The organism is Rothia sp. HMSC065G12 (assembly GCF_001811455.1).
Taxonomy (GTDB): Bacteria; Actinomycetota; Actinomycetes; order Actinomycetales; family Micrococcaceae; genus Rothia; species Rothia dentocariosa.
Map to the genome: position 1 here is coordinate 1 of NZ_KV804808.1, position 42,629 is coordinate 42,629.

38 protein-coding genes and 1 tRNA gene are annotated in these 42,629 nt (G+C 54.6%); 26 read left to right on the top strand and 13 right to left on the bottom strand.

All coding sequences use genetic code 11. The features are described from left to right. Window positions 1-87: 87 nt before the first annotated feature. The 3 genes from HMPREF2804_RS02315 to HMPREF2804_RS02325 form a co-directional block, all read right to left on the bottom strand. Window positions 88-819, bottom strand: a complete 732-nt coding sequence (locus HMPREF2804_RS02315) for a hypothetical protein (protein ID WP_070627102.1) — start codon at window positions 817-819, stop codon at window positions 88-90. Between the two features lie 155 nt (window positions 820-974). Beyond that, the gene (locus HMPREF2804_RS02320; protein WP_070627103.1) at window positions 975-2,423 is read right to left on the bottom strand and encodes an NADH dehydrogenase; all 1,449 of its coding nucleotides are present in this window, start codon (window positions 2,421-2,423) and stop codon (window positions 975-977) included. A 285-nt stretch (window positions 2,424-2,708) separates the two neighbouring features. Beyond that, a complete protein-coding gene (locus HMPREF2804_RS02325; protein ID WP_048751119.1) occupies window positions 2,709-4,274 on the bottom strand; it encodes an MFS transporter in 1,566 nt (521 codons plus the stop codon). Window positions 4,275-4,467: 193 nt separating this feature from the next. Here HMPREF2804_RS02325 and HMPREF2804_RS02330 point away from each other — a divergent pair, with 193 nt between their 5' ends. Beyond that, entirely contained in the window at window positions 4,468-5,058 is a 591-nt protein-coding gene (locus HMPREF2804_RS02330) for a TetR/AcrR family transcriptional regulator (protein WP_070627106.1), read from the top strand. Window positions 5,059-5,170: 112 nt separating this feature from the next. Here the strand turns inward: HMPREF2804_RS02330 and HMPREF2804_RS02335 are convergent, their stop codons facing one another. After that, window positions 5,171-5,656 carry an SRPBCC family protein gene (locus HMPREF2804_RS02335; RefSeq protein WP_070627108.1) on the bottom strand — a complete coding sequence of 162 codons (486 nt, stop codon included), beginning with the start codon at window positions 5,654-5,656 and terminating at the stop codon, window positions 5,171-5,173. 185 nt (window positions 5,657-5,841) lie between these two features. Between HMPREF2804_RS02335 and HMPREF2804_RS02340 the strand changes: the two genes are divergently transcribed. The 8 genes from HMPREF2804_RS02340 to HMPREF2804_RS02375 all read left to right on the top strand — a co-directional run bounded on the left by HMPREF2804_RS02340 (window position 5,842) and on the right by HMPREF2804_RS02375 (window position 14,510). Beyond that, window positions 5,842-6,165, top strand: coding sequence for a putative quinol monooxygenase (locus HMPREF2804_RS02340; RefSeq protein WP_070448442.1), 324 nt, complete (start codon window positions 5,842-5,844; stop codon window positions 6,163-6,165). 129 nt (window positions 6,166-6,294) lie between these two features. Then, the gene (locus HMPREF2804_RS02345) at window positions 6,295-7,098 is read left to right on the top strand and encodes an NUDIX hydrolase (protein WP_070448443.1); all 804 of its coding nucleotides are present in this window, start codon (window positions 6,295-6,297) and stop codon (window positions 7,096-7,098) included. A gap of 399 nt (window positions 7,099-7,497) precedes the next feature. Next, on the top strand, window positions 7,498-8,139 hold the full coding sequence (locus HMPREF2804_RS11255) for an MmpS family transport accessory protein (protein WP_246822536.1): 642 nt from the start codon (window positions 7,498-7,500) through the stop codon (window positions 8,137-8,139). Window positions 8,140-8,246: 107 nt separating this feature from the next. After that, entirely contained in the window at window positions 8,247-8,711 is a 465-nt protein-coding gene (locus HMPREF2804_RS02355; protein WP_070448444.1) for an MmpS family transport accessory protein, read from the top strand. Window positions 8,712-8,969: 258 nt separating this feature from the next. Continuing rightward, a complete protein-coding gene (locus tag HMPREF2804_RS02360; RefSeq protein WP_246822537.1) occupies window positions 8,970-9,572 on the top strand; it encodes a class I SAM-dependent methyltransferase in 603 nt (200 codons plus the stop codon). Between the two features lie 309 nt (window positions 9,573-9,881). Further along, window positions 9,882-11,657: an ABC-F family ATP-binding cassette domain-containing protein gene (locus tag HMPREF2804_RS02365; RefSeq protein ID WP_070448446.1), complete on the top strand. Its 1,776-nt coding sequence runs from the start codon at window positions 9,882-9,884 to the stop codon at window positions 11,655-11,657. Window positions 11,658-11,889: 232 nt separating this feature from the next. After that, window positions 11,890-12,747, top strand: a complete 858-nt coding sequence (locus HMPREF2804_RS02370) for a bifunctional transcriptional activator/DNA repair enzyme AdaA (RefSeq protein ID WP_070627110.1) — start codon at window positions 11,890-11,892, stop codon at window positions 12,745-12,747. A gap of 290 nt (window positions 12,748-13,037) precedes the next feature. Next, on the top strand, window positions 13,038-14,510 hold the full coding sequence (locus HMPREF2804_RS02375; RefSeq protein WP_070627112.1) for an ATP-binding protein: 1,473 nt from the start codon (window positions 13,038-13,040) through the stop codon (window positions 14,508-14,510). A 121-nt stretch (window positions 14,511-14,631) separates the two neighbouring features. On the opposite strand, the gene HMPREF2804_RS02380 is transcribed toward HMPREF2804_RS02375, so the two are convergent. Further along, entirely contained in the window at window positions 14,632-15,261 is a 630-nt protein-coding gene (locus HMPREF2804_RS02380; protein ID WP_006886979.1) for a superoxide dismutase, read from the bottom strand. Between the two features lie 1,676 nt (window positions 15,262-16,937). On the opposite strand from HMPREF2804_RS02380, the gene HMPREF2804_RS02385 reads away from it, so the two are divergent. The 14 genes from HMPREF2804_RS02385 (at window position 16,938) to pknB (ending at window position 36,037) form a co-directional block, all read left to right on the top strand. Next, window positions 16,938-17,480, top strand: coding sequence for a MarR family winged helix-turn-helix transcriptional regulator (locus HMPREF2804_RS02385; RefSeq protein ID WP_070627114.1), 543 nt, complete (start codon window positions 16,938-16,940; stop codon window positions 17,478-17,480). A 223-nt stretch (window positions 17,481-17,703) separates the two neighbouring features. Beyond that, window positions 17,704-18,228 carry a ferritin gene (locus tag HMPREF2804_RS02390; protein WP_013398195.1) on the top strand — a complete coding sequence of 175 codons (525 nt, stop codon included), beginning with the start codon at window positions 17,704-17,706 and terminating at the stop codon, window positions 18,226-18,228. 238 nt (window positions 18,229-18,466) lie between these two features. After that, on the top strand, window positions 18,467-19,822 hold the full coding sequence (gene nhaA, locus HMPREF2804_RS02395) for a Na+/H+ antiporter NhaA (protein WP_070627116.1): 1,356 nt from the start codon (window positions 18,467-18,469) through the stop codon (window positions 19,820-19,822). A 396-nt stretch (window positions 19,823-20,218) separates the two neighbouring features. Beyond that, a complete protein-coding gene (lysX, locus tag HMPREF2804_RS02400; RefSeq protein ID WP_246824100.1) occupies window positions 20,219-23,521 on the top strand; it encodes a bifunctional lysylphosphatidylglycerol synthetase/lysine--tRNA ligase LysX in 3,303 nt (1,100 codons plus the stop codon). Between the two features lie 341 nt (window positions 23,522-23,862). Further along, window positions 23,863-25,416 (top strand): alanine/glycine:cation symporter family protein, encoded by a 1,554-nt coding sequence (locus HMPREF2804_RS02405; RefSeq protein WP_070627118.1) that lies wholly within the window; start codon window positions 23,863-23,865, stop codon window positions 25,414-25,416. 48 nt (window positions 25,417-25,464) lie between these two features. Next, window positions 25,465-25,815 (top strand): PLD nuclease N-terminal domain-containing protein, encoded by a 351-nt coding sequence (locus HMPREF2804_RS02410; protein WP_070448450.1) that lies wholly within the window; start codon window positions 25,465-25,467, stop codon window positions 25,813-25,815. 121 nt (window positions 25,816-25,936) lie between these two features. After that, window positions 25,937-26,023: transfer RNA gene (locus tag HMPREF2804_RS02415), tRNA-Leu, on the top strand. Between the two features lie 252 nt (window positions 26,024-26,275). Then, on the top strand, window positions 26,276-27,184 hold the full coding sequence (locus HMPREF2804_RS02420; RefSeq protein ID WP_048780282.1) for an FhaA domain-containing protein: 909 nt from the start codon (window positions 26,276-26,278) through the stop codon (window positions 27,182-27,184). Beyond that, on the top strand, window positions 27,184-27,660 hold the full coding sequence (locus HMPREF2804_RS02425) for an FHA domain-containing protein FhaB/FipA (protein WP_004006321.1): 477 nt from the start codon (window positions 27,184-27,186) through the stop codon (window positions 27,658-27,660). Before HMPREF2804_RS02420 ends, HMPREF2804_RS02425 begins: the two co-directional genes overlap by 1 nt. Before the next feature lie 3 nt (window positions 27,661-27,663). Beyond that, window positions 27,664-29,250, top strand: a complete 1,587-nt coding sequence (locus HMPREF2804_RS02430; protein WP_070554994.1) for a PP2C family protein-serine/threonine phosphatase — start codon at window positions 27,664-27,666, stop codon at window positions 29,248-29,250. Further along, entirely contained in the window at window positions 29,234-30,706 is a 1,473-nt protein-coding gene (locus HMPREF2804_RS02435; protein ID WP_179291544.1) for an FtsW/RodA/SpoVE family cell cycle protein, read from the top strand. Before HMPREF2804_RS02430 ends, HMPREF2804_RS02435 begins: the two co-directional genes overlap by 17 nt. After that, complete coding sequence (locus HMPREF2804_RS02440) at window positions 30,699-32,138, top strand: peptidoglycan D,D-transpeptidase FtsI family protein (RefSeq protein ID WP_070448451.1); 1,440 nt, start codon at window positions 30,699-30,701, stop codon at window positions 32,136-32,138. The genes HMPREF2804_RS02435 and HMPREF2804_RS02440 overlap by 8 nt, the downstream gene beginning before the upstream one ends. After that, the gene (locus HMPREF2804_RS02445; protein ID WP_070448452.1) at window positions 32,135-33,859 is read left to right on the top strand and encodes a protein kinase domain-containing protein; all 1,725 of its coding nucleotides are present in this window, start codon (window positions 32,135-32,137) and stop codon (window positions 33,857-33,859) included. Before HMPREF2804_RS02440 ends, HMPREF2804_RS02445 begins: the two co-directional genes overlap by 4 nt. Window positions 33,860-33,907: 48 nt before the next feature. Then, window positions 33,908-36,037: a Stk1 family PASTA domain-containing Ser/Thr kinase gene (pknB, locus tag HMPREF2804_RS02450; protein ID WP_070627120.1), complete on the top strand. Its 2,130-nt coding sequence runs from the start codon at window positions 33,908-33,910 to the stop codon at window positions 36,035-36,037. A gap of 160 nt (window positions 36,038-36,197) precedes the next feature. Here the strand turns inward: pknB and HMPREF2804_RS02455 are convergent, their stop codons facing one another. From HMPREF2804_RS02455 to HMPREF2804_RS02460, 3 genes are read right to left on the bottom strand one after another with little or no spacing between them, the layout of a single operon-like run. Continuing rightward, window positions 36,198-36,830 carry an aminodeoxychorismate/anthranilate synthase component II gene (locus tag HMPREF2804_RS02455; protein WP_070448454.1) on the bottom strand — a complete coding sequence of 211 codons (633 nt, stop codon included), beginning with the start codon at window positions 36,828-36,830 and terminating at the stop codon, window positions 36,198-36,200. A 23-nt stretch (window positions 36,831-36,853) separates the two neighbouring features. Beyond that, window positions 36,854-37,015, bottom strand: coding sequence for a hypothetical protein (locus HMPREF2804_RS11065; protein ID WP_004006314.1), 162 nt, complete (start codon window positions 37,013-37,015; stop codon window positions 36,854-36,856). A 16-nt stretch (window positions 37,016-37,031) separates the two neighbouring features. Next, a complete protein-coding gene (locus HMPREF2804_RS02460) occupies window positions 37,032-37,784 on the bottom strand; it encodes a class E sortase (protein WP_070448455.1) in 753 nt (250 codons plus the stop codon). Window positions 37,785-37,941: 157 nt separating this feature from the next. On the opposite strand from HMPREF2804_RS02460, the gene HMPREF2804_RS02465 reads away from it, so the two are divergent. Then, window positions 37,942-38,283, top strand: coding sequence for a cell division protein CrgA (locus HMPREF2804_RS02465; protein ID WP_048754707.1), 342 nt, complete (start codon window positions 37,942-37,944; stop codon window positions 38,281-38,283). Between the two features lie 10 nt (window positions 38,284-38,293). After that, entirely contained in the window at window positions 38,294-38,503 is a 210-nt protein-coding gene (locus tag HMPREF2804_RS02470) for a long-chain fatty acid--CoA ligase (protein ID WP_070448456.1), read from the top strand. A gap of 61 nt (window positions 38,504-38,564) precedes the next feature. Here the strand turns inward: HMPREF2804_RS02470 and HMPREF2804_RS11395 are convergent, their stop codons facing one another. Both HMPREF2804_RS11395 and HMPREF2804_RS02475 read right to left on the bottom strand, forming a co-directional pair. Next, a complete protein-coding gene (locus HMPREF2804_RS11395) occupies window positions 38,565-38,696 on the bottom strand; it encodes a hypothetical protein (RefSeq protein WP_256387480.1) in 132 nt (43 codons plus the stop codon). Window positions 38,697-39,140: 444 nt separating this feature from the next. Beyond that, window positions 39,141-40,058, bottom strand: a complete 918-nt coding sequence (locus HMPREF2804_RS02475; RefSeq protein WP_070448457.1) for a LysR family transcriptional regulator ArgP — start codon at window positions 40,056-40,058, stop codon at window positions 39,141-39,143. Window positions 40,059-40,247: 189 nt separating this feature from the next. Between HMPREF2804_RS02475 and HMPREF2804_RS02480 the strand changes: the two genes are divergently transcribed. Further along, window positions 40,248-40,568: a hypothetical protein gene (locus HMPREF2804_RS02480; RefSeq protein WP_013398181.1), complete on the top strand. Its 321-nt coding sequence runs from the start codon at window positions 40,248-40,250 to the stop codon at window positions 40,566-40,568. A gap of 18 nt (window positions 40,569-40,586) precedes the next feature. Here HMPREF2804_RS02480 and HMPREF2804_RS02485 read toward each other — a convergent pair whose 3' ends face one another. The 3 genes from HMPREF2804_RS02485 to HMPREF2804_RS02495 form a co-directional block, all read right to left on the bottom strand. Further along, complete coding sequence (locus tag HMPREF2804_RS02485; protein ID WP_246822538.1) at window positions 40,587-40,895, bottom strand: hypothetical protein; 309 nt, start codon at window positions 40,893-40,895, stop codon at window positions 40,587-40,589. A 283-nt stretch (window positions 40,896-41,178) separates the two neighbouring features. After that, the gene (locus HMPREF2804_RS02490; RefSeq protein ID WP_048754710.1) at window positions 41,179-41,739 is read right to left on the bottom strand and encodes a hypothetical protein; all 561 of its coding nucleotides are present in this window, start codon (window positions 41,737-41,739) and stop codon (window positions 41,179-41,181) included. A gap of 187 nt (window positions 41,740-41,926) precedes the next feature. Further along, window positions 41,927-42,364 (bottom strand): putative immunity protein, encoded by a 438-nt coding sequence (locus HMPREF2804_RS02495; RefSeq protein WP_070448459.1) that lies wholly within the window; start codon window positions 42,362-42,364, stop codon window positions 41,927-41,929. Between the last annotated feature and the right edge of the window lie 265 nt (window positions 42,365-42,629).

The following is a 42,629-nucleotide window of genomic DNA, read 5'->3' on the forward strand; positions in this document are numbered from 1 at the left end:
TGACGTGCATTCTCCGGATTATTGCTCGATGCACCTTGCTTTTCTGCGGGAGGCTGCGGGTCATTATTATCAGCGGTTGAAAAATTCTTATCGGTACTCATGGTGTTCACCCCAGTCTTTTTTCTGCGACCTGATAGAAACTTGCTGCCAAGGAACCTCTACTACCGGCTCTTCACGGTGCTTCTTCAGAGTTTTTAAATCGTCCGTTTCGTATACCGCGCTCTTGAAACCAGATAAAGTATTATTCGATATTGAACCTTTATCCACACCCATATTTTTGTTGTGAGATGATAATTTTTTCCTTTTCCATTTATATATAATCACTACAATAATCATGAAAACACTTATAATCGCCTCAAGGGCACAGGCGTCTAGAATCCACCGTAATGGTTGAACATCCACATTTGAAGCCGTTACCCCTATAATGAACGATGTATAAAAAGCAGCAAGAGGCGCAACAGCGAGCAGACCATAGGCGTTTGTCCCCAAGATCCACGCGGTTTTAGTTCCCCAAATCATCTTTATACATGCCACAATTTGCAATGGAATATGTATAATAAAGGGCGAAAAAAGAGTGAGAATAAAAAGAAAACCTAGAAAACCACTAGACCTAATATTATAAGAAAGGGAAGAAATTAACGTACTCTGGAGAAGCGCAGCTTCGAGCACTAGCCTAATGATCTGCACAGTTATAAAACCAGCATGAAACGAATTTTGCTCCTCAGTCGAATCTGCCTCAGATTCTTTCTCTATCTCATGAATATCTTGAGCCTGGACCGTTCCATGCTCAGGTTTTGGAAGGTCTTTATTAGTAGTCATGGATTCACCCTAAACTTATAGCCTGGGTATTCCGTGGAAGCTCCCTGAACATTCTTAAAAAATAATATTTTAATCTAATAGTTTTGATTTTATTTAATACTAAAAAGGCTCTTTGTTTAAACAAAGAGCCTTTTTATGATCCAAGTACGCACGTATTACTCAGACGAACCTTCCGATGACGATTTCGGGGAATCCGCACGGGCACTATCAGCGGCACTATCTATGTCATACGTTTCTGCCGAGCCAGCATCCCCGGAACCCGCATTCTGCGACGACTTCTTCTGCCCCTGCTCTCTGCGAACCTGAACCAGCGGGATCTGCCCGGTACTGAGGTCTTCTACCAATTCGTCGGTCAGAGTTGGACCGTTCACCACTTGAGGCTGCGAAGCTGCCGCGGACTCAGCCTCCGAGGCGTCATTCGCCGCATCGTCAGGGTGCTCGGTATAGAGGGGCACCGCATCCGTCGCCGGTTCAGCCTGCATAAGCACCCGACCCTTCTTGCGCTTGCGCCTAAAACGCTTTTTCTTGCCCGGTTTGAGCTCATGAAGCTGCACGTCAAGCCCGGATGTCGCAGTTGCCCCCGCACCCTTCGGCGGTTTACGTTCCAGAGTGTAGATAACGCGTGCAGGTTTCGGTTCCATGCCGATTTTGGCGCGCATCCAGTTGATGATGCGGTCCAGCCAGTTGTAGTCTGCGGTCGCCTCAACTACCTGGTGGTTACGCGGAATCATGCCCACATCGCTGAGCACGCGCGGATATTCATCAATCTCTTGAATACCCGCCATGTACATGTTCTCGCGGAACTGCTGCGCGAACTCGTGCTGCCCGATAAAGAGCAGGTCAGAGTAGGTTTTTGCGGTCAGCCGCTCGGTGTACGCCTGCACGGAATCGCGGCTGCCTCGCTTGGCGCCGTAGGTGTCCCAGAAATAGAAATACACGTTATTGGCGATAATCGCCGAACGAATCTTGTTTTGTAGGTACCAGAGCCCGCCAACGGCGAGAAGCCCAATAATGATAATGACGAGCGAGCCAACCGGAATTGAATAGTCCACATAACTACCACCGCTGCGGGTTACAAACATGCGGTACAGGTACGCCCCGAACGAGATCAACACCGGAATACCCAAGAAAATGATGGCTATCGGAATCCAAATAAATGCGAAAAGCCACAGAATAAGACGATAGTAAATAATGGAGTCGCCAAACCCGATGGGGGTAGGTTTTACGGGAGAATGCGCGCGTTTCATCAACAGGTTGAATAGGCGGTTATTCTCGATACCGACCTTACGCAGCTTCGATTCGAGCGATGCACGCTTGAGGAAAACCCGGTAATTTTCAAGGATCTCGCGCTGTTCGGCGGTAAGTTCATCCTCGGGCGGCAGGTCGCCAATGTCGATTCCCGCTTCCGCAAGCAATTTGCTCCACAGCTCTAAGCGGGCAAGTTCCGAGGGTTTGGCCTGGGTTTGTGATTGGTAGTTTTTATAGGAGATGAAAATGGTACTGGCGCCGATGGCGAGCGTGACCATAGGCGCCATCCAGTCTTTAATATCCACGTGGTTATCCTCCCGGCGCGCGGCGACTGTAGCGACTGCCCTTGTGCGCATCCTAGTAGCCTGAATGCGCGTATGCGGCGGCAAAGAACGCGTAAGCTGACGCGGCACCTACTCGCTGAAGCTGGTACTTCTACCGTAACACCTGAGCTTCTTTCTGCCGCGTTCATTTGGTTTCCACGTAAAATTTTATTCCCTAGATTATGCGTCTTTTGCGGTCTTTCCGGCACGTTCCTGGCATCCCCTCCGCGCTAAAAGAGCCTTGATGTGAATAAAGAGTATTTTCGCCACTTTATTCACATCAGGGCTCTTTTTTAGCAGTGAAACTGGAGTTCCGTCCTAGTGCTCTGCTTTCTCCAGTTCGGCGGGTGCCGAGCGGAGCATCCGGTAAGTGAAGACCGACAGCACCGCCAAAAGCACGGCGCTAAAGGTTGCGGTTACCAGCACGCCCGAATCGAACGCGGCATGCGCCGAATGCAGCAGCTCGGCACTTAGATCCGAGGGAAGCTGCCCGGCAACTGCGGTCGCGCCGCCGAGGGTTTCACCTGCCGCATGGGCCGCATCCGCATTAAGACCGGCGGGAACCGTCACCTGTGCACGGTAAATTGCGGTCAGCATGCCGCCAATCACCACGGTACCCAGCACGGTGCCGAACTCGTAGGCTGTCTCAGAAATCGCCGATGCAGCACCCGCTTTATTCGCTGGAACGCTGGAAAGAATTAGGTCATTCGAGATGGTCTGCGCCGCGCCCACGCTCAACCCTAGGAACATGAAGGAAAGCATGAGCAGAAGGTCGTTGCGCGAACCGAAGAACACCACAAACAGGTACCCGAGGGCACCCAAGGCAAGCCCTGAAGACACAATCACCGCCGGGTGGAATCGTGAAACGAGCTTAGCGGCGTACAGGCCCGCAACAATGGTGCACGCCAGCCCGGGAATCAGGAACAGTCCAGCCTGCATGGGAGAGTACCCCGAAACCAGCTGCAAATGCTGCGAGACGAAGAGCAGGAACCCAACATCTACGAACATGGCGAACAGGTTCGCCAAAATCCCCCCGGTAAACACGGTGTTTTTGAAGAGCCGAACATCGAGCATGGGGGTGGTTCCCGCACGCCCGCGGCGCAGCTGACGGCGCACAAAGAAGAACCCGAACACGGCACCAATAAGGGCGGTACTGAGCGCGAGCGCATCCACGCCTGCCTCAGAAATATGGGTGAGACCGAAGGTTATGCCGATCATGGCGATCATAATCAGTAGGATGCTCACCATATCGAGCGGGCCGGGGTTTGGGTCTTTCGACTCGGGCACGGTCATGGGTGCGAGGGCAAGGAACGGTACGAGTACGGGTACCGCCATGAGGAACACCGACCCCCACCAGAAATGGCTCAGCAGGAATCCGCCCACGATAGGGCCGAGCGCTGCACCGGCGGAGAAGCCTGCCGCCCACACGGCGATTGCGGTGCGGCGTTCTTTCGGGTCACGGAAGATGTTGCGAATGAGTGAGAGCGTGGCGGGCATGAGCATGGCGCCGAAGAACCCGAGTACGGCGCGGGCGATGACAAGCAACAGGGCGGTGGGTGCGAATGCGGCGAGTGCTGAGATAACTGCAAACCCGACGGAACCGATCAGCAGGATTTTACGCCGCCCGATGCGGTCCCCCAGGCTTCCCATAGGCACGAGCAGCCCGGCGAGCACGAGCGAGTAGGCGTCTACGATCCAGAGTTGCTCACTGGAGGATGGTTCGAGCGCCTGCGCGATTGAGGGTACGGCGAATGCGAGCACGGTGTTATCGACCGAGACAAGCAGCACCGGCAGCATGAGCACGGTCAGGGCAATCCACCGTTTGATTTTCTGATCGGGCGCGTGAATAGGCAGCGCCTCGGTGACGGGGTATGAGTTGTTCATCGTTGTGTTCACACGCATCTGGGAGTTTTCGGCACTTGCGGCAGATGCGCCGGGAGGCAAGTGCTCATAGCCCGCAGAGGGGTTGCTGCTAGAGGCTTTGCTTGGGGTAGTAAGGATGCGCCGCGCAGACAACCACGGACACACTAACTATACCAACTAGACGGTAAAGTTTCTAATCCGTAGAATGGTGATTATGACTACCCCAGCCAGCGCATCCGAACCCCGTGCGACCCGCGCCAACAACTCGCGCGAGCAGATTCTAGACGCTTATGAACATCTGCTGGTACAGGCCGGTGAACGTGCCACCACCCTTGATGCGGTCGCCGCCCAAGCGAAAGTTTCTAAAGGTGGGCTGCTCTATCATTTCGGCTCGAAAAAGGCGCTCTTTCAGGCGCTTTTAGACCGCACCCGCACCTACGCAGACGAAGACCTTGAGAAGATGCGCGCCGCACCCGAGGGGGCCAGTGCCTATTACATCAACACCTCAACCTTTCAGGGCACCCCATTCGATATATGCCTGGTTGCCCTCTCACGGTTGGCGCAGGATAAGAACCCGGCGGCACGCGAACTCATGGACGAGATTCAGGGGCAGTGGTATGAGCTGATTCGCGCGGAGATTGGGGACGATAAGATGGCGCGCACCGTGCTTTTACTGGGGGACGGCATGTATTACAGCGCGGCGTTTGCGGGAGGCATGGCGAACCCGGCGGCGCGCAAACGCATCAAGGCTGATCGGGATATTCTGCTGGATGTGCTCGACATTCTCAGGCGCGCAGCGCGGTAGTGTTTCGTATCGGCATAACACCGCGAGCAGATAGTATTTCGACGAGCAGGTTGCTATCTTTTCGTCGAAATATTATCTGCTCGCAGGGAAGAAGCAGGCAAGAAACAGCCTCTTACTCCTCGAAAGTGCGATGCAGTTTCGCCAGCGACAGCCCAATATTACGGCGGTTACGCGCGAACACACCAACCCTACGGAATACGGGCGCAGCGGGGATGAACCCAAAGATTTTCGCTTCGGAAGCGTCCCAGGTTTCACGCACGGTCACGGTGCCGTCGTGGTTATCTGCGATTTCCCAGGTCCAGTAGTGGTCGGTGGGCATACGCCACGAGAGGGCCCGATTCTTTTCGGCGCGCACGACCTTGGGAGACATGCGGTATGGCAGGCCCAGGAACATTTTTTCGGTGAAGGTATCGCCTTCGCGCAGTTCGGGGGTGTCGCCGGATACCAGCCCACGCACCGAACCGCCGCCGTCAAGCTCGGCGTGGCGGGCGGGGTCGGCAATTAGGGCGTACACATCGCTCGCAGCCGCCCGCAGAACCGTTTCAGCGGAGATCATGGCGGGATCCGTCTCAAGAAACTTTATCTGTGCATTAGTCATACCTTTAACCCTACCCCGTGAATACCCCACGACTAGCCGCGAGCAGGTGGTTTTTGGCCCGAGGAGGTTGGAAAATCCTACCTTGTCGGCGGAATCCGACCTGCTCGCGCGTTAGAGCTCTGCCCGCGCGAGTGCATCCTGTGAAAGAATAGGAGTGTTCCGTATCTTGCGTATTAGGAGTCGTCATGATTTTTATTGTTGTGAAATTTCCCGTCAAGCCCGAATACACCGAAAAATGGCTGGATTTAACCCGCGACTTCACCGAGGCAACCCGTGCCGAACCCGGCAACAAGTGGTTTGAGTGGTCGCGCAGCGTTGAGGATCCGAATGAGTTCGTGCTGGTAGAGGCGTTCGAGGACGATGCCGCGGCGGCTCATGTAAACTCCGCGCATTTCGCCCAAGCTATGACCGATATGCGCCCGGCTCTGCGAGAGACTCCAAAGATTATCTCCCGCCAGATTGACGGCGACAGTTGGGGTGCTATGGGCGAGCTGAACATCGAGAATTAGCCGCTTTACTTCAAGAGTCCAACCATGCAGCGCGCGTATCCGCCGGATGCGCGCGCCGTAAGTCGTGTAACGCCGTTTTTACCCTTAAAATGGTTATAGTGCACACAAAAATAAGTACAGGAGTCATGGATGAACTCATCACCACATTACGCAGCTGAGGTCCCCGAAGAGCACGAGGCCGACCACAGTTCGGTTTCATTAGCGGTTTCTACCGTGATTCTTGCATTACGCCACAAAAAGAATAGTGCGCGCCCAAGTCTTTGGCTGCCGCTGGTGCGCCGCTTGCGCGAACCTTATAAGGGTCAGTGGGCGCTTCCCGGCGGTCCCTTGCAGTCCCAGCAGTCTCTAGAGCAGGCGGCGGGGTACACGCTCAAGCGCGCGACCGGTCTTGAGCCTGGGTACCTTGAGCAGCTGTATGCGTTCGGTGATGTTTTGCGTGCCCCGGAGGCACGTGCGGCGCGCATTAATGGCACGCCGGTTCCGGCACCTGGGGCGGATCATGAGCGTGTGGTTTCGGTGGTTTATTGGGCCTCGATCCCGGCGACTGAGGTTTCGCAGACTCGCGTGCACGAAAATATTCGCTGGTTCCCGGTAGATGAGCTTCCCGAGCTGGCTTTCGACCACAACGAGATTGTGGAGTACGCCCTGTACCGCCTGCAGAATAAGGTCGAATATTCGCGTATTGCGCACTCATTCTTGGGCGATGAGTTTACGTTGGCACAGCTGCGTGAGGTGTACGAGGCAATTCTCGGCCGCCCGCTGGATCCCGCGAATTTCCGCCGCCAGATTGCAGCCTCGAAATCAATTATTGATACCGGCCGGCGCATTGAGGGCACCCGCCACCGCCCGCCGCGCCTGTACCGTTACAATACGACGCAGGCTTATGCGGATGCGGGCCCGCTGGGCATGTACCGCGAGCGCCGCGAGTCTTAGACGAGTTCCGGGAGCGGCAATTTTGTGCCGCTCAGGGGTCGGATCGTGTGGAGTACTAATAGTCAGGCATTCTAAATCCGGGGGTGTTTTCTTCATACGGGAGCACTAAAGTGCTCCCGTATGAAGAAAACGCTCCCGTTTTTGTACTCTCCACATCATGACGTCTTGGTCAGCAGAAAATCCTGCATTAAGAATCCTTGTTACTGTGGCAAATCTGCGGTGATTGACAGAGAAGAGCCCTCAGACATTAAGTTTTGATATCTACACATAAATAACAAAGCCAGACATGAAAAATTTTCTGTGAGCTTCTTACTAAAGCACAGTGTCAAGACAAGTTCAGCGGTATATCGGCTTTTTCAGACATAGAATCCTCACATCAGACATGAAAAGTTTTTTCTGATGAATAATTTTCGTAGATGGAGTATTATATTTTTTGTTCTCTGCGTAGAACAGGAATACACCATGGAAGGCACCCCTTACAATAACCAACCTTCACTCGCTAAACCCAATGAAAATAAAGCAGGAACCTACACACTCATAGGTTGCCTGGGCTGTGCTGGGCTGTTGGCTCTTGGCCTGGTATTTGTTGGAGTGATAGCCCTCATTGGCGCATCGTCTCCCAGCAGGCCAGCATCGGCAAGCCCCTCTGCTGTTGCTTCTTCTCACATGCCCGAAGAAGCAACCCCAGAAAGCACTGCCGCGCAACCTCCCGCCGAAGAAAAGAAAGAAGAACCGCCACAAAACACTCACACAACCACAAAGAAAAATACGCGTACTGTGACCATTGAAGCTACTGCGTCAGGCTCTGGAAATGCATCCTACGGAGGTTCAGGGTCGCATAACACCGCAAAATTTGAAAATTCATGGTCATATACCGAAGAAATCAGTAAGAGCGACTATTACGCTGTTTCTGTCAGCGGAGACATTTTCAACTCTGATGATTCACAGGTCGTCACCTGCAAACTCATAATTGACGGCAAAGTTAAATCAGAGAAAAGTGCCACCGGTAAATATGGCAGCGCTTATTGCTCTACGTTATAACCATCGAATAGACAAACTCATCACGCAGAGATCTATAATTACTGCGGTACCAATGGCCGGTACCGTTATCACACAAATTACTTACAACTATTTCTAAGGAAACACTGATGTCTCAACCTTCCGCACCTCAATACCCCATGCCCGAACCCAAGAAAAAACCTAAATGGCCTTGGTTTCTTGGTGGCGGCTGCCTGGTCATTCTCCTCATTTTTGCAGGATGCTCAGCGCTAGTTTTTGCTGGCGCAAAATCTGCGTCAGATTCCATTAGTTCTGCGTCAGCCCATGCAGACGAGGATATCAAAGTTGAGCTAGTAGCGACCTCCACCGGCGAAGGACACGTGACATATGGCACACTAGGGTCTACAAGCAGCGCAGATTTTAACGGCGAATGGAAGCAAGAAGATCAGACTAAGCGCAAAGACGGTTATAACCTCCACGTCAGTTCCACCGAAGACGGCGTAGAAGTAACGTGCAAGATCATCGTTAACGGCGAAGTTAAAGATGAGCAGAAGGCTACAGGAGACGGATACTCCAGCGCCGATTGCCACCTTTCCGCAGATTTCGGGTACTAAGATAATTAATTTCTCAGGCTCGCCACAATAAAGCTGTCCCAGCTACCGGGACTTATTAGTAAGTAACAGTAGCTCATGGCAAATCAGAGCTCCGGCATCTTTGAAGGTGCCGGAGCTCGATTTTTATGAGAGTGCAAGCAGAACTTACGAGGCAGTTTGCCCAAAGTCAGCCTCGCGCCAGCAGGCACAAATATGTAAATATAAAGCTACCTGCGTATATACGCGTTCTGCAGCCTCAACGTGGAAAGGGATCGCCTAGTGACAGTCAGCAGCAGGTATGGGGCGCGGGCGGCGGAATATTGTGAAGCACTGGGGTCGCTCGATCAGATGGAACCGACTGATATTGCCCTGATCACCTCGTGGGGCGCATCCGTGCCAGGCAGTATTCTTGATGCCGGATGCGGCCCCGGGCATTGGGCGCGCCTGCTCGCCTCCGCAGACCGGCTCGTCACAGGCATAGATGTAACCCCCGAATTTATTGCCCATGCCCGCGCCGCCTCTAGCGCCCCAAACCTTAGCTTCGAGGTCATGGATATGGCACACACGCCCTATACTGACGGGTCTTTTGCGGGAATTCTCGCCTGGTATTCGCTCATTCACACGCCGCCAGCTCACCTTACCGGCACACTCACCGAGTTCTATCGGCTGTTGATTCCGGGAGGAAGCCTTCTTCTGGGGATGTTTCTGGGCGAACACGGATTGCCCTTCACACACGCCGTGACAACCGCCTATTATGTGAGCGTTCCAGAGTTTTCCGCACTGTGCGAGAAGGCTGGGTTTACGGTGGAAGAAGTTCACACCCGCAGCACCGGGAGGCACCGCGACCACCTGGCGATTGTGGCGCGCAAGCCAAAAGATTAATGCGCCCTATGATTGACAGGCGCTATCGCCACTCCCTACACTAGAGGTTATCCGGGTCACATTCCGGATTGTTCCTGTCTATTCCACCGAGGCGCACGGAAGCGCGTCGGCACACGAGGAGGCACCAGCACATGAACGGCTCCCGAGCATAGCCCGGATCAAAACACCAGGTCAGAGCGCTTTTATGCGCCCACCCCACTACCCGGGCTTACGTGTATCTACACACCGTGCTCGGGTTTTTCATGCCCTCACGCCTAACGCGCGCTGCGCTGGCGGGGATCCGAGCACCGACTCGAAGGAACTCGGCCCATGCCACACCACATTACACTCGACCATATTTCGTATGCGCATCCGGGTGAACCCCCGCTTTTCACCGACCTCTCCGCCGTATTTTCCGCGCCACTCACCGGGCTTATCGGCGATAACGGCACCGGAAAAACTACCCTCTTCAGGCTTATCCTTGGCGAAATAAAGCCTAGTCACGGCACAATCAGCACCCCGCCACGCATAGCGTATCTTCCGCAAGATTTGGGGTTGAGCGAGCATCAGCATCTTGCCGATATTTTTGGAATTACAAAAATTCTGCGAGCGCTTGATGCGCTGGAATCGGGCAACTACTCCCCCAGCCTTTATGACACCATCGGCGACGCCTGGGATATTGAAGAGCGCACTCTAGCGACCCTTGCCGAGTACGGTTTTAGTCCTGCGCTCACCACGGATGCTGGCGACCCGCATGCCATTCGCGACCTTTTGATGCGCCCCCTTAGCACCTTTTCGGGTGGTCAGACGGTCACTGCCGCCCTCGCCGCGCTTCTGCACTCGAACCCCGAGTTTATTCTGCTGGATGAGCCCACGAATAACCTGGATTCCGCCGCGAAGAGTCGGCTTTTCGCGACTCTTGAAACCCTCACCTGCCCGGCGCTGATCATCAGCCATGATCGCGATCTGCTCGCGCATATGAAAGCAATCGCCGAGCTGCACGCCGACCGTGAGGGACGGGCGCATCTGCACACATATGAGGGCAACTACGATACCTACCGGGCGGCGCGAAAGGCCGAGCAGAGCGCCGCGCATCGCCGCGTGAGTGAGGCGAAAAATGAGGCGCGTAAGGCTGAACGCGAGCGCGTCGAGAACCAGATTAAGCTCGATCGCAACGTTCGGCGAGGCCGCGATTTTGAGCGGTCGAAGCGGAAACCTGGGCTGGCGATGGGTCTGGATAAGAACAGTTCAGAGCGCTCTGCCGGGAAACTTCGCGCGGCACACGAAAGCATGGTGGCGGATGCGCGTGCGGCAGTTAGTGAAGCCCAAGAGAACCTGCGCGTGCAGGAGCGTATCTATCTGGAACTCGCGCAGGATGCGCTCCCGGTGGGGCGGAAGGTACTGGAATTACAGCGGGTGGGGAAGGACTCTTGCGTGTCTGCGCAACAGAGTGCCGAAATTAAGAACGCATACACCCAAAATATTGTTTCACATGAAACACAACCTTATGAAGTTGATTATTCGTCCCGCGGCCAAGACTTTCCCGAGGCTCTTATCCTGACCGGGCCCGAACATTTACGCATTACGGGAGCAAACGGCAGCGGCAAGACCATGCTTCTCAACGCGATAGCACACGCGAATGACCCCGACTACCGCTCCCCCGTGCCGCCCGCTTACCGGGTGCTCTACCGCCTGGGCAACGCCGCGTATCTGCCGCAGCGCATCACGCTTGATCCTGAACGCACCCTCCTTGAAACCGTGCAGCGGGCGAACCCGGGGGCAAGCGAACAGCATCTTCGCGACCAACTGGCGCGGCTGCTGTTCAGGCGCGAGAGCGTGCATCAGCGTATTGGGGAGCTTTCCGGGGGCGAACGTTTTCGCGCTGCGCTGGCGACGGTTCTGCTCACCGACCCGGTGCCGCAGCTTCTTCTGTTGGACGAGCCCACGAATAACCTGGATATTTCGTCAGTGGATTGGCTGGTACAGGCGCTCGATGCCTATACCGGCGCGCTCATCGTCGTCAGCCACGATGAGGATTTTTGTGAGCGTATCCGCATCGACCGCACACTCAACCTTTCGGTGAAAACCCTTGGGGAAATGTCATGATAAACATTCTTCGTTCCATCCCGTGGGCATTCCGTATAACCCTTCGCTTCACAGACAGGGTGACTAATCGGCCACTTCAGCCAACCCCACCAATCCGGGAGAAGTTTCTTATTCCGGAGCGATGAGAATATTCCCGTTTCTACGCCTCCCGCGCACAAGGTCAAGAATCGGGTCGTTTTCCGCCCGGAACATCCGTATTCTCTAGTGTTAAGACCTTGAACTAGGAGAATCTTTGAGCATCACAGACCGTCCCGCAGCGAGCACAGACCCGATCGAGCAGACCGTCCAGTTCGGGCGCATAGCCGCCGCTATCGAGTACCTGTATGACCACGCCGCAGATCAGCCCACGCTCGCGCAGGTATCCCAGGCGGTTCATGTGAGCCCCGAATACCTGCAGCGGCAGTTCCAGCAGTGGGCGGGAGTGAGCCCCAAGAAAATGCTGCAGCATATCAGCCTTGAACGGGCGAAGGCGGCGCTCGCTGGGCAGCAGAGCACGCTCGATGCGGCCTGGTCGAGCGGATTCAGCGGCACGGGACGCCTGCACGATGCGTTCGTCACCGTTGAGGGCATGACCCCCGGCGAGTATAAGAACGGCGGGGCGAACCTGCGCATCGTCTGGCGTTACGCCGCGTCCCCTTTTGGCACTGTGTTGATCGCCGCAACGGATAAAGGCGTATGTCATATGGCCTTCGCCGATAACCCGGATGCGGCTCTCACGAACCTGCGCGCCGAATACCCGAACGCGCAGTTGCATGAGGGCGAGCATCCTTTTCACGGGCAGGCGTTGAGTATTTTCGGTGGCGGCGGGGAGCGCATCGCCCTGCATTTGAAGGGTACGCCGTTTCAGGTGCAGGTGTGGCGTGCGCTTTTGAATATTCCGCAGGGTGCCGTACAAAGTTACGGGTCTGTGGCTGAGAGTATTGGACGCCCCCGTGCCGCCCGTGCCGTGGGAACCGCTGTGGGACACAATCCGGTGGCGCTGATTATTCCCTGCCATCGGGTGATTCGCGAGAGCGGCGTGATCGGGGATTACCGTTGGGGTCGCGGCCGCAAAATGGCGCTTCTCGCCCAAGAACTCGGCGCGGCTTAGCGAACATCGGCCCATTCCAGTTTTACCCGCTTTTACGCTTTCGAGAGCATCCCGCGAGTATGTGTACTCTTCGGAAGTCCGCAAAGTTCAAAGGGAACCCGTTTGACTCCTCGGTGAAAGTTACACAATTGCCATCGAGAGTTACATTTTTGTCACTTTCATTCCGTTTTTTATGCCAAAGTGACAAAAACCCGTCTGAAAGTTACATTTTGTCACCCAAAATCACCAGATTTGTAACTTTCACCCCGATCAGACGCTCATATTGTCACTCTCAGAGTTACAATATTTACATGTATACGCCTGAAGAAGTGACACAGACTCTGAATGAGCTACGCCTCCTTGGTCGGGATAGCCTGACCGTTGAGGTGAAGTCGGCGCATAACGGTTACCCGTCTTCTATTGCTGAAACTATCTGCAGTTTCGCCAATCTTCCTGACGGTGGCATCATCATATGCGGCGTGGACGAATCCCAAGATTTTGCACCCGTGGGCGTTTACGATCTTGAAGATTTACGAGCAAAAATTATTGACGCCGCGCAGAATCTCAAACCAAAAATCGCGGTAGAAACCATCGATATGGTTCTGGGCGATCATCAGGTGCTCATCGTATCTGTTCCAGGGTTACCGGTACAGGAACGCCCCTGCTTTAAAGGTAATGTGGCGTATCAACGCCTCGGAGACGGTGACTACCCGATGGATAGTTACGCGCTAAGCCTTATGTATGCCCAACGCCATAAACCACAGAATGACCTACGAAATATTCCTGGCACGTCCATCAAAGATTTAGATGAGCCGTACACTGAGGACTTTCTGCGTCAGGTTCGCCTCTCCTCAGCACGTTTGCGGCATGACTCTGATCAGGAAATTCTGCACAAACGCAATGTTCTCACCGCCGCGCAGAACGATTTAACCTTGGCCGGATTATGTGCTCTGGGGGATTATCCGCAGCAGTTTTATTCTGGGGCAAGTATTATCGGCGTAGTGTCTATGAGCGGTACAGCCCGTAATGATGACCGTTTTCGGGGCGAAGGCCCTATTCCTGCCATGCTTGAAGACGCACTTGCCTGGCTTGTGCGTAATCTCAAAAACCGCACCGTAACAACCCCTGATGGGGCGGGTCTGGTGGATGAACCCGAAATTCCTCTGGTGGCTCTGCGCGAATTCGTGGCGAATGCCCTTGTGCACCGCAGTTATGAGCGGGATGCTTCGGGAAAGTTCGTGCAGATTTTTATTAAGCGTGGCCGTGTTGAGATCATCAGCCCCGGTGGTTTTTGGGGTATTTTACCTAGTCAGGTTGGTCTTGTGCACCGCCCTGCGGCTGTGAATGAGGCACTGTACGCTATCTGTCAGAATATTCGTCTCAGCGACGGTCGTCGGCTCATTGAGGGAGAAGGCGGCGGTATTTTGGCGGCACAGCAGGCCTTACGCAATGCTGGTTTGCGCGAGGCGCGCATCCTTGATGAAGGCATTCAGGTACGCGTTATCATTTACCGCTCCACGGACGATGCACAGTCCACACGGGATCGACGGGCGGCACAGTCTTCCCAGCATGTTGACGTACCGCAGGAACTATCCGCCACAGAATCACAGGTGTATTCTGCCTTAGCGCAGAAGCCCGCTACGGTCGCCGATCTCGTAGAAGATACCCAGTTAACCGCACGGCAGGTTCGGTATGCACTGCCCAAATTGGTCAAACGAGGTATAGCGGAACAGCAAGCACACTCAGGGCATCGCGGTTCTGTATACCATCTCATCACCGTGTAGCCACTAACCCGTGAGTTCTATAGCGCAAAGCGGGTGCCCGGCGCCTTTGTTAGAAGAGGCACCGGGCACCCGCCCGTATACGATACGCCCTGAGTGCGAGCGCGTCGTTAATCCTTGAGGACTACTCGGGAAGCACCAAACCCTTGGTCTGCGAAACTGCGCGTGCGAAGCGCTCAGCGACGTCTGCCCAGTTCACGATGTTCCAGAATGCCTTGACGTAGTCGCCCTTCACGTTCTGGTAGTCCAGGTAGAAGGCGTGCTCCCACATATCGAGCTGCAGAACGGGAATCAGTGCAACCGAGATGTTGCCCTGCTGGTCGTACAGCTGCTCAATGATGAGGCGCTTGCCCACGGTGTCCCAGGCGAGAATTGCCCAGCCGGAGCCCTGAATGGTGAGGGCAACGTTGGTGAAGTGCTCACGGAACTTGTCGAAGGAACCGAAGAACTCGTCGATAGCCGCTGCGAGCTCGCCGGTGGGCTTGTCGCCGCCCTCGGGGGAAAGGTTCTTCCAGAAGATGGAGTGGTTGGTGTGACCGCCCAGGTTGAAGGCAAGATCCTTGGACAGCTTGGAAACGTTGCCGTAGGAGCCGTTTGCGCGTGCTTCCTCAAGCTGCTCTAGGGCTGCGTTTGCGCCTGCAACATAGGCTGCATGGTGCTTATCGTGGTGTAGCTCCATGATCTTTGCGGAGATGTGGGGTTCGAGCGCCGCGTAGTCGTAGGGGAGCTCGGGAAGAGTGTACTTTTCAGCCATAGTGTATGCCCTTTCATTCAGAAGATGGCGTCGTTACAAGGGTACCAGCGTTTGCCTGCGAGTTCAGTGGGTTCTGGGCGTTGTGCGGGGATGCTGTGCATAGGGTGGAGAAAGTTTTCCACAGGGGTGGATAAACCCGTGGATTTTATTTCAAATTCATCACGATTTCGGAGTATTTACCGGATTTTTGCGGGGTTCAGACCCGCAAATAACAGGTATGTAAGTTATCCACGCTGTGGATAAACTTTGTGGATAACCCATAATGATATTCTCTGTCGCGCATAGATAGGGACGATTTATGACGCCAAAAGCCGAAAATTAGTGTCGTTATGTTACGCGCAATTTTTACCGTGTTCGCTGTGTTTTAGCGTCTTTTCGCCCATAAAAACTCACACGCTAGTACCGCATATAGTTTTCACAAGCAGAATTTAGTGTGTGCATAATGCACAACCTATTCTGTGGATAATGACCGGTGGAAATTGTTCACAAAGTTTTCCACAGGTGTGGATAGTATCTGTTTAAAACTTGTCTCGACAGCCTCAAAATTCTGGATGCGTCCACCGAAGATTTTCATAGCAGAGTTATTTTCGCGTATTTGCACGGATTAACGGGCGCGTTCTAAGACACAGTGGGCTTAATGCGTGTGTGATCCAGATTCCCTAATAACAGTCGTGTAAGTTCTCCACAGTGTGGAAAAGTACTGTGGATAAAGCCCTGGGAAGAGTTCATTTGGGGTCATATCAGCCGCATCTCCCAGAGCACGCTTACACTGCTTGCCCCTGTCGTTCCACGTATCGAGAGAGGTCATGCACGCCTGTGAATGTCAGAATGCGCAGGAACGCGACACGCCGGGCGCATCCTGCTCTGCCGGGGTAGTTAAGGTATGGATCTGGCGTACTGCGTGCGATCCCGCACGGCCCACCATGCACCACGCCGTGCAGAAAGGCATGAAAGACCGTGACCATTGGGGAAAAAATTAATAGAAAACCCCCGAAATACCGGGGAAGTAGCGAGCATAGACGCCGCGCAACCGTTTTGATGTGCGCTTGCCCACCTATAAGGCATTCTTGCTAGTGTTGACGGGGTACGTAGGGTATTCTTAAAAAGAACGGCGCGGGAACCGCCCAACCACGAACAGTACCCGCACCGCACAACCGCCGGTAGAAATGCAGGTTACCTGCACACCGACGACAATCACCGATAAATAGAGAGTCGAACCCTGTCGGTTTGAGCTTCCGGTCTCGCCCCGCGGGCTTCTTTTTCGACCCCGTTATGCATACCAGTGTACACGCTTATTTATCATGTGCAAACCCAAATGGTATTTTTTCCCAAATTTTTTTAATCATTTTGTAATATTCCTGGCGAGTACTACCTAAGTAGCCTCAAAATTTTACCTTCTTTACGTGTAAAACCTTGAATTATCAAGTATTTTTTACAGGTAATCATTACAATGATTTCATTCGGGAAGCGCTATTTCCCGAGCAAATTGTCGAAGACACGCCGACAATGGTGTGACGTATTTCGGACAAATTTGTGCCGTCAGTGTGTACTTTAAGGAAAGACATACCAAGTTTTGAGCAATATCTGAGGGTTTGCTGTCTTAACAAGTACAATGAACTTTACACACCTTATATATGCGCTCAGTTTAAAAGCTGGAGGTGCGAGGAGGAACACTCATGCCCAAACAAGCAACCACCGTCTCTGGCAATCTTCCAGAGAAGGCGGAGCCCAAATGGCTAAATGAAGAAGAACGTGAGGGATGGCTGTTTATCAGCTCGATCATCTTCAACCTCACACGGCAGCTCGATAATCAGCTTCAGCAGGATGCCGATTTGAGCTATGTCGAGTACATGGTACTTGTTGGACTCTCAGAGTCAGAGGATCACGAGTTAACAATGACGCAGCTGGCGCTGGTCACAAACACTCTGCCGGCGCGTCTTTCGCGCGTGGTCGCCAGACTGGAGAAAGACGGGTACGTGTCCCGGTCACTCAGCGCCGAAGACCGCCGCGTCAGCATTTGCCATCTGCTTCCTCAGGGTTTGCAGAAGCTTCAGGATGCGGCACCCGGTCACGTAGCACAGGTACGTCACGAGATTTTCGACCACCTCACGGAAGATCAGGTGCGTGCTTTAGCTAATATCGGCGAAAGCATCTTGGGCGATACGCCTTCTAAACTTATTTCATCGTCGAGTTTGCGGCGCGGAAGTTACCCCGCCTGAGCCTGCGCGAACGAATACATCCGGATTTTCCGAGGCTTGCGAGCACATCATAACGGTTCTGTTGTGGTGTGATAGACCGAGATCAGGAACCCCTAAATACGCCTCCAGATTAGCCTTTTCTCTCTATACAGTGCTGATTCGGCCCTCTATGATGGGTTCGACAGCGTTGCACTGTACCCTACGCAAATAGAACACACACCCTAATTTCAAGGAGAGAAAAGTTATGTCTAAGTCCTTCTATGATCTGCTCAACGAACAGATCGGTCACGAGTTTGCCGCATCCCACCAATACCTTTCAATGGCGATTTGGCTTGATGGTGAGGACCTTCCCCAGTTGGCGCGTTACTTCTACCGCCAGTCTTTGGAGGAGCGTGGGCACGCCCTCATGATGGTTCAGTACAAGCTGGATCGCGGCCACAAGGTTGAGATTCCCGCAGTTCCGAGCGTCAAGAATGACTTTAAAGATGTTCAGGAGATCGTGGATCTTTCCCTGGCGCAGGAAAAGGAAGTCACCGGTCAGATCGAGGCTCTTTTCTCCGCAGCACGCAACGAAAACTATGCTCTGGGTGAGCAGTTCATCCTCTGGTTCCTGAAGGAACAGGTTGAGGAAGTTGCATCGATGGAAACCCTCGTCACCATCGTGAAGCGTGCAAACGGAAACCTCTTCGACATCGAAAACTATGTGGCTCGTGAGCTCGATGAGTCGCATGGCGAAGACAGCTCCGCTCCTGCCGTTGCAGGGTCCTAAGGTATCTCACACCTCATAATTGCATAATTTTTATATTCTCGCTCCGAGCCAATATTACGGCAGGGGCGAGAATATTTATATTGACCCTGAAATTTCGCTTACGTTATAGAATGTATGCCCAAAATGGCATATATTGGTTAAGTATATTTATACCTTTAGAAGCAAAAAATACCATCTCCTAGGTAGGAGCGTTAGAATAGTAAGAATTATTCCTATCCGGAGGATAACTACAGAGAATATGACCCAATCACAGACACCGAACTCAGAAAATACAGTTTTCAGCCGTGGATCCTACAGCAACTCTAAGCGAGTTGCAGATATTTTGCGCACGGAGTCCGTGGGCGGCAGCATCCTGTTGGTGGCGACCGTCCTCGCGGTAGTTCTTGCCAATACCCCACTGGCAGATATTTATTTTGGGGTGCGCGATACCGTTATAGGTCCCGAAGTTCCAGGGTTTCACCACCTTCACATGAAGATAGGCACCTGGGCGGCAGACGGTCTCTTGGCAGTATTCTTCTTCCTGACCGGTCTTGAACTCAAAAAAGAGTTCGCTATCGGTGACCTCAAATCACCGGCAACCGCGATCGTTCCCATCGCAGCAGCCTTCGGCGGCGTGATTACCCCCGCCATCATCTACACCGCTATCAACTTCAGCAGCCCCACCGCTATACATGGCTGGGCCATTCCCACGGCAACCGACATTGCCTTCGCGGTCGCCGTATTGGCGGGCGTGGGAACGTTCCTGCCCTCGGCAATGCGCATCTTCCTTCTTACCCTGGCGGTGGTTGATGATCTGATCGCTATCTGTATTATTGCGATCTTCTACACCGGCACATTCCACGGCGAATACCTGCTCCTTGCGATCATTCCTATCTCGCTATTCGCCTTTATCGCCTATCGCGGCGAAAAAATGCTGCACCTCAAGCCCGCCGCAGCGTGGATTCTGCTTCTGCCCCTGGGCTTTATCACGTGGGCTCTTTTCCTTGAATCCGGTATTCACGCAACCATTGCCGGCGTGGTGCTTGGTTTCTGCGTTCCGGTTAAATTCAATAAACGTACCGAAGCTGCGGGTGCAGATGCGGGTCTCGCCGAGGTTTTCGAGCATCGTTTCCGCCCGCTTTCCACGGGTATCTGCGTGCCGGTCTTCGCCTTCTTTAGCGCCGGTGTTGCTATGGGCGGTTTTGACGGTCTTAAGCGGGCCCTCACCGACTCAGTCTCCCTGGGTATTATGTTCGCCCTAGTTTTCGGCAAGACCATCGGTATTACGGGAACCACCTGGCTGGTTACCAGGTTCAGGCACGCCAACCTAGACCCGGATGTGCAGTGGATTGACGTCATAGGTCTTGCGGTTACCGGCGGTATCGGCTTTACCGTATCGCTTCTGGTGGCAGAACTGTCATTCACCGGTGGATCGCCGCACGGTGAAGACGCCAAAATCGCTATTCTCTTCGGTTCAGTGACCGCCGCAATTCTGGGTGCTCTGATTCTCTCCCGCCGCAATAAGCACTACCGTTTACTGGCGGAAAAGGAGAGCGTGGATGCCGATATGGATGGCGTTCCGGACGTGTTCCAGCAGCGTAAATCACAATCCTAGACGGTCTGTCTTCGGTGGGGAGAGATCGGTGAATACCCTGCTCTACTATTAAGAATCCGGTGGTGACACCCCTAAGAATCACCACCGGATTTTTCTATTCTCGTTCTGGAATATAGCTGATATTTCTCAGGTTTGAGAGCTTTTTTCTAAACATCCAACCCAACGCCTCTAACCATGCTGCACCCTTTCAGATATATTCTATTTTTGGAATATATCGATGGCGGGGAGTCTACCGCATATGCCATATGGCATTCAAAGCACTCCCTGCATGGCAACCCCTGGCAGCGCTTTCGACCTCCACCCCAATGGTGCGCTGTCTTACGCCCTCAGATTCTACGCATACACACGGCATGTCCGTAGAATGAAATGTACCGAGTGATTGGTGGAGAACGGTTTATGGCACATCAGAAGCGGGGCACAGACGCCCATCACACGACATCACGCTATGCGGAAATCATCGCCCGCTGGGTTATCGGTATCTACTCAATCGCGACAATTCTGACACTTTTCACCTGGATTATTTCCCCGCTTCGCAGGGGTCACGGGTTCACCTGGTGGGAAATCACCGCGAGCCTGCTCAACATCCCATCAAGTCATACGCTGGTGAGCGCGGTCATCATGGTGGTCATGACATCCGCTCTGATTACCCGTAAACGAGCCGCCCTCTACGCCGTCATCTTCTTTCAAGTCATCGGCATCCTCATCGGAACACGAAGTGCGCTTCTGCTCTTCTTCCCCGATAACGTGATGCCGAGCGAAGAATTTTTCTCCTCCACACTCGACACCGTAGCTATTATTGTGGCGGCTATCTTTATTCCGCTTCTCATCCTGGCACGCTCTGCCTTCCCGGCGCATATAGGCCGAATTTCATGGGTATTGGCAACCGTGGTCTTCCTCGGCGGGCTAACGGTGACAACCCTGCTGGCCTGGTATTTTGGGCATCACGTGCCGGGGGTTACGGTTCCCCACCTGCTCAAACAGGGGTTAGGGCTCGATAGTTTTCCCGAACTCAAGGGTGCAAACCCGGGTGCCACGGTGGTGGGGGCAGCATCCGTGTTCTACGGAATTTTTGCACTGATCGCGGTGTATGTGGTGGTGCGGGGGTACCGTGTCCCTAATACCTGGACCGCCGATCGGGAATTGCGCCTGCGCGAACTTTTACAGGAGTATGGCGGGAACGATTCACTCTCGTACTTTGCAACACGCCGCGATAAGCAGGTGATTTTCTCGGCGGATATGCGCGCCGCCGTCACCTACAGGCAAGTGGGCTCTGTATGTTTGGCGTCCAGCGACCCGGTGGGCGATCCGGCGTCCTGGGGTTCCGCAATCGACCGGTGGATGCACCAGGTGCGCCGCTACGGGTGGATTCCCGCCGCCATCAGCGTGAGCGAAGACGGCGCCAGAGCTTTCGCACGCCGGGGACTGGGCGTAATCCGCATGGGGGACGAAGCCATTCTAGAGGTCTCACGTTTTAGCCTGAACAATACCTCGCTTACGGGGGTACGCCACGCCCACCAGCGGGTTCGTAAGGCCGGGTACACGCTGAAAATCTGCAGGCATCGTGAGCTTTCACCCGAGCAGCTGCACGAGGTGGAAAATAACGTAAACGCTTGGCGTCACGGCAAGGTTGAACGCGGGTTCTCGATGGCACTCAACAGGCTCTCAGACCCCGCAGACGGTCGCAATCTGCTTGTTTCAGCGCATGATTCTGCTGGCACAATGGTTGCGCTCCTCTCATTCGTGCCGTGGGGCCGCACCGGCATATCGCTGGATGTGATGCGCCGCTCCCCTGACAGCCCCAACGGCATCGTGGAATATATGGTTGCCCAGCTTATGGAGGATGCCCCCGACTACGGCATCACGCGTGTTTCACTGAACTTTGCTATGTTCCGCCATGTGTATGAGAACGCAGATCAGTTCGGTGCTAATGCCTGGAGCAGGTTCGCTTCTCGGTCGCTGGGGGTTTTAGACAGGTTCCTTCAGTTGGAGAGACTGTACCGCTTCAACCTCAAGTTCGCCCCGGAGTGGATGCCGCGCTATATGGTTGCGGAACCGACGCTGGCCTTTCTGAACGTTGCGGCAGCGGCTGGGGTTGCCGAGGGCTTCCTGCCCGATTTTTCAGCACGTAAACAGCGCCATGAAGTGCACCGCCTGACTGAAGACCAGATCGCGCGAGTGCACGAGATCGAGCGTATGCATCCGGGCGAGGCGCAGGCCCCCGAACACCGCTTCAGCGATCAGACCAAGCACCGTATTCGTCACCTGCAGATGCTTCGGGATGCCGGTATGAACCCGTACCCGTTGGGAGTCACATGCGAGTATTCGACGGTGCAGGTGCACGATGGGCTGAGCGGCCATACGCTTCCAAGCGGGGAGTTTACCATGTCGGGCAGGGTGCGGTTTATTCGCAACCACGGCGGGGTTATCTTCCTGACCCTGTCTGAGGAAGGCAAACAGGTACAGATTATTGCCGAGCGCAGCCTTGTGAGTGAGCGCGAGTTTCGGCTTCTCAAGTCCGCCGTCGATACGGGCGATATTCTGCTCGTGACCGGCACGGCGGGGGCTAGCCGCACCGGGACCGCATCCGTCATTGTGCACGGCTGGCAGATGGCGGCGAAGTGTCTACACCCCATTCCGTACGGGGCGTTGAATGATCCGGAGGCGCGCATCCGCAAACGCTCGACCGACCTGTTGGTGCATCCGCAGCAGCTTGAAAACCTTCGGATGCGCTCCTCACTGATCACTGCCATTCGCCGCACGCTTGATGATGCAGGGTTTACCGAGGTTGAGACCCCGATTCTGAATACTATTCATGGCGGTGCGAGCGCGCGCCCCTTCAAAACTTTTATTAACGCCTATGGCGCGGATTTGACGCTTCGCATAGCACCCGAGCTGTATCTTAAGCGCCTGGTGGTTGGCGGTTTGGGCGCTGTTTATGAGTTAGGGCGGGATTTTCGCAACGAAGGCGCGGATGCCACCCATAACCCGGAGTTCACGGTGTTAGAGGCTTATAAGCCTTACGCAGATTACACGGTCATGCGCAAGCTTACCGAAACGCTCATCAAGAACGCTGCCCGGGCCGTCTATGGTTCTGAGGTACTTCCGCTGGGCGAGAAGGGCAGTACCGAGCGTACTCTCACGGATGTTTCGGGTGAGTGGCGGGCAGTTTCGGTATGCGAGGCCCTTTCGCGTGCGCTGGGGCGCGATATTTCGAGTGAAACAGATTTTGAGACTTTGCTTGAGCTGGCGCATGAGCATCAGATTCATGTGCGTGATGACATGGGCGCGGGTGCCATTCTTGAGGAGCTTTATGGTGAGCTGGTAGAGTCAAAAACTGTGTTCCCCACGTTTTATACGGATTTTCCGGTGGAGACCTCTCCCCTGGCGGGTGCGCATCGCACCAAGCCGCACTTGGTGGAACGCTGGGATTTGGTGATTAACGGTATGGAGATGGGAACCGCCTATTCCGAGATGACGGATGCTTTAGAACAGCGCCGCCGCCTGACCGAGCAGTCTCTCAAGGCTGCAGCGGGAGACCCGGAAGCCATGCAGATTGATGAGGATTTTCTGTACGCCCTTGAGACCGGGCTTGTCCCGACGGGCGGGTTGGGCATCGGCATTGATCGCTTGGCGATGCTCATGGCGCAGACCCAGATTCGCGGGGTGCTTTCTTTCCCGTTTGTTAAACCCGTGAAGTAGCATGTAGTCAAAGATTCATTTTCTCCACTAGAGAGTGTTTTTATGTCCATTAAACGATGTTTGATATGAGTTGTGGTTCAGCCATAACTTTTTGATGTTTTTGCTTGTCAAACGGAGTATCACCCGTGTTCCGGCTATATTAATTATTCGTTACAAATGTGGACAAGACCCCCAATGAGATTGCCGTACACCCTTCATCAACGGAACAATAAGTACCTGTAATTTCTAAAGGGAATTTCTTTCCCTGGCGTGCGGTCTACCCGGTTTGCACCTTCGCGCCTTCATGCCCGCATAGTTGCTACCCCTATGACGCTTCTATGCCGTGACGAAAGAGAAAACCTGTGGACTCACTTGTGAATTATATTCAGGACATCAACGCCTCCACCGCTGGTGCGACCAGCGTGGTTGACAGCATTCAAAGCTGGATATGGGAAAACTTTCTGTTCGTTGCCTTGATTGTCGTGGGCTTGTTCTTGACGATCCGCACCCGTGCCGTGCAGTGGCGTTCCCTGCCCGAGATGCTGCGCGTCCTCACCGACCCGTCCGGCCACGAGGCCGATGGGCGCAAGAGCATTTCCTCATTCCGCGCGTTCACCGTTTCGGCGGCATCCCGCGTGGGCACCGGCAATATTGCTGGCGTGGCGATCGCTATTGCAATGGGTGGTCCCGGCGCGGTGTTCTGGATGTGGGTCATTGCTGCCGTGGGCGGCGCATCCGCTTTTGCCGAATCCCTGCTGGGTCAGCTGTATAAAGAACGCGGCAAGGATTCCTATATTGGCGGTCCTGCCTACTATATGCAGCGTGGCCTGAATGCACGCTGGCTGGGCCTGATTTTCGTGGGCTTTATCGTGCTCACCTATAGTTTTGTGTTCTGCGCGGTACAAACCAATGCGATCGTGGAAGCTAGCGCGAATTCCTTGGATATCGGTATTTCCGGTACCGAGGGTATGGGTTTCCGTATCGTAGTAGGCCTTTTCATTGCCGCACTGACGGCTGCGATTATCTTCGGCGGTATTCGTGCGATCTCGTCGGTAACCGAGTTTCTGGTGCCGTTCATGGCGGTGCTGTACATGCTGCTGGGGCTGTTCGTGGTTGTGCTCAATGTGGGCGAAATCCCGAACGTTCTGCTCATGATTTTCCAGGGTGCTTTCGGTCTGCGCGAGTTCGTGGTGGGCGGCACGATGGGCGCCGTTATTTGGGGCATGAAGCGCGGTCTGCTCTCGAACGAGGCCGGCATGGGTACCGCCCCGAACGCGGGCGCAACCGCAACTATTTCGCACCCGGCAAAGCAGGGTTACGTACAGGCTTTGGGCGTGTATTTCGATACGATGCTGGTCTGCTCGGTCACCGCGTTCATTGTGCTTCTGTCGAATCCTGTCTATGGCGATAAGACCCGCGGTGCGGGCCTGACTCAGGATGCGCTTGCCCACCAGCTCGGCACCTGGGCCACCCACTTCCTAACCATCGCGATTTTCCTCTTCGCCTTCTCCTCGGTCATCGGCAACTACTATTACGGCGAGTCAAATATCCGCTTTGTGACCGAAAAGCGTTGGGCGCTGACTGTGTTCCGCCTGGTGGTGCTGGGGTTTGTGTTCTTTGGCGCGATCGCATCGCTGAGCCTGCTGTGGACCACGGCAGATATGCTCAACGCGGGCATGGTGATCGTGAACCTGATTGCGGTGGTGTGGCTTTCGCCGAAGGTCGTTGCGGTGCTCAAGAACTACGAGCGGCAGCGCAAATCCGGTGTGGAGCCTATTTTCAAGGCATCCGATATGCCTGAGATTAAGAATCTTGCGGCTTGGGACGGCACCGACGAGGTGACCACCCGCGAGTTCTGGGCTGAGCGTGATGCGGCAGCTGCGGCCAAACGCGCCAAAAAGGCTGCGAATGTATAACGTTTCACCTAGATAACTCTCCCCGCAGCGCCCGAGGACATAAATTTTATGTTCTCGGGCGCTTGGCGTATCCTCTGGCATACTAAAGACGTGCTGACTTTAGGTTTTTCGGTATTTCCTCTTGTGCTTTTTCAGAATCCGACGGCGCAGGCAATCTACCAGTACACGGTGCTTGCCCTGATTTTTATCTGGATTGCTTCGGTGCTGTACTGCATTTTGACGGTGCATCGCAGCCCCTACTTCAACGAGATTCAGAAGCTCAAATGGCTTCTGTTCATTCTGGTACTCCCGTACTTTGGTGCGCTGGCGTGGTTTTTGCGCGTGCATCGCGAGAAAAAGGATGCGGCCGCCGCGAACCAGACCGATACCGCCTCGAACCCTCACGACGAAGGAAAATAACATATCCTATGACAATTTCAACCTTCGGTGAGTAAGTTCACGAATACCGAAGTGGACGGTCTGTTACGGAGCCTGTATAGTTCTATATGTTGCCTGCGGCTCTTTGGGTCGTATGACACTTGCGCGAGTGGCGGAATAGGCAGACGCGCACGGTTCAGGTCCGTGTGCCCGTGAGGGCGTGGGGGTTCAACTCCCCCCTCGCGCACCAGCAATCCCCGGTTCTGATGAGCCGGGGATTTTTGTTGTGTCGGCAACATTTGGGGTTTTCGAGTCTATATTTTACGAGTAAAAAGTATATTATCGGCATGGTGGTCACACTATCCCCTAGAATAGAGTTGGGTGTGTGCACTCACACCTAACACAGCAAATGCACAGCTACAAAAGCTAGACTGAACCCTTCGGGTTCCCAACCACGGGATGCCAGGGGTGACATCCGGCCCGAGCCATAAAGGAGGAGGCAATGAAGTTATTTGACAAGTTGGAACGACTGGAGCAAGGCATCGGTCGTACCGTTGGCTTTTCTAAAGGCTTTGGCACCTTCGCAAAGGCTGATGTAGCTAACCGTATTCGCACGTCGATGGATGATGCCTCATATGTGGACCAGGGCGGTCACACGATGGCACCAAATATCTTCAACGTTCGCTTTTCGAGCGCCGATTTTTCGCGCGTGCGGGAGTGGGGCAACCCATTCGCGGTTGAGCTGTGCAATCTTGCTATTTCACATGCGCGTGCGCAGGGGTATTCGCTGATTGGGGCTGTACGTATTACCTTCAGTCCTATTGCCGATCTCGAAGCCGACGAGTTCGAGGTTGTGCCCAGTTTTGAGGCGTTCCAGGCTCCGCCCTCGGGTGCGACGAACTATGTTCCTCCCGCCGGTGCCGCCCACGGCGCCTCCGACTACGCCCCTGTTGCCCCGGCTCGTGATACCGGTCTGCCGACCAGAATTACAAAACCGCGGGCTACTCCGCCGCGCCGCACGGAACAGCCTCAGCAGCAACAGCAGGCACCTGCCGCGTCCGCGCCGAAACCGCGTTCCCCGCAGAACCCCCCGCAGCAGCAACGTGCTGCGGCGCATCATGCCTTTGTGGATATTAACGGGCAGCGCTATGAGCTTTCTGGGGCACCTCTCGTCATCGGTCGCGGTTCCGATGCGTCCGTGCGGCTGGCTGACAAGGGTATTTCGCGCCGCCACCTACAGATTTCCCGCCAGGGAGGCAACTATGTTGCCACCGACTTGGGCTCAACCAATGGAACCCGGCTGAATGGTTTTCCGCTGAAAACCCCTACCGTTCTCCAAGATGGAGCGGTGCTACAGTTGGGCGGAGCCCGAGTTCTCTTCCGCTCAATTGCCTCTGGAGGTATACGTTAATGGCATCCGAGCTAACTGTAACCATACTGCGCTTTGCGTTTTTGGGGTTGCTCTGGTTCTTTGTGTTTTTCGTGGTGGCAGCCGCCCGCCGCGATTTGGGGCTGGGTAAGAACTTCCGCTCCGTACCCGTAGAATCTGCCGCAGACTCGCAGCCGCAACCGCAGCATATTGCAGCTCCTCCTGCACGTCCTTCCCGCTTGGTGATCACCAAGGGAGTGCAGGCGGGAGCTATGATGCAGTTGGGTGACTCCCCGGTTACTATCGGTCGCGCCAATGATATTGAGGTTTCGTTGCAGGACGATTACGCCTCCGGTCGCCATGCCCGTCTGTTCCCACAGGGTTCTCGCTGGTTCTTGGAGGATTTGGGCTCAACCAACGGCACATTCGTAAACAACCAAAAGCTGACCCGCGCTACTGCTATTGAGCCGGGTGTCGATTTCCGTGTGGGCGGAACGACTATGCAGCTGAGGGGGTAATCGTTGAAGATAGCCTTTCGCTTTGAAGCCCGTTCCGATACGGGCGTGAAACGCAGCAAGAATGACGACTCCGGGTACGGTGGGCGTTATCTTGCTGTTGTTGCTGACGGCATGGGCGGGCACGTCGGTGGTGACGTCGCTTCCGCTACCGCCGTTTTGAACCTGACCCCTTTGGACCACCCCGACTTTGACGGTACCGGCGGCATATACCTCGCCGACGAAATCCAAAGTGCCAACGCCATTATCAATGATCTGGCAACCAGTGATCAGCGCCTTGCGGGCATGGGTACCACCTGCACCGCTCTGCTGGTGGACGGCGAAAAGATCGAGATGGCCCATATTGGCGACTCGCGAGCCTATCGTTTACGCGCCGATGAAGACGGCGGTTTCGAGCAGATTTCGACCGATCACACCTTCGTGCAGCGTCTTCTCAACGAGGGCCGCATCACTCCCGAAGAGGCAGAGAATCACCCGCACCGCAACGTGATTATGCGCGTGCTTGGCGACGTCGATGCCTCCCCCGAACTTGAGCTGCAGACTTTAGAAGCCATTCCTGGTGAGCGCTGGGTGCTTGCTTCCGATGGTTTAGAGGCGGTGGTCTCTGATGAAGAGATCGAAGCCGTCATGCGTTCCACAGATGATCTGGGTGAGATCGCGGACGTTCTTATCCAGATGACTCTCGACGGCGGCGCACCCGATAACGTGACGGTCGTGGTTGTACAGGTTATTGACCGCGAAGAACTTCCCGCCGACGAACCTGTAGGTCCTTCTGCCCTGCCAGAGACCGGCGAGATCGATACCTCACTGACAACCTCTGAGCTTGAGGAAATCACCGAGGAAGTAAACGCCGAAGAGGGTCTGTCCGATCACGACCGCGCGCTCAAGAAGTTCCGCCGCGCCCGTGACCTCACAGATTCCTTCCCCCACGATGGCGACGCAAGCGATCAGGATGCGGTGTACTTTGCCCGCACAAATGCCGCCATTTTGCGCCACGAGCTTGGTTCTCGCCCGCATCAGCTGGTGGGCAGCGCTGCCGTGGCAACAGAGACCGGGCGTATTCCGGCAGTGACGAGCCGCACCCTGGAGCATCGGGCCTCTTTGGCGCAGCGCGTGCCGATGAGTACCGAGGAACCCGCAAAGCTGCCAGACGAGCTTGAAGAGCTTCTGGCGGACCCGATTCGACGCCGTCGGCGCCCGATTCTGCTGGTGAGTGCAGCAGTAATCCTTGTGCTGGCGCTCATTGCGGGTTGGAGCGGGCTGAAATGGGTTGAGGGCCGCTACTACGTTGGTGAAAATAACGGTAAGGTCGCCGTCTATAACGGTGTTCCGCAGTCGTTGGGGCCAATCCATCTCTCCCATGTGGTCGAGGAAAGCGAAGTGGAAACTTCACAGCTGCCCGAACATACACGCACGCTTTTGAAGAATACGATTCACGCGGATAATCTTGACGATGCACGGGTTATCGTAAACCGCATGCAGGCTCAGGTGAATCTGCAGGATGACCGGAATACACAGCCTTCCGGTGCGGCTTCGTCCGGCGCGCAGACAGGTCAAAAAACTTCAGCAACGGAAGGTGGTAATCGTGGCTAGGCTATTACGTGATGCACACATACCCCGTTCGCGTCGCCTGATTGAGCTTGTTCTGCTCGTGGTTGCGGTCGGCATCGGCTCATTTTCCATGTACCTGATTGACCCCGAAACGGCGTGGGATATGGGGAAGAACCCGTGGATTCAAGGTACCGTGGTGCTGGGCGTGTGCGCGCTCATCGCGCATCTGGTGCTTCAGTTCCGGGCGCGTTACGCCGATCCGTTTATTCTGCCGCTTGTTGTGGCGCTCAACGGAATCGGGCTGGCGATGATTTTCCGCATCGATAAGGATCCCGCCATGCAGAAGGCCCCAGTGGGCGAGTCCCAGCTGTTCTGGACGGGCTTCTCAATGATCCTCTGCTCCGTTGTGCTGTACTTCCTGCGGGATCACCGAGTGCTGCGTAAGATTACCTATATTTCGCTGGTGCTCTCCTTCATCCTGCTTATCATGCCGCTTATCCCCGGCCTTGGTACCGAAATCAACGGCGCACGGATTTGGATCAGGCTCGGCGGGCGTACCTTCCAGCCCGGCGAAATTGCAAAGATTACCCTGGCAATCTTCTTTGCGGGCTACCTGTCCACACACCGCGATTTGATTCTCACCGCGGGTAAGCGTCTGGGGCCCATCAATCTGCCGCGTCTGCGCGATTTGACCCCAATTTTCTTGGCCTGGATGGTCAGCATCGGTGTGTTGGTTTTCCAGAAGGATCTGGGTTCTGCAATCCTGTTCTTTGGGCTGTTCATGGCGATGCTGTACCTCTCGACCGGCAAGATTTCCTGGCTTGTAGTCGGCGGTGTCGGCGTGGTGGTTGGCGGATACTTCGCCTATAACTCCATTTCTCACGTGCACGCCCGTATCTATGGCTGGATGCACGCCTTTGATCCCGAGGTCTATATGTCCTCCAGCGGTGGTTCCGGTCAGATCCTTCAGGGTATTTTCGGTCTGTCCTACGGCGGTCTCTTTGGCCGTGGATGGGGTCAGGGCCTTACCTCTTTGGTGCCGTTCGCTAACTCGGACATGATTATTACTTCTCTCGGTGAGGAACTCGGTCTGATCGGCCTGGGCGCTATTTTGATGATGTTCCTCATCCTCATCTCGCGTGGCTACCGCGCGGCGTTGGGCACTCGTGACGGTTTCGGCAAGCTCTTGGCGGCGGGCCTTTCCACGGTTATGGTGCTTCAGCTCTTCGTGGTGGTTGGCGGTGTAACCCGGTTAATTCCGCTGACCGGTTTGACCACACCGTTTATGTCTGCCGGTGGTTCATCCCTGGTGGCAAACTGGATTATCGTGGCGTTGTGGCTTTCGATTTCGCATACCGCGCGAGCGCCTCACGTCGTGGTCGGGTTCGACGTTCCCGAAAGTATCGACCACGAAGACTACAGCTATGAATCTGAGGGCGCAACCAGCGTTCTCGCCCGTATTTCAACTCAACAAGCAGGAGGTGACCGCAATGGATAGGGCAATTCGCCGCATGTGGATGGCCGCAGGTTGCGTTTTTATCCTGCTCATGGGTACGTTGAGCTATATCCAATTCTTCGACACCGAATCTCTCAAAGATAACCCGTGGAACTCGCGTTCTCTGTACGATAACTACGGTGCCAACCGTGGCTCTATCGTGGTCGATGGAACCGAAATCGCCTCGTCGGTGAAATCGGATGATGAGTATAACTATCAGCGCGTGTACTCTGAGCCGGAAAAGTATGCGGCGCTGACGGGTTATTTCTCGTCAGTGTATGGTTCTACCGGTGTCGAGTCCGCTATGGACAAGGAGCTTTCGGGTACTTCCGACAGCCAGTTCTACGATCGTGTTGCTCAGCTCTTCTCGGGTTCTTCGGCACGCGGTGCGAGCGTCGAGCTCACCGTGGATTCCAAGCTTCAGGAGCTTGCTAACAACCTGCTGCAGGGTCGTAAGGGTTCTATTGTGGCGATCAACCCCAAGACTGGCGAAATCTTGGCGATGGCCTCGTCTCCCTCATATGACCCGAATACGCTCGCATCCCACGATGGGTCTACGGTAGTCAGCAACTATGAGGAACTGAACTCGAATCCGAATAACCCGCTTTACAACCGTGCTATTGCGGGTAACACCTATTCGCCCGGCTCAACCTTCAAAATTATTGATGCCGTCGCAGCTTTGGAGTCCGGCAAATATGATGCGAACTCCACAATCGATAACCCCGCACAGCTTCCCCTTCCGGGAACCAATGTGTCGCTTCCGAACTTTGCGGGCGGTCAGTGTGGAGGACGCACCAAGGCTACGATTGAATGGGCTATGGCGCAGTCCTGCAACACTCCTTTTGCGCAGATCGCAATGGATTTGGGTGAAGATAGGATCTCTAGGACTGCCGAAAACTTTGGTTATGGTCAGGATTTGAAGATTCCGCTGGCGGTGGCTAAGTCGAGCTTCCCGAAGGGTATGTCGCAGAGCCAGCTGGCGCAGGCATCCGTGGGTCAGTACGATGTACGCACCACCCCGCTGCAGGTGGCGATGACTTCTGCTGCGATCGCTAACGGCGGTGTGCAGATGAAGCCCAATATGATTCGTTCTGTCAAAACCAGTAACTTGAGCGTGCTCTACGAGTTCTCACCCGAGAAGTTGCGCACCTCAACTTCTACTAAAGTCGCCGATCAGGTGAAACAATGGATGGTGAACTCTGTGGATAACGGTATTGCCCGTAACGCAGGCGTGCCCGGGTATAAGGTTGCTGGTAAGACCGGTACCGCAGAAACTACGGGTGGTTTGAATAACTCTTGGTTTACCGGGTTTGCACCCGCCGATGATCCTCAGATCGCCATTGCGGTGGTCTATGAGGATATGGATGCAACAACCGGTTCCCAGCTTTCGACAAATGCAGGTAAACAACTTTTTGAGGCGGTGTTGAACAAGTGAGGCCTTCGGCTGATATCACCTTGGGCGGGCGCTACACCCTAACCGAACGTATCGCTATCGGCGGTATGGGTGAGGTCTGGAAAGCTCGCGACAAGGTTCTCGGACGCACCGTCGCCGTTAAAATCCTGAAAGAGGAGTATACGGGTGACCCCGGGTTCTTGGAGCGTTTCCGTGCGGAGGCGCGCCATACTGCGCTCCTGAACCACCCCGGTGTTGCCAATATGTTCGATTACGGTGAAGAGGATAACTCTGCATACTTGGTGATGGAGCTGGTTCCGGGTGAGCCGCTGTCGAGCATCATCGAGCGCGACGGCACGCTGCCGCCGGATCGTATCCTGAACTTTATTGCGCAGACGGCTCGCGCGTTGGCTGCTGCACATGCTCAGGGCCTCGTGCACCGCGATGTGAAGCCCGGTAACCTAATGATCACCCCGGATGACCGGGTGAAGGTTACCGACTTCGGTATTGCTAGGCTTGCGAACCAGGTTCCGCTGACCGCTACTGGTCAGGTGATGGGTACAGCCCAGTATTTGGCGCCCGAACAGGCAACCGGTCAACCTGCAACCCCGTCCTCCGATATGTACTCGCTGGGTATTATCGGGTACGAGTGCCTGGTCGGTCACCGCCCGTTCACGGGTGAATCACAGATCGCGATTGCTCTAGCTCAGGTGAACGATCCGCCACCGCCGCTGCCGGAGAGCATCCCGGCGCCCGCCCGCGCCTTGATTATGTGCCTGCTTGCTAAGGATCCTGCGGAGCGTCCTAAGGATGCTACCGCGCTGGCATCCGCTATTGATGCTATTCGCCGTCGCGATATTCCTGCGGCGATTAAGGCCGTGCCCACGCTGGAGGCGTTCTTGCCGGAGAATCTGGATACCGCCCAGACCTCCCTGATCGCCGAGCCTATTTCGGCATCCGCCGCTCCGAAGTTCGGATCTGGGTCGCACTTCACGCCCGGTCCTTCGACCGCTCCGATTCCTGAGCCCGGGTCAAAGGCTGCGGCCGCACGTACGGCACAACAGGGTCCGAAGAAACGCAACTGGGTATGGATCGTCGCTATTGTGGCGGCACTTGTGCTTATTCTCGGTATCCTCTGGGCTGTCTGGGCGGCCAACAGCCGTGCAACCCCCACTCCGAATACCACCAGCTCGGCAGCACCCAGCTCTGCGGCAGGGACTGTCACGGTAGCCACCCCGAGCGAGGAGTCCTCGGCTGCAAGCAGTACTCAGAAGCAGAAAATTAACCTGCAGGCACGCAGCTACGAGGGTCGTCCCCTTCAGGATGTTGTCAATGACCTGAAGAACCTGGGTCTTTCGCCCAGGACTGAAAGTGTTGAGTCTGAAGAGCCCGCCAACACCGTTCTGTCGATTTCACCGGCTGGTTCGGTAGACGAGGGCAGCACCATTACCGTGCGTTATTCAAGCGGTTCTAAGTCAGTGTCTCTTCCGAACGTTGAAGGAAAGAACTACGAAGAAGCTGCGCCTTCGATTACTTCACTTGGCGTTAATGTTCGTATTCACCTCGAATACTCTGAGACTGCACAGCCCGGTACGGTGCTGCGTACCAGCCCCTCTCCTGGCACTAAAGTGTCAGTTCCTAGTATGGTAGAGATGTATGTAGCTAACGAGAAATCAGGTACGAGGACGGATTCTGACTCGTCGCCATCCGCAGCTACGCCTTCAAGCGCGTCGACTTCTTCTAGTCCTCGTACTGGGCGTTAGTGTCTGAGTCCACTCACATCAAAAACTATTTTTACCCCAGGAGAACGTATGGACCTGTTGGTTCCTGAAACGGTAGATGGCCGTTATAAGGTACTCGATGTTATCGGTACCGGTGCGATGGCTACCGTATACGCGGCGGAGGATACTCGTCTCGGTCGTAAGGTCGCGATGAAGATCCTGCGCCCGGAGCAGGCCCAAGACAAAACCTTCCGTTCACGGTTTAAACGTGAGGCGGAGGCTGTCGCATCCCTGAACAACCCCGGTATCGTTGCGGTGTACGACACGGGCGCTTATTCCCCGTCAGATCCCAACAGCGGATATGGCGTTGATGATGCCGCCGACGATGACGAGGCTAAGATCCCGTACATCGTTATGGAATACGTTGATGGCAGGACGCTGCGCAGTGTGCTTTCGTCGGGCGGGTACATTCCCGTGCGTGATGCGGTGGGCTACGCAGAGCAGCTTTTGAGCGCTCTGAAATACAGTCATTCGATGGGTATTATCCACCGCGATATTAAGCCCGCGAATATTATGGTGCTTCCCCGAACCGAGGACGACGCCGCGAAGGGGCAGCCGGGTCAGATTAAGGTGATGGACTTCGGCATCGCCCGAGCTATTGAAGAGGCTGGCGAGGCTCTGACAAAGGCCAATGTGGTGATGGGTAGCGCACGCTACATGTCTCCCGAGCAGGTCAGTGGTAAAGAAGTCGACGCGAGAAGCGACCTTTATTCGGCAGCATGTGTGCTGTATGAAATGGTTGCTGGACGTTCCCCCTTCGATGCGGAAACTAACGTTGACTTGGCGGCAAAGCATCTTACCGAGACTCCCGCCGCACCGAGTACCTTTAGCCCGCTGAGCGTACCCCCTGAGCTTGATGAAGTTATTCTTCGAGGTCTTGCCAAGAACCCGGATGATCGTTACCAGACCGCCGATGAGTTTTCGCAGGCGATCCGTCAGGGAGCGGGTCTGCAGATTGGCGGCGGTATGCCGCAACAGGTTCCTGATGACTCCATGACCACCGCTTTTGCGCCTCTTGAGGCTCCCGCAGCGGGTGCGGCAGGAACCGGTACGGGTGAGGTTGATTTCGATGCCTACACCACGACCATGCCGCAGGTTTCGACTCCTGTTGAAGACGCGAACCTCAACGGTTTCTTCGATGACGATGAGTACGGCGGGGAAGAATTTGTTGAAGAGGAAGAGTTCCTTCCCGCCGAGCAACCCCGTAAGCGAACCTGGGTTCGTTTCCTCGTTGGTCTTGCTATTGCAGCATCGCTTCTGCTGGGTATCGGCTCGTTCCTGTACTACCAGGGCAAGCTCAATGAAGTTCCGCAGGTCGCTATTCCTACCGTGATGAACCAGTCGAAGGACGATGCCGAGAACCAGCTGCGCAATGCTGGTTTTGCCGTGGAGAGCCGCGGGGCATACTCCGAGAACGTGAAGAAGGGCGATGTTATTAGCGTCAGCCCTGGCGAGGGTACGAAGGCGGCTAAGGGTTCTACCGTATCGCTAACTTACTCGAATGGTCCCGAGCGCGTAACCCTGCCCGATAACCTGCAGGGTCAGAGCGAAGCCTATGTGCGCAACGCTCTGAAGGAGCTCGGCCTTAAGGATGGTCGCGTCAGCACCGTTGAGAGCGCATCTGTTCCCGCCGGTATGGTAGTTTCTCTAGAGCCTGAGAAGGCTGAAACCGATGCCAACGGTAAGACCACGATCGAGGCTGGCAGCAACGTAAACCTGGTGCTGTCCTCCGGTAAGGTCAAGGTTCCTTCGCTCGTGGGTCTGACGAAGGATCAGGCTATTGAAGCTCTGACTGCGTCCGATGTTCTGCTCAACACCAATATTGAGACCGTTCAGACAAGCTCTGCGGCACCGAATACGGTGATTTCTCAGAGCTCCGCTGCGGGTACTCTGGTGGCCCAGAACAGCACTGTTACTATTCGTGTAGCGGCTGCCCCGGCGGCGACCGCATCTGCCTCACCGCGTGCGACTACCCCGTCGACGAATAATAACAACAACACCCAGCGCCAGCAGGGCAATCAGCAGCAGAATCAACAACAGCAAGGTCAACAGGGCCAGCAGGGCAACGCTCCTGTACCTTCTGCAACGCCAAGTGCCGCTGCTCCTTCATCCAAGGCCGTACAAAACGGCAAGGAGAATGAAGAGAAAGAAGAAAGGTAAGGCTGGTTTGCTCAGGTAAATCCTGGTCATATATGTGGGGCGTGCTTTAGAATTTGAATCTAAAGCACGCCCCACATATATTTCTTCGGCTGTACCGCACACATAGAGAAGGCGCCTGACAGACCTACTTGGGTCTGTCAGGCGCCTTTACCGCTGCCCGCTAGGCAATTAGTGGGGACAACGATTTGGCACGCTCAGCGGCCCCCTCAAACCCCGTTTCTTCCAGCCAATTACCCAGCATCAGATAACCGCTCTCGGTAAGCACGGATTCCGGGTGGAACTGCACGCCATGCATGGGCGCATCCCGGTGCCGCAGCCCCATAATAATGCCGCTCTCAGTCGTCGAGGTGGTTTCCAAGACCTCAGGCATAGTCTCTGGGACGACCGCCAGCGAATGGTAGCGAGTCGCAGTGAAGGGGTTCGGTACGCCTTTGAACACCGAGTCATTCTCGTGAACCAAGGTTGAAGTCTTGCCGTGCATCAGCTCGGGGGCGTGCGTGACGGTACCGCCAAACGCCTCCGCGATAGCTTGATGCCCCAGACACACGCCGAGCAGGGGTTTATGAGTCTGCGCAGCCCAGCGAATGGTATCGATAATGACCCCGGCCTCTGCAGGCGCACCCGGCCCCGGAGAGATGAGCAGACCGTCATACTCGGCAGCCATTGTGAGCACGGTATCAAGGTCATACTCGTCATTACGGATTACGGTTGTTTCAGCTCCGAGCTGCTGCAGATATCCGACGAGAGTGAACACAAAACTATCGTAATTATCGATAACCAGGATGCGGGTCATGGCTTCTCCTTTGGCAAGCGCCGCTAATGGTTGATGGTAACGTCAAAGTTGAACGGACCGTACTCGGCAAAATTCGGAAACACAAATTCCATGAGGGCGTATACGATCACGGCGATAAGCAGAATAGCAATGATAATGCGAACCCATAGAGGTCCGGGAAGATGACGAAAAATCCAACCGTACATGTTATATCCTCTCGGGTTAGGCGGGGTTCTGGGCTGCTTGGGCAATTTCCGCAGGCGCGCCAGCAGAGTTAGGCTGCCAGGATTCAAAACGGGCGTGCACAATATAACGTTCTGTGTCACCGTAACGCGGGTGACAGGTCGTGAGCGTCATAATGCGCTCCGTGGGCTCTTGTCCGGGTTTGCTCGGAACCGGCTCGATCACCTCAATATTGTCAGGCTGCACAATCACATGCTCGTACACGGTGTAGGTGTAGTAGCCGTCTTTGGTGCGCACATAAATGTGATCGCCCACCTGCAGCTTATCGATATAGTCGAGCACTGCCCCGCGTGTCTGCCGGTGCCCTGCGAGCGCGAAGTTGCCCACGCCGCCCGGCATGGCGGTTCCGTCGTAGTGTCCCAAACCGAGGGTATCGATCACGTCTGCGCTGGTACCCTGCGCGGCGGGGCGCTGGTAGTCTGCACCAAACCGGGGAATGTAGACAACCCCGAATCCTTTTCCGTGTTCGGGTTCGGCTTCAGGCTCCGGGGGATTTTGGGGATCCCACTGTTCGACTGGCGCGGCGGAGCTGAACTCGTGCGTCAGGGAATCGACGGCTTGGGACTGTGAACGGTTTGCGTCTATATTGGTCCACCAGAGCTGCCACACGACAAAGAGCAGCAGCACAAGACCAACGGTGATCAGAAGCTCACCCGTGATTTGGATGGTCCACCGCAGAATAGATTTATGAGGCTGAACTGCCTGATGCGCTTTCGCGGATGCATGCGCCATAGTTTTGGGTGTCCTCCATAGCGGGATGTTACCGTCCCAGTCATTACACTTTCTTTAATGACAACGCCGGTGAAAGGTGAAATCATCCCGCGAGTCTGCAAAGATAGTTTTTAACGTACTACATAAGGTTACCCATACATCTGAGGCGGAGGAAAATATGTCCCCTAAGTCGACTGCGAAAAAGTCGAAAAAGACTGCCAATACTAAGTCAAAGAAGTCACAAGACAAGAAATCGGCTAAGGTCGTTGAAGAAGATGCGAGCGAGCTCCGTCTGTTGGAGGTCGCTCGCGAGATGGAAACGAGCGGGACACAGAGAGAGGGTACTCCCCTGTGGTATCGAGTAGTGATGTTTTCGCTCGTTGCGCTGGGTATTCTCTGGATTATTGCGTATTACATTTTTGAGGGTCGGCTTCCTGTGCCCGGTATTGGCATGTGGAATGTGACTATTGGCGTGGGTGCCATGATGGTGGGTATGGTCATGATGACTCGGTGGCGTTAGGTTTAGGGCTATGTCCGAATCGGATGGGTCTCCTTCGCCTCAAGAATCTCAGGATGCCCCGCATGGCTCTACCTCCGATCCCATGCGGAGTACCGAGGATATTTCAAAACGTGCGGATATTCGTGCCGCCCGTGTGGAGGCAAGGCTGCGCCGCTGGGCGTTGATCGGGTTTATCGTCGCTGCGGCGTTATTCTGGTTGGCGTCTCTTTTCTTCCGTTAGATCACGTATAAGCGAGGCGGTGCTGTATCCTTGGGGTGCGCCCGCCGCGTTCTTCTTGCTTTTAATCGTGCTGAGGCTCTGCGACTGGTTCTTCGCGCAGGGGCTGCAGAATCCGCACGAATACGATCATGACGATCAGCTCCACCATCGTCTGGGTCAGCGCTGTGTGCTGCATGAGGTCGGCCTGTGGCACGCACTTTCTTTGAGTCGTTCCACATGCTGTGTCATATACGGGGGTATACACCCGAGAATCCCTGTGCAGAGCGCAAAGATGACGTAGAACAGTACCCGTGTGAACAAGATTCTAGGGCGCTTCATCGATGCGACGTGCAGTAGAAAATACTGCCAAGATCTTTATATGCGAATATTCCAATATAAGCATATATACTAGTCAATTGAAGTTTTAAGGGGCTAGTAAAAACAATGGTTTGTGTAGCAGCAAGCGTAGCAAATAAAGGCCGCAACATAATCTGCAACAGCGCCAACACCACCAGGAATGCTGCCAAGGCGATCGTGGAAGTAAAGTCATAACCAGTAGAATACCGCCACGAAGTTGAGCGTTATCAGCCACAGGGTGAATCCGTGCGATGCAGAATTGGGTGCGGTGCGTTTGATGTCGTTCGCCCCTAGCTGTCCGTCATGAGTTCAAGAGCCCCTGATGAGCCGCATCAGCAACCCGACGACTAACTTTTTCCAGAACGGGCGAGTTGATATTCCAGTGCTGCCAGTAAAGTGGGAACTCCACAGGGTTCTGAGCGAGTTTCACAAGTGTTTGGGCGGCGAAATATTCGCTACACTGTGCCTCCGGCAGCAATCCCCACGCAATGCCCTCGTAGACCGCCTGCGCGTAATCTGGTGATGAAGGAATATAGAGCGTTGGGCTCTGCTCGAATTCGGCTCTGGGCAGTTTTAGGTCTTCCTCAATCAGAGCGCGGGCAGCATCCTGCACAAAGTCTTTACGATCATATTCCACCACTGGTGCCCGGTTCAGATCATCACGGGTAGTCTTCGCAGGGAACCCCGGAAGGTAACGATCCACATACGCTGGCGATGCCACACACCAGTAACGCGCCACGCCCAGGTAATCTACCGAGCATCCGGGGATTTTCCCGGGCTGTGAGGTTATGGCAGCCATAACTTCCCCGGTACGCAGAAGGGCTGAGGAATGAAATTCACCTTCACGCCGCAGGTCACAGAAAATTTCGTCCTCCTGAGCGAGCGTGCGTATGGCCTCCAAAAACCACGTTGCTAAAGAATCGGCGTTCAGGGCTATAGAGACTGTCTGGAATCCACCCTCGCCCATGAGTTCTCGTTCCAGTTCAAGCTGTAGGAATTCACTTTGCCGGGCAATACGTAACACGCTCTGCCCGGAGGCTGTTGGGGTAACCGGGTTGGTGCGCTGCAGCAGAACTTTACCGGCCAGCTGTTCCATTGTTTTTACACGCTGTGATATTGCGGAGGGGCTAACCCCAAGAATGTCGGCAGCAGCGTCGAAAGTACCGTACTCGATGACCGTAACGAATGTTTTGAGATGGTCGGTCGTAAAACGTGTCATAAGAACATCTTACGTACGTTGAAATAACTTAGCTAGGTTTACGGGGTTTTCAGACCTTTGCGCCCTGCCTATGTTCTATTTGACGTACACCATTTTCACCTTGGATGCACACCTCTAAGATAAAAGCAATGGGACTATCCCCATCCAACGTGTCTACATTGTCATCTAACCACCCGAAGGATATCCTCCATGGTCAAGCCACCATTCATGGAAATTGCATGCCCCGTTTGTTCCAAGCCCGTGAAGACTTTAGAACGTTATCCTCGCTCGCTCTGTCCCGAATGTTCTGCACGGGTGACTGACCGGTCTGGCCGCCCGGTTGTTTTCTACGATATACAGGTGCTGCCGACTCCCAACAGCTCAGGTGTAACACTGCTTGGCGGATTTTACGGATATTACGCCAATACCGGGCTGCAAGAAACCTACTCCAGTTCAACCTGCTACGTTGATGGAATAACCTGCGAGGCAAAGAATGCCCGTTTTGGCGGCATTGTGATCGAGGCGCTATGAGCCCACCTTCACCTCTGGCTATGAGTCTGTACTCCCGGATTCAGTGGCTTCTTCGAGACCATTATCCTTCACCGTCTCCTTATCGGTAGATGCAACGGGCTCTGTACTATCTTCTTGCGCCGATGCGGACCACAGTTCATAGCCCTCCAGTGTCTCTTCGGCGCCCGTACCTGAAAATGGAGAGTATATATCTCGAATTATCAGGATTTTTCGCAGACGCAGCACCATCGGTTCTAAGAAGTCAAGCGCGTGCCGACCGTCGCTGCTGGTCGTCGCCACAAAGCTCAGCCCAGAGGATACCGCAACGATCATCGTCACCTTAAGCATGACCGCGTTGTAGTTGACTTCAAGGTCTAAAATTTTCAGATGTTCGGGCTTGGTTCCTACTCACAGCTCGATGGTTTGGTCGGTAACCGCCACAGAAGCAAACCATGAGAAGAAACCGAACACCAGCAGCGAAGAAAACAGTTTGAATCAGCTGCCCCAAGATCGGGATTGCCAGCAGGTTCAGCCACTGCCCAATCGACAAAGAGCGATGAACGGTAATGTCGTGCTCGGCCTCTTCTCTTGTACTGTACTGTCTGCGATACCTCGTTCCGATACGGCATGCCTAGCGCTCATAGCTGTCAAGCATACCCGATACAAGAGACTCTGCTCGAAGTTCAGCCCCAAAGAATCGGGCGCACGCCTTCAAAATAAGTTCTGCGCCATAACGTTGGATCGTATAAACACCCAGCTCGTCGTACTCAGCCGCAAGTTCACGGGGTTTCGCTAAACCAGAGGTGATTTCCATAAGCGAAGATTCTGCGCCGTCTTCGTCGAAAAGTAGGCTAAACCCGCTGTCATCACGTAGAAGCTGATGCAGTTTAGTATCGGGCAGAGGCAAAAAGCCCAACACGTCCTCGGGCTCATAGTAGATTACCTCAGCAAGAGTTGTTACATACCCCTGCGGGTCTTCTTCGGTAAGAACTGTATCCGTAAGCTCCAGATAGCTTTCTTCGTCCCGCAGAAGCTCCCGCGGCCACCACAGATGGATATACTCGGTGCACGCCAGCCATAGTTCCGCTAAAGGCAGCTTAACCTCGGCGGTGAGCGCCACCGTCCGGTATTTTGAGGTGTCCTCTCCCGTATACGGTTCCTGCTGTCGGTCTGAAAAAAGCGGATACTCCATACATTCACTCTAACGCGAGAACAGGTATTCGTCGGTACTTGATACAGTAAACGTTCCAGAAACTCGTTCAGAAGAATGTGCAACGATTGGTATTAGTATTCCCGTGATGAAGCCTCAGGCACGCTATCACAGACCGGTAAAAAGGACTTCTCTGGCTTTCGAAATTCTACGTGTGGGTATACGCTGCTTAGCGCGCAAAAACATAGCTGAAAAATCGAGCAGGAATATGTGACCGTTGCCATTCGAGCTCTTCGGTCAAAGGTTCTCCCGAAAGCACTTTGCGAGTATATCGCTCAATATTGCGTGCATGGGCACCCATATGGGCTATGGCAATCGCGTGTCCGCAGGCTCTAGCTACGGCTTGCGCAGACGGGGTCTTACAGTCCCGGGTCGTAGCATGGCAGAGCAAAGCGTGCTGACGCATAGTTCCAACTGATAATGCACCGCGGTTGAACTCAGCGATCGCAGCAAGCCCCTGCTGAAGCCTAGGATCAGCAGGATACTGCTTCTCGAAAATAGGCAGTATCCGATACATACAGTCTGCCGCCCAGACGATAAGTTCACGCCTCTCATCTATCGATAGCGTCAAATCCTTCGGGTCTGGGGCAGATTGTAAAGTCTCCATGCCCCTAAGATAACAAGAAAGCATACGCGCTCTCACAGATTTTCAACGCCCTGATGCGCCGATTATATTTCATGAGGTCTTCTTAGCCTTTAGAGTATTCACCAACGCACGCTATGAGAACACAGCAGAGCCGATAGCTCTCAAGGAGAATGCAAATCAGCGGTTAAAACAAAAGAGACCCCTCACGGGGTCTCTTCCATACATATGTAATTAACTAACAAACCCTCAGGTTTGTTGTTTCAAAACTATACAGCGAACGCAAACA

Excerpts from the sequence above, each read along its gene's own strand:
- HMPREF2804_RS02490 (WP_048754710.1), bottom strand. The coding sequence starts at position 41,739 with ATGGAGTATCCGCTTTTTTCAGACCGACAGCAGGAACCGTATACGGGA.
- HMPREF2804_RS02470 (WP_070448456.1), top strand. The coding sequence starts at position 38,294 with ATGTCCGAATCGGATGGGTCTCCTTCGCCTCAAGAATCTCAGGATGCC.
- HMPREF2804_RS02325 (WP_048751119.1), bottom strand. The coding sequence starts at position 4,274 with ATGAACAACTCATACCCCGTCACCGAGGCGCTGCCTATTCACGCGCCC.
- HMPREF2804_RS02375 (WP_070627112.1), top strand. The coding sequence starts at position 13,038 with ATGTATACGCCTGAAGAAGTGACACAGACTCTGAATGAGCTACGCCTC.
- HMPREF2804_RS02355 (WP_070448444.1), top strand. The coding sequence starts at position 8,247 with ATGTCTCAACCTTCCGCACCTCAATACCCCATGCCCGAACCCAAGAAA.
- HMPREF2804_RS11255 (WP_246822536.1), top strand. The coding sequence starts at position 7,498 with ATGAATAATTTTCGTAGATGGAGTATTATATTTTTTGTTCTCTGCGTA.
- HMPREF2804_RS02380 (WP_006886979.1), bottom strand. The coding sequence starts at position 15,261 with ATGGCTGAAAAGTACACTCTTCCCGAGCTCCCCTACGACTACGCGGCG.
- HMPREF2804_RS02455 (WP_070448454.1), bottom strand. The coding sequence starts at position 36,830 with ATGACCCGCATCCTGGTTATCGATAATTACGATAGTTTTGTGTTCACT.
- HMPREF2804_RS02480 (WP_013398181.1), top strand. The coding sequence starts at position 40,248 with ATGGTCAAGCCACCATTCATGGAAATTGCATGCCCCGTTTGTTCCAAG.
- HMPREF2804_RS11065 (WP_004006314.1), bottom strand. The coding sequence starts at position 37,015 with ATGTACGGTTGGATTTTTCGTCATCTTCCCGGACCTCTATGGGTTCGC.
- HMPREF2804_RS02335 (WP_070627108.1), bottom strand. The coding sequence starts at position 5,656 with ATGACTAATGCACAGATAAAGTTTCTTGAGACGGATCCCGCCATGATC.
- HMPREF2804_RS02315 (WP_070627102.1), bottom strand. The coding sequence starts at position 819 with ATGACTACTAATAAAGACCTTCCAAAACCTGAGCATGGAACGGTCCAG.
- HMPREF2804_RS02320 (WP_070627103.1), bottom strand. The coding sequence starts at position 2,423 with ATGCGCACAAGGGCAGTCGCTACAGTCGCCGCGCGCCGGGAGGATAAC.
- HMPREF2804_RS02495 (WP_070448459.1), bottom strand. The coding sequence starts at position 42,364 with ATGGAGACTTTACAATCTGCCCCAGACCCGAAGGATTTGACGCTATCG.
- HMPREF2804_RS02410 (WP_070448450.1), top strand. The coding sequence starts at position 25,465 with ATGTTCTCGGGCGCTTGGCGTATCCTCTGGCATACTAAAGACGTGCTG.
- pknB (WP_070627120.1), top strand. The coding sequence starts at position 33,908 with ATGGACCTGTTGGTTCCTGAAACGGTAGATGGCCGTTATAAGGTACTC.
- HMPREF2804_RS02340 (WP_070448442.1), top strand. The coding sequence starts at position 5,842 with ATGATTTTTATTGTTGTGAAATTTCCCGTCAAGCCCGAATACACCGAA.
- HMPREF2804_RS02365 (WP_070448446.1), top strand. The coding sequence starts at position 9,882 with ATGCCACACCACATTACACTCGACCATATTTCGTATGCGCATCCGGGT.
- nhaA (WP_070627116.1), top strand. The coding sequence starts at position 18,467 with ATGACCCAATCACAGACACCGAACTCAGAAAATACAGTTTTCAGCCGT.
- HMPREF2804_RS02425 (WP_004006321.1), top strand. The coding sequence starts at position 27,184 with ATGGCATCCGAGCTAACTGTAACCATACTGCGCTTTGCGTTTTTGGGG.
- HMPREF2804_RS02345 (WP_070448443.1), top strand. The coding sequence starts at position 6,295 with ATGAACTCATCACCACATTACGCAGCTGAGGTCCCCGAAGAGCACGAG.
- HMPREF2804_RS02390 (WP_013398195.1), top strand. The coding sequence starts at position 17,704 with ATGTCTAAGTCCTTCTATGATCTGCTCAACGAACAGATCGGTCACGAG.
- HMPREF2804_RS02465 (WP_048754707.1), top strand. The coding sequence starts at position 37,942 with ATGTCCCCTAAGTCGACTGCGAAAAAGTCGAAAAAGACTGCCAATACT.
- lysX (WP_246824100.1), top strand. The coding sequence starts at position 20,219 with ATGGCACATCAGAAGCGGGGCACAGACGCCCATCACACGACATCACGC.
- HMPREF2804_RS02475 (WP_070448457.1), bottom strand. The coding sequence starts at position 40,058 with ATGACACGTTTTACGACCGACCATCTCAAAACATTCGTTACGGTCATC.
- HMPREF2804_RS02485 (WP_246822538.1), bottom strand. The coding sequence starts at position 40,895 with ATGCTTAAGGTGACGATGATCGTTGCGGTATCCTCTGGGCTGAGCTTT.
- HMPREF2804_RS02440 (WP_070448451.1), top strand. The coding sequence starts at position 30,699 with ATGGATAGGGCAATTCGCCGCATGTGGATGGCCGCAGGTTGCGTTTTT.
- HMPREF2804_RS02420 (WP_048780282.1), top strand. The coding sequence starts at position 26,276 with ATGAAGTTATTTGACAAGTTGGAACGACTGGAGCAAGGCATCGGTCGT.
- HMPREF2804_RS02330 (WP_070627106.1), top strand. The coding sequence starts at position 4,468 with ATGACTACCCCAGCCAGCGCATCCGAACCCCGTGCGACCCGCGCCAAC.
- HMPREF2804_RS02385 (WP_070627114.1), top strand. The coding sequence starts at position 16,938 with ATGCCCAAACAAGCAACCACCGTCTCTGGCAATCTTCCAGAGAAGGCG.
- HMPREF2804_RS02460 (WP_070448455.1), bottom strand. The coding sequence starts at position 37,784 with ATGGCGCATGCATCCGCGAAAGCGCATCAGGCAGTTCAGCCTCATAAA.